Genomic DNA, 57,671 nt, shown 5'->3' with positions numbered 1-57,671 from the left:
GATCTTCGAGTTGCTGGTGTTCATGGGCGTCGTCGCGCCGGGCTTCTCGATCAGCAACCTGATGAAGGGCGGCTGGGCCGGCCATGACAGCTTCAGCATGGATGCAGTCCCCGGCATTTTCGCGGCGGTGCCGTTCGCGATCTGGTTCTTCCTGGCCATCGAGGGCGTCGCCATGGCGGCGGAAGAGGCGAAGGACCCGAAGCGCTCGATCCCCATCGCCTACACGACCGGGATCCTCACCCTCCTCGTGCTCGCCATCGGCGTGATGATCTTTGCGGGCGCCGCCGGCGACTGGACCCAGCTGTCGAACATCAACGATCCGCTACCGAAGGCCATGAAGTACATCGTCGGCGAGAACAGCGGCTGGACCCACATGCTGGTGTGGCTGGGCATGTTCGGCCTGATCGCGTCCTTCCACGGCATCATCCTCGGCTACTCGCGGCAGATCTTCGCGCTGGCCCGCGCCAGTTACCTGCCCCAGTGGTTCGCCGAGGTGCATCCGCGTTTCAAGACGCCGCACCGGGCGATCCTGTCCGGTGGTGTGGTGGGCATCGCGGCGATCTACAGCGACGAGCTGATCCAGTTCGGCGGCCAGACGCTGACCGCCAACATCGTGACCATGTCGGTGTTCGGCGCCATCGTGATGTACATCGTCAGCATGCTGTCCCTGTTCAAGCTGCGCAAATCCGAGCCGGGCATGGAGCGGCCTTTCAAGGCGCCCTTCTACCCCTACTTCCCGCTGTTCGCGCTGCTCGGGGCAGTGGTCTGCCTCGCCACGATGATTTACTACAACGGCGCGGTGGCAGCGGTCTTCTTCGGCCTGTTGGTGGTCGGCTACGTCGTCTTCATCGCCGTCAAGGGGCGGCGGGAGACCGCGCCGCTGGACGACATGCTCGAATCCGAGGAAGAGATGCAACTGGAGCGCCAGCTCACTTCGAAGGCCAAGGCCTAACCGTGCGGGGGCCGGGCACCGCCCCGGCCCCCGCGGCAGAGAAGCAAGGAACACCCCATGCCGATGTACTCCCACACTGTCGACCACAAGGTCTACCGGTTCCAGGATCTGCGGGATCTGCTGGCCAAGGCGTCGCCGGCGCGCTCCGGCGACTACCTCGCCGGTGTCGCGGCGGCCGACTACGAGGAGCGGGTCGCCGCCCAGATGGCGCTCGCCGAGGTCCCGCTGGCGCAGTTCCTGTCGGAAACCGTCATTCCCTACGAGCAGGACGAAGTCACCCGCCTCATCATCGACCGGCATGACGCCGAAGCCTTTCGGCCGGTGGCGCACCTGACGGTCGGCGATTTCCGCAACTGGCTGCTGTCCGACCTGGCGACGGAAGAGACGCTGGCCCGCCTCGCGCCGGGCCTGACGCCGGAGATGGCGGCGGCGGTGTCGAAGATCATGCGCATCCAGGACCTGATCCTGGTAGCCAAGAAGTGCCGCGTCGTCACCGCCTTCCGCACCACGGTCGGCCTGCCCGGCCGCCTGTCCACGCGCCTGCAGCCCAATCATCCGACAGACGATCCGGCGGGCGTGTCGGCCAGCGTCGTGGACGGGCTGATGTACGGCAACGGCGACGCGGTGATCGGCATCAACCCGGCCACCGACAACGTGAACGCGGTGATCACGCTGATCCAGATGCTCGACGCGGTGATCCGGCGCTACGAGATTCCGACCCAGTCCTGCGTGCTGACCCACGTGACGACCAGCATCGAGGCCATCAACCGGGGCGCACCACTGGACCTGGTGTTCCAGTCGATCGCCGGCACCGAGGCGGCGAACCGCAGCTTCGGCATCAACCTGGGGATTCTCCGTGAGGGCTACGAGGCGGCACGCGCCCTCGGGCGCGGCACTGTCGGCCAGAACGTGATGTATTTCGAGACCGGCCAAGGCAGCGCGCTGTCGGCCAATGCCCACCATGGCGTCGATCAGCAGACCTGCGAAGCACGCGCCTACGCGGTGGCACGGGAGTTCTCGCCCTTCCTCGTCAATACCGTGGTCGGCTTCATCGGCCCGGAGTATCTGTACGACGGCAAGCAGATCATCCGCGCCGGCCTCGAGGACCACTTCTGCGGCAAATTGCTGGGCGTGCCGATGGGCTGCGACGTGTGCTACACGAACCACGCCGAGGCCGACCAGAACGACATGGACATGCTGCTGACGCTGCTCGCTGTGGCCGGGATCAACTTCGTGATGGGCATTCCCGGCTCGGACGACGTGATGCTCAATTACCAGACCACGTCCTTCCACGACGCGCTCTACGTGCGGAAGGTGCTCGGCTCGCGGCCGGCGCCCGAGTTCGAGGCCTGGTTGCAGCGGGTCGGCATCTTCTCCGGCGACGCGAAGATCCTCGCCGACAAGACGCCGGGGATCTTCCTCGACAGCATCCGCAAGCTGGGAGTCTGACATGAGCGACATCCTCACTCCGAACCTGTGGCATGTGCTGACGCGCTTCACCCAGGCCCGCATCGGGCTCGGGCGGGCCGGCACCAGCCTACCGACGCGCCCTCACCTGGAATTCCAGTTCGCCCACGCGCGGGCCCGCAATGCCGTGCATCACCCGCTCGACGGACAGGCACTGCGCATGGCGCTGGACACGCGCGGCTGGCGGAGCTTCATGGTGCATAGCGCGGCCCAGGACCGGGCGACTTACCTGCAGCGGCCGGACCTCGGGCGAATTCCGTCCGATACGTCGAAGGTGCAACTGCAAGCCTTCTCCGATGCACAGGCTGAATGCGATATCTCCATCGTGGTGGTGGACGGGCTGTCCGCCTTCGCCATCGAGCAGAACGCCCTGCCCTTTCTCGACATGCTGATGCCGGCGCTCACGAAACAGGCCTTCACCGTAGCGCCGATCAGCATCGTCCGCCAGGGCCGGGTCGCCATCGGAGACCCGATTGCCAAGGCCCTCGGCGCCAAGCTGGCGATCGTGCTGATTGGCGAACGGCCCGGGCTGAGCTCGCCCGACAGCATGGGCATCTACATCACCTGGGCGCCACAGCCGGGCGCCAACGACGCCCAGCGCAACTGCATCTCGAACGTGCGCAAGGACGGCCTGGAGTACGGCGAGGCGCTGCACAAGCTGATGTATCTGATCACCGAAGCCTTCCGGCGCGAGCTTTCCGGCGTGCTGCTGAAGGACGAGACCGAGGCCGCGCCCCAACGCCTTGGCCGGGTTGGGCAGAACTTTCTTCTGGAGTAGTCCCTTTGTAGTTGATGTCACCTTTTTGGGTTGAGGTCCTCCCCCTCAACCCATTTTTTTGGGCGCGAAATAGTGGCACCTTCGTGCATCGCGGTGCGCTTCAATCATCCGCGCCAAATTGATTGACGAAAGTGGGAAGGACCCCGCCATGACGGGTGATAGCCTTGCCGGCATCGAAATCCCCCGAGCCGATCATGGAAAATCCGCAGGCTGCCGAGCCCGTCCGGGACCGCTTGGTCAAGGCGGCGCTGGCGTGCTTTCTCGTCGACGACTACCACCGCGTCAGCACCCGGCGCATCGCCGAGCAAGCCGGCGCCAACGTGTCGATGATCCGTTACTACTTCGGCAGCAAGGAGGGCCTCTACGAGGAGATGATCCGCGAGACCCTCAGCCCGCTGCTGGACGTGCTCGACGGGCCGATGCTCGCCTCGACCGATGGCTTCCGGGACTTCCTGAACCTGTATTACCAGACCATATCGGCGCACCCCGAATTCCCGAAGCTGATCCTCAAGGTGCTGGCCCTTCACCAGGGGCCGGGCCGCCGCTTCATCCAGCAATTGCTGGAACGCGGACGTACCCGCGGCGCGCGCAAGGTGGAAGACCTCAAGGCCGACGGCCAGATCGCGCCGGGCATCGACCCGGACATCCTGCGCCTGTCCTTCGTCAGCCTGGCCATGACGCCGATGCTGCTCAAGGACATCTTCGAGGAGCAGATGGAGCGGCCCATGGACGCGGCCTTTCTGAGCCGGCTCGCCGATTTCAACGGTCGCCTGTTCGCCGCCGGCCTGGCGCCGGCCAGCGCGGACATCACGGGAGCGGACGCATGAGCTTCCAGATGAACGCCGGCGCGGTGCGCCGCTTTGCCAAGGCCATGAAGTTCGGTGCCTGGCTCCAGGCCATCCCCAACAAGCTGACACCCGCCCCTTTCCGGCTGGTGCAGATGGGCAGCGCCTTCTGGCAATCGCGGGCGTTATACGTTGCAGCACAACTGGATGTGGCCACCGTGCTGGGCACACAAGCCGTGAGCGCCGACGGGATTGCCGACCAGGTCGGCGCCGACGGTGACGCCCTCGGGCGCCTGATGCGCCTGCTGGCCGCCATGGGCGTGTTCGAAGAGACCGCGCCCATGGTCTTCCGCAACAACGCGCTGTCCCACTGCCTGCGCCGTGACAGCGCCCGCAGCGTGCGCGCGATGATCCTGATGCACAACTCGGAGACCATGAGCCGCCCCTGGTTCGAGCAGCTAGAGGCAGGCATTCGCAGCGGCACGCCGCCGTTCCGGCTGAGCCACGGGGAGGATCTTTTCGGTTATCTGGACCGCCACGCGGATTTCGACCGGAGTTTCTCGGAAGCCATGGACAGCGTCGAGGCGCTGGCCGGCGATGGCTTCGCCACCGACATGGACTGGGGCCGCTTCGAGCGCCTCATCGATGTCGGCGGCGCCCGCGGCAGCAAGGCCCTGGCGATCCTGAAACGCCATCCCAAGCTGTCGGCACTGGTCGTGGATCGCCGCCAGGTCGTTGAGGAAGCCGAACGCTACTGGACGCAACATCGCACCGACGGCGTCGAACGCCTGCACTTCCAGGCCGGCGATCTCTTCGGCGCCCTACCCACCGCCAACAGCCCGCAGGACATCTACCTGCTGTCCGCCGTCCTCCACGGTTTTGGCGACGAGGAGTGCATCCGGGCGCTGGGCCGCCTCCGCGAAGCCATCGGCAGCAGCGGCGCCCGTGTCGCCGTGCTGGAAATGATCGTGCCGGACAGCAAGGCCGATCTGGCCAGCGCGTCCTTCGACATGCAGATGTTTGTCGGCTCACGCGGGCGGGAGCGCACCCTGGCGGAGTGGCGAACCGTCATTCAAGGCGCCGGAATGACGCTCGAGGAAGTCATCGGTCTCCGCTCCCTCGGCAGCATCCTGCTGCTGCGTTCCGGCGATCGCTAGTTACACATCCCACACCGGCGCCAGGCCTTCCGGATCGACCAGGCGACTTCCACGGTCGAGGGCATCGATGGCTGCGACCGCATCCACCGGCAGGTGCAGATGGGTGGCCCGCAGGTTGCTGGCCAGATTCTCCCGCTTCGTCGACGAGGGGATGACGGCGTAACCCTTGGCCAGCGCCCAGGCCAGTGTCACCTGCGCAGCCGTGGCGCCGAGGCGCTCGGCAATCCCCTGCACCACCGGGTCTTCCAGAACCTTGCCGTAGCCGAGGGTCATGTAGGAGGTGACCTGGATGCCTGCTTCGGCGAGGAAGGCGGTCAGCGCGCGGTTCTGCAGATGCGGGCTCAGCTCGATCTGATTGGTGGCGATCTCGCCGGGGCCGAGGATTTCGATGGCGCGCCGGGTCAGCGCAATGTTGAAGTTGGACACGCCGATCTGTCGGGTCAGCCCAAGCGCTTTCGCCTCGGCAAGCGCGGGCAGATACTCCTCCGGCGGCACCGGGTTGCCCGGCGCCGGCCAGTGGATCAGCGTCAGGTCCACGGCGTCGGTACGCAGTTTCTCGAGGCTCTCGCGCAGGCTCGGCAGCAGCTTGTCGCGAGCGTAGTTGTCGGTCCAGATCTTGGTGGTCAGGAACAGCGCATTGCGGGGCACGCCGGACTGGGCGATGGCCTGGCCAACCTCAGCCTCGTTGGCGTAGATCTGCGCGGTGTCGATGGCCCGGTAGCCGAGTTCGAGACCCTGGGCGACGGAGTCGATGACGGTCTGGCCCTGCAGGCGGAAGGTGCCGAGGCCAAAGGCGGGAATGAGCATGGAGGGCTCCTGAAGCAATCTCGAAGTGGATGGCCCCTATTGTCTATGCTTGCCAAGCCCGGAAAAATGCGTCAAAAAGCCAATATCTTTTGACCCTTGATCAACAATGCTCGCCACCGAGACCCTGCAGGCCTTCGTCGCCATCATCGAGGAAGGCTCCTTCTCCGCCGCCGCCGAGCGCCTGCAGCTGACGCCCTCCGGCATCAGCCGCAGCATCAGCAAGCTGGAAAAGCAGCTCGGCGTGCGCCTGATCACCCGCACCACGCGCCGGCTCGACCTGACCGACGAGGGACGCTGGTTCCTCGACAACGCGCGGGACATCCTTGGCCGCCTGGAGGCCGCGGCGCTGACGCTGCAGTCGGCCGCCGAACACCCTTCCGGACTGCTGCGCGTCAATGCCGCCACGCCGGTGTTCAACCACGTGCTGGCGCCGCTGCTGCCGGAGTTCTGCCGCCGCTATCCGCGCATCCAGCTCGAGCTGACGTCCGGCGAAACCATCGTCGATCTGATCGAACAGCGTGCCGACGTGGCGCTGCGCGTCGGCCAGTTACAGGATTCGACACTCAACGCCCGCCTGCTGCTGGAGAGCCGCCTGCGCCTCGTGGCGTCGCCCGACTACCTGGCCCGGCGCGGCCGGCCGCAGCACGCCGACGACCTGGCGACGCACGCGCTGCTCGGCTTCACCCAGCCCTCATCCCTTAACCTGTGGCCGCTGCAGCACGCCGGCGCCGACGGCTACCCGATCGAACCGACCATCGCCGCCTCCAACGGGGAGACGCTGGCCTTCCTGGCACGCACCGGCAACGGCATTGCCTGCCTGTCGGACTTCCTGGTCCGCGACGATCTCAGCGCGGGCAGCCTCGTCGAAGTTCTGCCCGACGCCGTGCTGCCATGGAAACAGCCCGTCTGGGCGGTGTTCTACCGCCAGGGCTTCCTGGCGGCACGGGTTGCGCATTTCGTGGACTATCTGGCTACGCAGTTGCGCGGAGAAACCCGCTAGCCTGATACACGGGCTCCTCCGCTACCTCACAGCCTCAGATCGGCGTGGAGAATTGCACCCAGAACGATTTGCCCTTGGGCCCGTTCTCCACGTCCACCTCATGCAAGGCCTTGAAGACGATGCCGCTCGCCTTGTCGAAGGCGTAGAAGACCTGCGGACCGAGCCCGAGCTTCTTCAAACGGTTGCCGCCGGCAACGGCACCGGCCTCGGCTCGGTCGTCGGAGAACTGGTAGGTATGGTAGCCAGCCAGGGACAGCTGCAGTTGCGGCATGGATGCAGGCCGGTAGCCGACGCTGAAATCGGTGTTCAGCACATTGCCAGAGCGATAGCCGGTCGCCTTGTTGCGCTCGTTGAAGGACAACGTGGGCGACATGGAAAGCTCCCACGCCGGCGTAATGAACCATGTGAGGCCGAATTCCTGCACATAGGACCGGTAATTGCTGGTGGTATTGGCCAGGCCATTGCGGTCGAAATTGCCAAGCGGAACGAATCCGCTGAAACCGGTGAGCAGATGCAGCGAGGGCGACGGGGAATAGGTCAGGTACAAGGGCGTGAGATAAACCTGATTGAATCCGGTGGCGTCGTCCTGCATGCCGCCGATCCGCAATTTGGTGTAATCCGCAGAGGGAATCATGCCGCTGCTGAAACGCACGCCACTTTCGGTCTGGTAATCCCAGGTATGGACGAAGCGGAAGGCTTGCGCGTATTGCGTCAGCTTGAAGCCGGGAATGATCGACTTTCCGCCGGCATCCACGAAACGGTTCGCGCTGTAACGCACCGTATAGCTGTAGAACTGCGTATTGCCGGGCGGCGGCAATAAGGCCGGAAGGATGGTATTGACGCCGAGGGGCCAGTTCGTTGCGCCGTTTTCGGTGGCGGCCGCGTCGCGCGAACCGATGCTCAATCCCAGCGCAAACGCGGCGCTGCAAAGCACGAGCTTCTTCATTCTGTTGTCTCCGGTATTCTTTTGGGTCGTACTGGGCCACGGCAAACGCCTGAAGCTGGCGCGTGCCGCCCTGCCCTTCTCGACTGATGGGGCTGCTCTTATGTGTGCGCCAGGGTGGTCGCGAGGACGCGGTCGATTTCGTCGGCGATCAGGCGGATGGCCTCGGCACTGGCCGGCAGCACGTTGATCATGGTGGCGAAGATGTGCATCTGGCCCTCAAAACGACGGTGGACCACCGGCACGCCGGCCGCCTCCAGCTTGGCCGCATAGGCATCGGCATCGCTGTTCAGCACGTCCAGTTCCGCACCGACGATCAGCGTGGGCGGTAGCCTGGAGACGTCCGCCTCGTGGAGCGGCGAGGCATCCGGCAGGTCGCGCCGGACCGCGTCGGGCAAGTAATGGCTCCAGAACCAGGCCATGTCTTCCCGCGACAGCAGCAATTGAAAATCGGGATTGAGATAACTGTCGGTATCGAACCGGGCCTGGGTGACCGGATACAGCAGAACCTGCATCGCGAGCTCAGGGCCCTGCCCCCGCGCGGCACGATTAGCGAGCACCGCGGCGAGATTGCCGCCGGCACTGTCACCGCACACGATGAGCGGCAGGGATGCCTGGCCAAACAGTCGGCCGCGGGCATCGGCAAGCCAGTTCAATGCGACCTGGCAGTCATCCAGCGCGGCGGGAAATGGATGCTCCGGGGCAAGACGGTATTCGACGAGCACGACGGCGCAACGCGATTGAGCCGCCAGCGTTCGCCCGAAGGCATCGTAATCGTCGATGGACAGCGTGACCCAGCCGCCGCCGTGGCAATGGAGAATCACACCGCAGATGTCGTCCGACGGAATCAGCACGCGCACGGCGCAATGGCCGCCCGGTATCGGCAGCATTTCCTCCACGACCCGGTTCATGGACGGCCCGCTGCCATAGGCAGGCCGGAATGCGGCCAGAAAGCGCCTGGCTTCGTCCGGGCTCATCTGGTGAAACGGCTTGGCGCCCATTTCTGCCAGTTGTTGCAGCATCTGTGTCGATGCCTGATCGAGTGGCATTGTTCTTGTCTCCTTTGGTGATGTGCAAAGCACCCATGCACATCAGCAACGGCCATGCCACTGGACCCAAATGAAAGCAAAAAGCTATATTGATCATGTAATAACGAAGTTTGATGCGGCGCATCGAGAAGGGGCTTCCCTTGCGCAGGCACGGTGGGGGTTTTGAGAATTTGATGAAGTCGATTCATGAATTGATGAAACGGGCCTCGGCAGAAAGGCGTGATCAGTGAGCAAGAGTAGTAGCCCCCAGTACCCGTCGGATGCTGACCTGTTGTCCCAGGTCCGCTTCGACCCGGCCCACGGCAAAGTGTGGTTCAACGAACAGCGCATGCTCCTGTTTCATGCTTCAGGCATGAGCCTGCTGCGCAAGGAACTCATCGAAACGCTGGGCCTGGAGCGGGCCAGCGGACTGTTGATGCGTTTCGGCTTTCATGCCGGCTTCAAGGACGCGGCGCTCGCCCGCAAGCTGCGGCCGGAGATCACGACGGCAGATGCCTTCCTGGTCGGTCCCCAGCTGGCCTGCATCAAGGGGCTGGTGCAGGTGGAGCCGCTGGAGCTGTCTTTCGACCTGTCCACCGGCGCCTTCATCGGCCGCTTCGAATGGACGGAATCCTACGAGGCCGAGGCCCATCAGCAGCAGTTCGGGCGGGCGGCAGAGCCGGTGTGCTGGACCTTGATCGGCTATTCCAGCGGCTTCACCAGCTATTACATGGGCCGCAAGATCCTGTTCAAGGAGGAGACCTGTGCGGGCTGTGGCGCCGCCCACTGCCGCATCATCGGCAAACCCGCAGAGGAATGGGACGACCGCGCGGAACTGGAGAAATTCTACGAGCCCGATTCGGTGGCGGAGGAGTTGCTCGCCCTGCGCACCCAGGTCTCCGAGCTGCAGGAAACGGTCCGCGCGGCGCGCTCCTCCCCGACCGACTCGGTCAGCTTCATTGGGCGTTCGGCCGGCTTCCTGAAAGCAAAGGATCTCATCGAGCGGGGTGCAAAAAGCCGCGCGTCGGTCCTGCTGCTTGGCGAAACCGGCGTTGGCAAGGAAGTCTTCGCCCGCAGCCTGCACGCGCTGTCGGATCGGTCCGCCCAGCCCTTCGTTGCGGTGAACTGTGCGTCGATTCCGTCGGATCTGATCGCCTCGGAACTCTTCGGCGTGGAACGGGGCGCATTCACCGGCGCCAACGTCAGCCGTGAGGGCAAGTTCGAACGCGCCGACGGCGGCACGATCTTCCTCGACGAAGTGGTCGAGCTGACGCCCGGCGCCCAGGCCGCCTTGTTACGGGTGCTGCAGGAGGGGGAACTGGAACGGGTTGGCGGCACCTTCGTGCGCAAGATCGACGTGCGGGTCGTCGCAGCCACCAACGAAGACCTTCACGAAGCTGTGAAAAAGGGGAAATTCCGCGCCGATCTCTTCTACCGGCTCAATGTCTATCCGGTGTCGATCCCGCCGCTGCGGGAGCGCGCGGAGGACATACCGCTCCTGGCCCGGCATTTCCTCGGCAAGTTCCATGCGTTGTACAAGAAGACCACGCTGGGCATTTCGGACCGAGCCCTGAGGGCGCTGAAGAACTACGGCTGGCCCGGCAACATCCGGGAGCTCGAGAACATGATCGAGCGCGGCGTGATCCTGACCGACCATAACCGCAGCATCGACATCGACTCGCTGTTCGCCTCCCCACCGGACGAAGATGCCGGGCATACCCTCGTCTCCCAGACCGGCGGCCTCAAGCTGGAGAGCGAGCGCCTCCCTGCCCGCTCACCCTACGACGAGCTCAGCGTCAGATTGCTCAACGAGGGCTTTTCGATCGCGGACTTCGAGTCCGCGATCACCCGCAACGCGATGGCCCTGGCCAACGACAACGTCACGCAGGCGGCCCGCCTGATCGGCATGACCCGGGCGCAGCTCGCCTATCGATTGGAGAAGCTCAAGGGGGAGTAAGGCGCCCTGGCCATTTCACAATTTCATGAAGTCGCATGATGATTTTATGAATAGATACACAGTCGATCCATTTGGCCTTATTTGAAAAGATTGACTCAAGCTCCTGTTTTGTCTTGCTTATTTCGATTTGGCACAGGCTTTGCTGATTAGCCCTTGCGGGGCGCCTGACGCCCCGCATGCAGGCAGCGGCTCTGAACCGCGCGCTGCCTGCAAATAAACCAAATCGACAAGACAGGAGACAAGACCATGACGCAAGCCCTCCCGGAAAACGAAACCACCTCCATTGCCGACGCCGTTGTCGTGGGCGCCGGCTTTGCCGGGCTTTACATGCTGCATCTGCTCCGGGACACCCTGAAACTCAAGGCGCGGGTCTTTGAAAGTGCCGATGGCGTCGGGGGAACCTGGTATTGGAACCGCTACCCCGGCGCCCGTTGCGACATTCCCAGCCACCATTACTCCTTCTCGTTCTCCCCGGAGCTGGAACAGGAATGGACGTGGTCCGAGAAATACGCCGCGCAGCCGGAAATTCTCGAGTATCTGGAATTCGTGGCACGGAAATTCGACCTCAATAAAGACATCACCTTCAACACCCGCGTCAAATCCGCTCATTTCGACGATGAGACGCAGCGCTGGATCGTCACGACGGATAGCGGCGAAACCGTGATTGCACGCTTCTTCATTCCCGCCGTCGGGACTTTGTCGGACGCGAACATTCCCCAATTCAAGGGTCACGGCAGCTTCGAGGGGCAGCTTCTGTTCACCGGAAAATGGCCCAGGGAGGGTGTCAATTTCGCAGGCAAGCGCGTCGGCATCATCGGGACCGGTGCCACCGCCATGCAGGCCATTCCGGTGATCGCCGAACAAGCCGCGCATCTGACCGTCTTCCAGCGGACGCCCAACTACGGTACGCCGCTGCGCAATGAACAGATGAATCCCGTGGCCGACCGCGAGGTCAAGAAGAGCTACCGTGCCCTGCGCCAGCAGGCCTGGGATTCCTTCGCCGGCGTCCCCTTCGAGCGCCTGAAGCCCTCTGCCCTCGCCGACAGCCCCGAGGCGCGCCGACAGCAGTACGAGGCGTGCTGGGAAGACGGCGGCTTCAGCCTGTGGATCGGCTGCTACGGAGACACCCTGTTCGACCCGACAGCCAACAAATATGCGGCCGACTTCGTGCGTGAAAAGATCCGCTCACGGGTCACGGACCCGGCGGTGGCCGAACTGCTCTGCCCGCCCGAAAGCCAGGCCTACGGCACCAAGCGCCAGCCCTGCGAAACCAATTACTTCGAGACCTACAACCGGGACAATGTGCAGCTGGTCGACATCCGGAAGAACGCCATCGAGGAGATCCTCCCCACCGGACTGCGGACCACTGGCGCCGAATACCAGTTCGACATCCTGATCTACGCCACCGGCTTCGACGCCTTCACCGGCGCGATGTTCAAGATGGATATCCGCGGCGAAGGCGGCAAGCCCCTGAAGGATTACTGGTCGGCCGGCCCGCGCACCTTGTATGGCCTGGGCGCCCACGGCTTCCCCAACATGTTCTTCATCACCGGGCCGCAAAGCCCGTCGGTGCTGTTCAACATGCCGCTGGGCATCGAGATGCACTGCGAATGGATCGCCAACTGCATCACCTACATGGACAGGAACGGCTACGGCACCATCAGCGCCGACACGGCCGAGGAAGATCGCTGGATCCAGCACACCAAGGAGCTGGCGGACGCGACCCTGCTGCCCGAGGCCACCTCCTGGTACCTGGGCGCCAACATTCCCGGCAAACCGAGGGTCTTCATGGTGTATCTGGGTGGCGGCAAGCACTACAAAGAGGTCATCAGCCGCAGCGCGACCGAAGGCTATGCGGGCTTCACACTGACGCGCGCCCGCTGATCGGCATCACCATCGAAGGCGCAGATGTCCTCCTCCACGTCGCGGGGTGATCTCCCGCGGTAACACGCGGCCCACGACCATTTCGCCGTGGCACCCCAGGTGTCACGGCGCTCTTTTCATGGGTACATCAGCGTGCGCGCGGATTCAGGAAACCGCGCATCACCCTGGTCAGCCGCGGCATCACGACCCAGGTCATCGTCACGACGATGAGGCCGGTGAGCAAGGCGACCTTGGGCAGGAAGGGCAGATACGGACGTACCAACGGCTCGACGAGCCACAGCACCAGCGACACCGTCGGGAAGATGCCCATCCATGTCACCAGCGCCATGCGAGCCCGCGGCGGATGCATCGTAGCGGGCACGACGGCCGGCGTGAACCAGGCCTCCAGTCCGGACAGACGGCGGTACTCCGGGTCGGTGTCGGCCAGCTTGGCCATCCGCGCCAGCAGATCCGAGCGTGCCATGCTGGCGTCCCAGTTGGCGAGGGCATCCTCCGACGAGAAGCGGACGATGACCTGGTGCTCGCCGTCCGGCGCATTGGCCGGGATCAGCTCCGCGCCGAGGAAGCCCTGGCAGGCCTGCATCTGCTGGAACATCTCGCCGACGAGAGCCTCATAAGCGGCCTCATGTCCGGGCCGGACGCGGCGGCGGGCGATGCGGATGACAGGGTTCGCCGTAGCGGGCTGGGTCTTGGTGGCGCTGGCTTCCATGGTGTTTCTCCCTTCATGTACATGGCGTTGAACGCGTTGATTGGAGTATGGAGGCCGTGGAGATATAGTTGAAATCGATTATCGATATTTGACCCATAATCTTCAAAGATACCTTGCCATGGATCTACGCCAGATCGACCTGAACCTGCTGGTCTCCCTCGACACGCTGCTGGCCGAATGCAATGTGACGCGGGCCGCCCGTCGCCTGCATCTCAGCCAGCCGGCGCTGTCGGCCCAGTTGGCGCGCCTGCGGCAGGTCTTCAATGACCCGCTGCTGTTGCCCGCCGAAGCCGGCCGCGGAATGACGCCCACCGCCCGCGCGCTGGCCCTGGGGCCGATCCTCCATTCGGTGCTGAAGGATCTGGAGTCGGTCGTGCAGTACCAGCCGAGCTTCGACCCGCTGACGGACGAGCGCACCTTCCAGATCGCCGCCAACGATACCGCCATGGTGGTGCTGGGACTGCCGCTCATCGAGAAGCTCGCATCCTGCGCTGGGCCCGGCGTACGCATCGCCTTACGTAACCCCGACGCCGGCCTGATCGCGGCGCAGATGGAAGGTGGCGACGTCGATCTGCTGATCGCGTCGGAGCGCCTCCTACCCACTTCGATGAAGGTCCGGCCGCTGCTGCACGGTTCTTTCGTGATGGCGCAGCGCAAGGATCATCCGCGCGGCACGGCAAGCCTCGACATGGACGCCTACTGCGCGCTGCGGCACGTGCTGGTCACCGAGTTCGGCGGGCACTTCAGCGGCTACATCGACGAAACGCTGGCCGAACGGGGGCGACGGCGCAGCGTGGTGGTGTCCGTCGAGAAGTTCATGCTGGTGCCGGAAATCCTGCGCAACTCGGATTACGTGTGCACGCTGCCCTCGATGTTGCGCAGCCGCTTTGCAGGCGTACTCGACATGTTCGACTTACCCTTCGACGACAGGGGGTTCGGCCTGCGGCTGGCCTGGCACCCGCGCAACCACGCAGATCCGGCCGTGACCTGGTTGCGCGACACGATCACGGGCTTGCTGGACGACACCGCCCTGCAACCTGACGACTGAAACACGCCCGCCCTCACCCAAAAACCAGGAGAAGAGACCTTCTATCCAGCGTGTTCGCCCCGCCATGCCGCCAGCGCCCCGACGCCCTGCTCCAGACTGGAGAAATGGCGGACCCCTGCCGGAGGATTAAGGCGCAAAGCACCGCCTCCCCCCACCCACAACTCGACGTCGGGCGAAAGCGCCCCGCGTAGCTGCTCAAGCAGCTTCGGCAGCTGCCGCCCTGGAAATGCCAGCGAGAACGACAGGGCCACGATGTCGGCGCGATGGGCCATCGCCGCCCGGCTGATTTCCAGCAAGGGCATTTGCGTGCCGAGCGGAATGCACTCCGCCCCTTCAAGCGCCAGCAAGGCTTCGACCATCAGCAGGCCGAGCATGTGCTGCTCATCCGGCACACTGGTCAGCAGCACGCGCGGCGAGCCACTGCCCTGCGGCAGACCGGCGATCGCCTGGCGTAACACGCGCTTGGTCAGCTCGGTGAAAAGGTGCTCCTCGAACACCTCGAAGTGTCCGTCCTCCCAGGCATCGCCGACCTGCTGCGTCAGCGGTGCGACGATGTCCTGAACAAAGCGCTGCAAACCCTGGCGGGCCAGCTGCTGTTGCAGGGCCTGAACAAAGCCGCTGGCGTCGTGCTGCCTGAGCAGCCTGAGCAACTCACCGTGCCCTGGGTGCTCGACTGCGTGTCCCTTTGCCAAAGCCGCCCGATCGTGACGCGGCGCCAGCAAGCTCAGTTCCTCAACCGGCGTGGCAATCAGCTTTCCAGGCCTATACCCCTGATCCATCAGGCGTTTTATGGCTCGCAGGCGCTCAACCTGTGCAACGGGATAGACACGCTCTCCGTGAACGTCCCGCTCTGGCACAGGGAAGCCGTAACGCCGCTCCCACATTCGAAGGACATCTTTGGAGAGCCCGGTGTCGCGCTCTACAGCCGCAATGGTGAAGCCGGGTGTATTCATAATTTGTCCTGAACAAACATTAGACAAACCGTTGACATAAGATCTCTGGCTCACTACCTTACGAACAAAACACATCTTTGTCTAGGACAAACAAGGCGACTTCGATGCCGGCGAGTGCAGAGAAGTCCCTGCCACGAGCCCCGCGATAGACGCGGGCCATCAGGAGAAGAGCTTGAATGCCAGAATGAACCCGAGGCAACGCATCGCGGTGGTCGGTGCCGGAATTTCCGGCCTGGCCACTGCCTGGTTGCTGTCCCACCGATACGACGTCACGGTGTTCGAGGCTGGCTCCTACCTCGGCGGCCACACCAATACGGTGGATGTGACGCTCGAAGGCAAGACGCATCCGGTCGACACGGGCTTCCTGGTTTTCAACGAAAAGACCTACCCCAACCTCATCGCGCTGTTCGAGTTACTTGGCGTCGATAGCGTCGAGACCGAGATGTCCTTCTCGGTCAGTCTGGAAACACCCGATCTGGAATGGGCGGGCAGCAGCCTGGCGACCCTTTTCGCGCAGAAACGGAACCTGGTGCGGCCCCGGTTCTGGTCGATGCTTTGCGACATACTCCGGTTCAACCACGAGAGTACAGCCTGGCTGGCGACCCATCCGGACACCACGCAAAGCCTGCGCGATTTCCTGCGCGACGGCAGGTATTCAGATGCCTTCTCCAATTGGTACCTGTTGCCCATGGCCGCGGCGATCTGGTCCTGCCCGATCGGGCAGATGCTCGACATGCCGCTCGCCACCTTCATCCATTTCTGCCAGAACCACGGCCTGCTGCAGATTTTCGACCGGCCGCTGTGGCGCACCGTGAAGGGTGGCGGGCGCGAGTACGTCAGGAAGATCGCCCCCAAGCTGCACGACGTGCGCATCGCTTGCCCCGTCCAAGCCGTCACGCGCACGACAGACGGTTTGCGCGTAGTGCATGCAGGGGGCAGCGAAGGGTTCGATCAGGTGGTGCTGGCCTGCCATAGCGACCAGGCTCTTTCCATCCTCGGAATGATGGCCAGCGATGGGCAGCGTGAGGTGCTGTCCGCCATCGGCTACCAGCCGAACCGTGCCGTGCTGCATACCGACCCTGCCCTGCTGCCGCGTGATCGCAAGCTGTGGTCGGCGTGGAACTATTTCGGCGGCAAGGCGACTCCGGGCACCGACGCGGATGCCCAACCGGTCGGCGTGTCCTACCTGATCAACAAACTGCAGCCCTTGCCGTTCTCGGCCCCCGTGGTGGTGACCCTGAATCCGGCCCGCGAGCCGGATCCGGCCAAAGTCATCGCCGAATTCGATTATGCCCACCCGATCTTCGATGGCCCTGCCATTGCAGCCCAGCAACGGCTGAGCAGGGTCCAGGGCGAAGGCGGCATCTGGCTGGCCGGCGCCTGGGGCAGCTACGGCTTCCACGAGGATGGCCTGAGATCCGCACTGCGGGTCGCCAACGGCCTCGGGGTCATGGCGCCCTGGCAAGACGCGTCGAACTGCGTGCTCCGCGAAGCGGAAGCCGTCTAGGAAGAGACAGTCCGAGCCCCCGATGAACACGCATCCGCAAATCTGCCTCGGCCACGTGATGCACCGCCGCTTGCGCCCAGCCGTCAATGCTTTTGCATACCCGGTGTTCTACGTGCAGTTGCCGCTACGCAATCTGGCAGCGACGACGTGTGGCATCTTCTCGGTGGACAGGCCCAACCTGCTGAGCTTTCACAGCAAGGACCACGGCCCCCGCGACGGCGGCCCGCTGTTGCCGTGGATAGAAGGCTTGCTGGCCGAGCATGGCCTGCCCAACGACGGCGAGATCGTGCTGCAGACCTTTCCGCGGGTGCTCGGCTACGTGTTCAACCCGGTCAGCTTCTGGTTTTGCCACGATCGCAGTGGCCGGCTGATCGCCGTCCTGGCCGAGGTCAACAACACCTTCGGCGGCACCCACAGCTACCTGCTGCATCATCACGGCGAAGCGATGCGCGACGGCGAGGAGTTGCACGCAGGCAAGTGTTTCCACGTTTCGCCCTTCAACGGGATCGAGGGCGCCTACCGCTTCCGCTTCCAGCGCCAGCGCGCCGTTCAAGTGGCGCGCATCGATTACGACGACGCGGAGGGCGAACTGCTCCTCACCGCCCTCTCCGGCAAGCCAGGCCCCTGGTCGGCCGGCGCGCTGCTCAAGGCCTTCCTGCGCATGCCTTTCCTGACCCTCGGCGTCATCGCCCGCATCCATTGGCAGGCGCTCAGGCTGTGGCTCAAAAGGGTGCCCTTCCGCGGGGTGAATCCCGTTCCACGATCCGTACAGGAATCATCCAAATGACCCAGACCCTCGACTACGCCCTTCCCTTGCGCAGCCCCCAAACGCTGGCCCGCGACACCCGCACCGTCTTCAAGCTGCTGGAGGGGCTGACCGGCGGCCTGCTCGAAGTCCGCCTGCCGGATGGCTCCCGTGCCCTGTTCGGTGAGGGTGACTGCAGCCTGAGCCTGCAGGTGCACGACGAGGCGATGTTCGGGCGGGTGCTCGCCCGCGGCGACATCGGGCTGGCCGAGGCCTACCTGGATGGCCAATGGGACTCGTCGGACGTCACCGCCCTGCTCACGCTGCTCGCCCGCAACCGGGGGGCGCTCGCCAAAGCCATCTATGGTTCCTGGCGGCAATTGCTCGCCGCGCGGGTACGCCACTGGTTCAACCGCAACAGCCGCGCCGGTAGCAAGCGCAACATCATGGCCCATTACGACCTGGGCAATGATTTTTACCGACTGTGGCTCGATCCCAGCATGAGCTACTCCTCCGCTCTATACCGGCCAGAAGACGATGGCTCCCTGCTCGCCGCCCAGCAAGCCAAGTACCGCCGCATTCTCGAGCACCTGCAGGCCAGTCCGGACGAAAGCGTGCTGGAAATCGGCAGCGGCTGGGGCGGTTTCGCAGAGATGGCCGTACACGATGGCTTGCACGTCACCGGCCTGACCCTGTCGCCGGCCCAGTTGGAGTGGGCAAAAAGGCGCGTGCCGCAGGCCGACCTGCGCCTGCAGGACTACCGCGACACCCGGGAGCGCTTCGACCACATCGTTTCCATCGAGATGTTCGAGGCGGTCGGCGAGCAGTGGTGGCCAAACTACTTCGCCACCCTCGCCCGCGCGCTCAAGCCCGGTGGCCGCGCGGTGATCCAGAGCATCACCATCCGCGACGACCTGTTCGCGACCTACCGGCGCGGCACCGACTTCATCCAGCAATACATCTTCCCCGGCGGCATGCTGCCGTCGCGCAGCGTCTTCCGGAAAACGGCCGAACGGCAGGGCTTGCAGGTCACAGGGGAGTTCGCCTTCGGCCTCGATTACGCCCGCACGCTGGCCGAGTGGCGCGCCGCCTTCGAGGCCAACTGGGCGCAGATCGCCACGCAGGGCTTCGACGAGAATTTCCGCCGGCTGTGGCGCTTCTACCTCCACTACTGCGAGGCCGGCTTCCTGGCCGGAAACATCGATGTCGTCCAGTTCGAGCTCGCCCATCGTTGATCCCGGCGTGCCACGCGCAGGTAGCCCGGCCGCCGTGGCTCGCCGCCGGCTGCTGCTCGCGCTGGCGGCGAGCCCCCTGCTTGGCCTGCCAGCCTATGCCGAGATCGAAGCCCTGGCCGGCCTCAAACTCTGGGGGAGCGGCGAATTCCGGCGTTTCGGCTTCCTCGTCTACGAAGCCACTTTGTGGGCCGGCGAGGACCCGCAACGCCCGCCGCTCGCCCTGCGTCTCGACTACAAGCGCAATATCGAAGGCAAGGCCATCGTCGAAGCCTGCGTCAAGGAGATGCGCCGCTTCGTCAACGACGAGACCTTGCTGGCACGCTGGGGTGAGCAGATGCAACGCATCTTTCCCAACGTGAAGCCGGGCGATCACATCCTCGGCCTCTACCGCACCGACGGGGCTCGTTTCTACCAGGACGATCGGCTGCTCGGCGCGATCCATCTGCCGGGCTTCGCCGAAGCCTTCTTCGCCATCTGGCTCGATACGCGGACAAGCGCCCCGGCTCTGCGGGCCGCCCTGCTCCAGCGCAAGGATGGCTGAGATGTCGAACGCTGCGGTGCTGGCATACGGAGCCCTCGGCCTCCCGCTGGCTTTCGCCGCGCTGCCGATCTACGTCCATGTCCCGCGGTTTTACGCAGAGACGACCGGAATGGATCTCACGCTGCTCGGCGCAATCCTGCTCGGCGCGCGCCTGCTCGATGCGTGTGTGGACCCGTGGCTGGGCTGGCTGGCCGACCGCTGGCCACGCCGTCGCATGCTGGCTTTAGCCCTGTTCCCCTTCGCCATCGGCTTCGTCGCCCTGCTCAATCCGCAGCCTCCTACACCCGCCCTCTGGCTGCTCGGTTCGATGACGCTGACCTATCTGGGCTTCTCCGCCGCTTCGGTGGCCTATCAGGCCTGGGGGGCTGCGCTCGGCGGCGATTCGGCGCTGCGAACGCGGCTGACAGCCGCTCGGGAGGGCTGCGGCCTGGTCGGCGTATTGCTGGCGGCGGCCTTGCCCAGCCTGCTGGCGAACAACCTGAACGCCGGCACCGAACGTCTGTCCTGGATCTTGCCGCCCTTGTTGCTCCTTGCCGCCGCAGTGGTCTTCTCCCAGGTTGGGGTGGGTGCACCAACGGCCACATCGCGTACCCCGTTGGGCGAGAGCATTGGGCGAGCGCTGGGGAACGTTGCCTTCCGTCGTCTGCTCGGTGTCTTCGTCGTCAACGGCATCGCTGCCGCGCTGCCGGCAACGCTGTTCTTGTTCTTCGTTGCCGATGTGCTCGGTGCCGCCAATGCGGGCGGCCCACTGCTGGCCCTGTACTTCGTCGCCGGGGCCGCATCCCTGCCAGTGTGGGTCAGGCTCGCCACCCATTACGGACGAGTGCGGACCTGGGCACTGGCGATGGTGCTAGCCGTGGGCGCGTTCGCCAGCACCGCGTTGGTCGGCAACGGCGATATCGCGGCCTTCGCGGTGATCTGCCTTGTATCCGGGCTGGCGCTGGGCGCCGACCTGACCTTGCCAGCCGCCATTGCCGCCGATCTGGGCGAACGCCAGGGACAGGCCGGCGCCTGCTTCGGGCTGTGGAATCTCGTCGCCAAACTCAACCTCGCGCTGGCCGCCGGGCTGGCCTTGCCACTGCTGGATCTGCTCGATTACCGGCCGGGTGGCGCCGACGGACTGGCTGCACTGAGCTTCGCCTACGTCTTGCTGCCACTCGGTTTCAAGGTGCTGGCGGCCGGCCTGCTGTGGCGCTGGCGCGATTCACTGGAGATCCGATGATGAAACTGCTGACTGCCGCCCTGCTCTCCGTCGGCCTCACCGCCTGCGCGTCAAACGGTGTCGAGCAATACAAGGCCGAACAGCCGGCGCTCGATCTGCGACGCTACCTGAACGGCACCCTGGACGCCTGGGGCATTTTCCAGGGGCGTTCCGGCGAGGTGAAGAAGCGCTTCCACGCCGTCATCGATGCCAGTTGGGATGGCGATACCGGCGTCCTCGACGAGCATTTCAAGTGGTCCGACGGCACCACGTCGCGGAGAGTGTGGACGCTCAAGCGCCAGCCGGACGGCAGCTATCGTGGCACGGCCGACGACGTGATCGGTGAGGCGGTGGGCGAACTGGCCGGCAACGCGCTGCGCTGGCGCTATGTGCTCGCGCTGCCTGTCGATGGAAAGGTCTATCACGTCGATTTCGACGACTGGATGTTCCTGATGGACGACAGGGTGATGCTCAACCGCTCCTACATGTCGAAATGGGGCTTCAGGCTCGGCGAGGTGACGCTGAGCTTCGCCAAACGCTAAGGCTGCGGGACGAGGATCACGATGAACCCGGCAATCTCGGACTGGCGAGGGCGGCGCGTGTGGCTGGTCGGCGCATCGAGCGGCATCGGTGCCGCCATGGCCAGGGAACTCGCCCGGCGCGGCGCACGGCTGGCATTGTCGGCACGTTCGGCTGACAAGTTGCGGGCACTCGAACTCGACGCGGCCCTGCTGCTGCCCTGCGACACAACCGATACGACCAGCCTGGCCGGCGCGCACGGGGCGCTGCTGGCGGCCTGGGGTGGTGTCGACCTGGTGGTCTACCTGGCCGGCGACTATGTGCCGATGCGCGCAAGCGACTTTGATCTGACGCGTGCCGAGCAGGTCGTGGCCGTCAATTTCAACGGCGCGATGCGTCTCGCCGCGACCGTGCTTCCCACCCTGCAGGCCGGAGGCGGCATCGCCTTCGTGGCCAGCGTAGCGGGCTACCGCGGCCTGCCCAAGGCGCTGTGCTACGGTCCGGGCAAGGCGGCGCTGATCCATTTTGCCGAATGCCTGCATCTTGACCTGGCGCCGCAAGGCATCGGCGTGTGGGTCATCAACCCCGGCTTCGTGCAGACCCGCCTGACCACCCGCAACGATTTCACCATGCCGGCGCTGCTGACGCCTGAGCAGGCGACCACGGCGGTAGTGGACGGTTTCAGGACAGGGCACTTCGAAATCCATTTCCCGAAACGCTTCACCCGCGTGCTGAAACTCCTGTCGCTGCTGCCTTATCGCTGGTACTTCCCGCTGATCCGCCGCCTCACTGGGGCCTGAGATGGATATCGACCGCCTGATCGCCTTCTACCAGACGCTGACGCCGGAGAGCATTGGGCGCTTTGCAGAGTTCTACAGTACCGGGGCCTGTTTCAAGGACCCGTTCAACGAGGTGCGTGGCATTGAGGCCATCCAGCGCATCTTCACGCACATGTTCCGGCAGGTGGACGAGCCACGCTTCATCGTCACGGAACATATGCGCGACGCACACGGCGCCATGCTGGTCTGGGAGTTTTCCTACCGCACACGCCGGTGGGGCCGGGGTGAGGCGCAGATCATTCGTGGTGTGTCGCATCTAAGGTTCGGTCGCGACGACAAAATCGACTATCACCGGGACTACTGGGATGCGGCCGAAGAGTTGTACATGAAGCTGCCAATGATCGGCAGCTTCATGCGCTGGCTCAAGAGGGCGCTGGCGGCCGGGTAAGGCTGGAGCGAAGTCAACTGCTGCGCGGCAGTACCGTCAGCACCCGCACGATGAAGGCGTGGAATTCCTTCATATAGTTGCTCAGGAACTGCTCCGTCGACGGGTCCGTCACCTGCCCGTCCTCGGTGATGAGGCCCGGCTTGAACTGGAGGTAGGCCTCGACGGTGTTCATCAGCGGCGCGTTGCAGAAACACAGCACGCCGCGCAGGCTCTGCTGCGCCACCGCCGTACCGATGGCGCCGGGCGAGGTGCCGATCACTGCCGCCGGCTTGCGGGCGAAGGAGTTGTTGCCCCATGGGCGGCTTGCCCAGTCGATGGCGTTCTTCAGGCCACCGGGAATCGAGCGGTTGAATTCCGGCGTCACGAAGAGAATGGCGTCCGAATCGGTGATGGCTTTCTTGAAACCGCAGGCGACCGGCGGAAAATCCGCGTCGTAATCCTGGCTGTACAGCGGCAGCTCACGGATCGGGATCTCGGTCAGTTCCAGTTCCGGCGGCGCCAGACGCACCAGCGCCTTGGCCAGCAGCCGGTTGATCGAGGTGCTCGACAGGCTGCCGACAAAATAGCCGACCTTGTACGTACTCATGGGGATCTCCTTGCAGCGTAGAACAGGTTGGTGTTCTGCCTGCTGCCGATAGGGCCGGGCGCGGGCGGGGGTGGCCGGCAGCGGCGATACGCCTTGTTGTCCGGCCATAAATCACCATAGGCGCCGCCCGTCGAACTGACAATGCGGAGCGCGGGAAATCGCCGTCCCATCGGCCGTTCCCGCGCCCTTGCTGCGCTCAAGCCAGCTCGAATCGATCCAGGTTCATCACCTTGTTCCAGGCTGCCACGAAGTCGCGCACGAACTTGCCCTGCGCGTCGCTCTGCGCATACACCTCGGCCAGCGCACGCAGCTGCGAGTTGGAACCGAAAACCAGGTCGACCCGCGTGCCAGTCCATTTGACTTCCCCGGTCTTGCGGTCGCGGCCTTCGAAGGTGTCGGCGGCTTCAGATGTCGGCTGCCACTCGGTACCCATGTCCACCAGGTTGACGAAGAAGTCGTTGGTCAGCTGCCCTGCCCGCGCAGTGAACACACCGTGCTTCGACCCGCCCACGTTGGCACCCAGCACGCGCAAGCCACCGACCAGCACGGTCATTTCCGGCGCGCTGAGCTTCAGCAACTGGGCCTTGTCCACCAGCAGGGTTTCCGCCGGCACGCGGAAGGCCTGCTTCTGGTAATTGCGGAAGCCGTCGGCCCGCGGCTCCAGCACCGCGAAGGACTCTGCGTCGGTCTGTTCCGCCAGCGCGTCGCCGCGGCCCGGCGTGAATGGCACTTCGATGGAATGTCCGGCGGCCTTGGCGGCGCTCTCGACGGCCGCACAACCACCCAGCACGATCAGGTCGGCGAGGGACACTTTCTTGCCGCCCTGCGCGTTGAAGCCCTGCTGAATCTCCTCCAGCGTCGCCAGCACCTTGGCGAGCTTCGCCGGTTCGTTGGCCTCCCAATCCTTCTGCGGGGCCAGGCGGATGCGGGCGCCGTTGGCTCCACCGCGCTTGTCGGAACCGCGGAAGGTGGACGCGGAGGCCCAGGCGGTGGACACTAGCTCGGCGACGGACAAGCCAGAGGCAAGCACCTTCGCCTTCAGGCCGGCGATATCGGCCGCATCGATCAGCGGGTGATCGGTGGCGGGGATCGGGTCCTGCCAGATCAGGTCTTCGGCCGGCACTTCCGGGCCGAGATAACGCACCTTCGGCCCCATGTCCCGGTGCGTGAGCTTGAACCAGGCACGCGCAAAGGCCTCGGCAAAGGCCTGCGGGTCCTTGTGGTAGCGGCGGGCAATCGGCTCGTAGACCGGGTCGAAGCGCAGGGACAGGTCGGCGGTGGTCATCATCGGCCGGTGCTTGATCGACGGGTCGTGGGCATCCGGGATCAGATCCTCGTCCTTGACGTCCTTGGCCAGCCATTGCGAGGCACCCGCCGGGCTCTTGACGAGTTCCCACTCGTAGCCGAACAGCGTGTCGAAATAGCCGTTGTCCCAGGTGGTGGGGTTGGGCTTCCAGGCGCCTTCGATGCCGCTGGTGGTACTGTGGATGCCCTTGCCGGAGCCGAAGTCGTTCTTCCAGCCCAGGCCCATCTGCTGCAGCGGCGCGCCTTCCGGCTCGGGCCCGACCAGTTTGGGGTCGCCAGCGCCGTGGGCCTTGCCGAAGGTGTGGCCGCCGGCCACCAGCGCAACGGTTTCCTCGTCGTCCATGGCCATACGGGCGAAGGTCTCGCGCACGTCGCGGCCGGAGCCAACCGGGTCAGGGTTGCCGTTGGGGCCTTCCGGGTTCACATAGATGAGGCCCATCTGGACAGCGGCCAACGGGTTGGCGAGATCGCGCTCGCCGCTGTAGCGCTTGTCGCCCAGCCATTCGGTCTCCGGCCCCCAGTAGATGTCTTCTTCGGGCTGCCAGACGTCCACCCGACCGCCGCCGAAACCGAAGGTCTTGAAGCCCATGGATTCCAGCGCCACGTTGCCGGCCAGGATGATCAGGTCGGCCCACGACAGCGCGTTGCCGTATTTCTGCTTGATCGGCCACAGCAGGCGGCGGGCCTTGTCCAGGTTGCCGTTGTCCGGCCAGCTATTGACCGGCGCGAAGCGCTGGTTGCCGGTGCCGCCGCCGCCTCGCCCATCGGCGGTACGGTAGGTGCCGGCGCTGTGCCAGGCCATGCGGATGAACAGGCCGCCGTAGTGGCCCCAGTCCGCCGGCCACCAGTCCTGCGAGTCGGTCATCAGGGCAGTCAGATCCTGCTTGACCGCTTTAAGGTCGAGTTTGCCGAAGGCTTCGGCGTAGTTGAACCCCGGGTCCATCGGGTTCGAGGCCGGGGCGTGCTGGTGCAGGATTCCCAGGTTGAGTTGCTTTGGCCACCAGTCCCGGTTGGAGCGCACGCCGGCGGTCGCCGGAGCGCCGTGCGTGCCGGAAAACGGGCACTTTTGTTGTTCGCTCATGGTCGTCTCCTCCTCGTCGAAACACTCAAAGGACTTGCGGAACGACAAACAAGTTCCGCCTGATGGACAGCTTAGCAGCGGCCCATGGAGATACCATTTGCTTTGCCTTATTCCGGCGATATGCGGCGCCTATCCTCGCCGTGACGGCCGTGAATGCGTGATCCGGCGGGCCTCAGCAGTACACCGCACCGGTTTCGGGCTGGGTGTCCCCGCCCTCCGTATCGACGTACATGCGCTGGATCTCGTCGATGCTCGTCAGGCAGGCCAGGAAGCTGCGCACCACCTCGGGATCGAAGTGGGTGCCGCTGCTGGCCACGATGTGGCCGATGGCCTCGTCGGTGGACCATGCCGGCTTGTAAGGCCGCTTCGAGATCAGCGCGTCGTACACGTCGCAGATCGCCGCGATGCGCCCTTCGAGGGGAATCTCGTTGCCGCGCAGGCCGATCGGATAACCCGAGCCGTCCCACTTCTCGTGGTGCGTGAGGGCAATCCGCCGCGCCATGCCGATCACCTCGGCGGGGTGTTCCGGGATGATGTCGCCGCCGATCTCCGGGTGCTGGCGCATCACGTCCATTTCGTCGGTGGTCAGCCGGCCCGGCTTCAGCAGGATGCTGTCGGGCACGCCGATCTTGCCCACGTCGTGCAGCGGGCTCGCCACGCGCAGCATCTCGGCCCAGCGGGCATCCTTGCCGTACGCTAGCGCGACGGCCTCGCACATACGGCCCATGCGCACGATGTGCTCGCCCGTCTCGTTGTCCCGGTATTCCCCGGCACGCGCCAGGCTCATGTTCAGCTGGTGGGCCATCTCCTCGACGTGGGACAGCATGGTGTCGTAATAGACATAGGTGGCAAGCCCCATGTCCATGAACACCACATTGGTCACCGCGTTCATGTAGCGCAGGCGCGTCTCAGCGCTATCGGGAATGGCCATCTGGACGATGCGGGTCAGCTCGTTCAGGACGATCGCGTAGGCACCCATGTAGAGCCGGAGATCGACGCCCAGCTGATGGTGGGCCCGCCCGATCCGCCGCGCGGCCTCCAGGTAGTTGTCGTCGAAATTTCCAGCGAAAACGTGCTTCAGCCAATGTTCCTTCTGGCTCCGGCGCGCACGCGCCAGCGTTTCATCGCTGCCAAAGGCCTGCGCCGATACCGCACTGGCCCGCAGTCGCGCATACAGCACGTCCAGGATCTGGTCGATATGGGCCTCGATGAGCGGGAGAAACTCCCTTAGCGTCTCCGACACCTTTTCATCAATAGAAAGGAATTCGCACCACTGATCCAACTTCATTTGCATCGATCAAACCCAGGCAGACGCGTCTATTAAAAAAGCGAAATAATGAAAAAAATGCATTATTTCGCCAGCTGCCGATTTTAATCTCCGCCGGAACAGCGGTCGGTTGATAAAAATCAAACGGTGCAGGCCCCTAATCCACTATCAAGCCCCATCCCGTTAAATATTTCTCGCTGCACCCTGCTCCCCCGCAAATTGCATCAAATCGCCCGATCCTTACCAGACAACGATCTCAGGCCTTCGGTTATGACAAAAGATACACAGCGGCAGCACCACGGTATGCGGGACGATCCCACTCTTCGTGAGTACATACTCTCAATGGTCATGAACGCGGCCTCACAAAAAGTAAATCAGCGAGCACCGAAATGCACGATCCATGGTTCGCCCGGACGGGTCTCCGTGCTAACCTCGCACCGGCTGGCGCAAGCGCATGCTCGCGCCCCGACCCAAAACCACATCAAAGCTTGAGACCGGGAAGTATCATGGGTGAAAAGGTTCGTATTGCGATCGTCGATGACAATTCTCCGCAGCGTTTCATTCTGAGCAAGCTGCTGGGTAATGACTACACGGTCGAGACCTTCGAAAACGGCGATGCCTTTCTTTCAAGTACCGAAGCGTTCGCCGTCGTCCTGCTCGATATCGGCATGCCCGGCCTTGACGGCTACGACACATGCAGGGCGTTGCGCAAGCGGCCCGACGGCGACGCAACGACCGTCGTCTTCGTGTCTGCCCACGACTCCGCAGACGACAGGATTGCCGCCTATGAGGCGGGCGGCGACGATTACATACTGAAGCCGGTTGCTGCCCATGAGTTGCGCCACAAGCTGCGCAGCATCGCCGACCACCGAAAGACACTCAACGCCCTCGCCCGCCAATCGAGCACCGCCCAGGTTCTCGTTCAGAAAGCCTTCAGCAGGGTCGGTGATCTGAGCGCGGTGGTGGACGCCTTGCGCAGGCTCACAACCCTGAGCAGCCATGAAGCCATTGCAGAACTGTTCGTCGGCATTCTGACGGCGTGGGATCTGAACGGCGCGGTACGGGTGAATGGCCACGACGGTCCGCTGGATCGCACGACCGATGGCCCGCTGTCACCGCTGGCCGCCTCCGTGCTTGCCACCCGGCGGGATTCGGAACACCTCTTCGAATTTGGCAGCCGAGCGCTCGTCACCTACCCGAACATTGCCATCCTGATCCACAACCTGCCGACCGACGAGCCCGACCGGCGGGCGAGCCTGCGCGAGCATCTGTCGACGCTGACCGAATGTGCCGACCGACGTATTCGCGACATCGAGGCCCTGAACGATCAGCCCATCCAGGCGAACACTAGCAGCCCCCAGTTGGTCGAGCTGGGCCGGGCATTTGTGCAGATCGCCGAGCAAAGCCGCGATAACCTGTCCCACGCCCAGCACCTGCTTGTCGAGCCGATGGAGAATCTTGAGCGGGCGCTGGACAGCATGAGCCTGACGGACATCCAGCGCGCCTATCTGGACGACTTGTTCCGGGGTGCCCAGGACGATTTTCATCGTTATTTCGATCGGGCCACCGACATCGACCTGGAGTTCCGGGAAGTCGTGGGGCGCCTGCTCAAGCAGGCCGCCAGCGGGCGCTGACCGGCACCGCGTATAGCAGCCGGCCCGGCGGAAGAAAAACGGCGGGGGCGTGACGCCCCATTCCGAACCGCCGACGCCAATAGAAATGCCCCTTCCCGCGCTCCACGCGGGGAAAACCCTTCCTTCACTCCGGGTATATCCGTTGATCGCCAGGCCTTGCAGGGCAAGCGGCGCTGGCATGCGCATTCTTGTCAGGGCATATTTCTGATTGTGTCCCACTGCACTGCCGTCCCGCATTTTTCGGGAATACCATTAGCAGAAAAAACCATTGTTTTTCCTCGAATGAATCCAGGAGCCTGATATTAGTTCCATTTATTTCATTTCGAATAACCCCAATAGCGATAATGGAATAGACAGGCGCTATCTTCTCATCCAGTTCCTGTCAATTTTCCTACCGGTGGCGCTGATCGTCATCGGGGGCGCCTGGCTATTGGGACGCTCTTCGGAGCAGGCCGCGATCACGCCGATCCTTGCCCACGAACAGGAGCATGTGTCGGCGGCTCGTCATCGCCTCGAGGAAGACCTCGCATTGCCCCTGGACCATATCCGCAGCCTTGTGACGGAAGCCTCGATCCGCAACGCATACCTGTCCCCCTCGGAGGATACGCTTGCGGCAATGCAGCAGGCTTTCATCACGCTGCTGTCACGCAATCCGGGCTACAACAGCATTCGCTGGATCGACCAGGACGGTCAGGAGCGGGTTCGTGTCGACTGGAACGGCATCGACGGAAAGCCCCTGCCACGTGCGCGGCTCCAAAACAAGCGCAATCGCTATTTCTTCAAGGACATCATGGGAATGCAGGGCAACCTGGCCTACATTTCCCCCCTCGACCTGTTGATGGAAGACTCCCGTATCGTCGAGCCCTACACACCGACCCTCCGGGTCGGACAACGGGTGTTCGACGAACATGGCAAGCCACGCGGCTTCCTGCTGATCAATCTCGCCGCACGCAAGAACATCGAAGCTTTCATCAGGACCGCGGCCCCGCTCGCTTCCCGCTTGCAACTACTCAATGGGGACGGGTATTGGCTGCGCAGCACCAACCCTGCGGAGGAATGGGGCTTCATGCTGAAGCAGCCCAACACGTTCGGCACCCGCCACCCCGAGGCGTGGCAGGCCATCAAGGCCGCAGACAAAGGGCAGCAATCGATCGGGGGAGATGTATGGACATGGTCCACGATTGCGCTCTCCGAGAGCTACAAGGGCCGCGTAGAGACCCGCAATACCTGGACTGTGCTCAGCCGTCTGCCGAGCGAAAGCCTCGCCCAAGTGCGCTGGAGAGTCTGGTCGCAAATATCGATCGGCACCCTGCTGCTGCTGGTCCTGTTTGCAATTGGCTGTCGCAAACTGGTCATCTCGAACGCCCAGCGCAACGCATTCCACAGCGCCGAGCAGATCGCCCGCGAGGAAGCCCGGGCCACCCAGCTGCTCTACCAGGCACAGCAGAACTTCCAGACCGTGTTCGAAGCCAACTCCAACGGGCTGGCGGTGGTGGATGCAAACGGCAGGATCGTCATGGCCAACCGGGAGTTGGGCCGGATATTCGGCTACACCCACGAGGAATTGATCGGACAGCCCCTCAATATTCTGCTGCCGGACGAGAGCCGCAACGCACACACATACTTTCTCGCCGCCTACTTTCACGAGCCATTCAGCCGCAAGATGGGCAAGGGCAAAGCTCTGTGCGGCAAGCACAAGAATGCCAGCCTGTTTCCCATCGAAGTCGGCCTGAGTCACTTTCGGGACAACAACCAGGATTTCGCGCTGGCCAACGTGGCTGACTTCACCGAACGCAACCGCGCGGAGGAGCTCGAGAAATTTCGCAGCGGCGCACTACAACTCATTGTCGAGGGTTCGCCGCTGGAGCAGATTTTCAACGCCATCGTACAAGGCATCGAGAAAATCGACCCCACGGCGCTGTGCAGCATCCTGCTGATCAGTCCAGAAGGTGGCCAGTTGCTGCACTCCGCCGCGTCCAATTTGCCCGCGTTCTACATGGAGGCCATTGACGGACTGCCCATCGCCAAAGGAGAAGGCTCCTGCGGTACCGCTGCCCATTCCGGCGAACGGGTAATCGTCGAGAACATTCAGGTCCACCCCTACTGGATGAAGTATCGGGATATCGCGGCACAGGCCGGGCTCGCTTCCTGTTGGTCCGAGCCCATCAGGGATTCGAGCCAGCAGGTGCTGGGCACCTTTGCCATCTATCACCGCGCCCCGTCCACACCCACCCCCAACGACATCCAGCTGATCGGCCACGTGTCGACGCTGGTCTCCCTGGCCATCGAACGCAAGTACGCAGAACTCACGCTGGCCAACTACCGGGACCATCTGGAGAACCTGGTCGAGGAACGCTCGCGCACCATCAAGGAGCTCAATCTTCAGCTCGAAAAGCGGGTCGAGGAAGCCGAGGATGCAAACCGGGCGAAAAGCACCTTCCTCGCCAACATGTCCCATGAGATACGTACCCCGCTGAACGTGATCATCGGCTTCTCCCAGCTGCTCAAGAAGCCCATGGCGGGAACCGTTCACGCAACCCGGCTCGACGAGATCGTCTCCGCGGGGCGCCACCTGCTGGCGATCATCAACGACATCCTGGACCTCTCCAAGATCGACGCCGAACAGATACACCTGCAGAGCCTGCCTTTCCGCGTCCCGACAGTCATCGACCACGTCTACAGCATGCTCACCATGCAGGCGGAGGAAAAGGGCCTCAAGCTGTGCCGTGAAGTGGACGATCGACTGAACGACGCGGTCGTCATCGGCGACCCCATGCGGCTCGGCCAGATCCTCATCAACTTCATCAACAATGCCATCAAGTTCAGCGACCGCGGGAATATCGTCATTCGTGCCCACTTGGACGCATTTCGGGATGGCGTGGGTGAAGTGAGCTTCGAGGTGGAAGACAGGGGCATCGGCATTTCCGATGAACAGCAGACACGCCTGTTCCAGGCCTTCAGCCAGGCAGACGCCTCCACGTCGCGCAAGTACGGCGGAACGGGGCTGGGGCTGGTCATCTCGCGCAAGCTCGCCATGCTGATGGGCGGCGGAGCTGGTGTGCGCAGCCAGCCCGGGGTGGGCAGTACATTCTGGTTCACCATCCGGCTGTCCCTCGGAGCCCCGGACATGTTGCTCAAGACCTCCGGACCGGAGGCCGACGACGCGCCGATACGCACCGACGCCCGAATCCTTCTCGTGGAAGACAACGAACTCAATCAGGACGTGGCCCAGGAAATCCTCGCCGAGTTCGGACTTACCGCAGACATTGCGAATAATGGCGCGGAAGCCGTGGAGAGGGTCCGGCTCAAGACCTACGATCTCATCCTGATGGACATGCAGATGCCGGTCATGGACGGTCTGGAAGCCACCCGGCGCATCCGGGCACTACCGGGACTCCAGGCCGTGCCCATCATCGCCATGACCGCCAACGCCTTTGAAGAGGACAAGAAGCGCTGCGAAGAGGCCGGGATGAGCGATTTCATCTCAAAGCCGGTCGAGCCGCTCATCCTGCACAGGACCCTGCTCCGCTGGCTTGGAAGCGACGCCGCGGTGCCCATCGCCACGCACGCCGCCCTTCCCGCGGCGTCGCCCCCTGCCCTCGACGTCCCCACGGCAACGGCGCCCGACGAACGGGAGCCGGATCACGAGCTCCCCGTCATCGCTTTCGAGCGCGGGATCTCCATCTGGAGAAGCAAGGAGAAGCACTTGAGCTTCCTGCAGAAGTTTGCCGCCCAGTTCGGCAACTTCACCACACAACTGGAGGCGGCGAATCCGGCAGAACAAGCCGCATTGGTCCACAAGCTCAGGGGGGCCGCTGCCAATGTCGGGCTGGAATGGCTGGCCGACACCGCCCGGACGCTCGAACTGCAGCTCAAGCCGGAAGTAGACTGCAGTTCAGCCCTCGAGCACTTCAAGCACGCGCTGAACGTCACACTCGATCGAATCGCCGCCACGTCGCAGTCCAACGCACCGGCGGCTGTCCCCGATACACCACCTATCAAACGGTAATACAAGGATTACTCACCCATGGAGCGCCTGATAAGGTTCATCGAAGAACACTCGGATAGCCGTTGCAAACCACATCCGATAGCAAGATTTGCCGCAGCCCTTGCGCAGATCCTGGATGCGCGGGGAAACGTCAAGGAAGCCCAACCATGAGCGACGATCTGTTCGATACTGACGGCACGCCCCGGGCGCGGGTCATGATCGTCGACGACGACGAGATTTCCGCCGGCCTGCTCGAGAGCCTACTCGAAGACGAATTCGAGACCTGCACCCTCGCGTCCGGCGAAGCCTGCCTCGACCACGTAATCCGCTTCAGTCCCGACGTCGTGCTGCTGGACATCCAGATGAGCGGGATCGACGGCTACGAGACCTGCCGCCGTCTGCATGCACTGGAGGAGTGGTCGTCGCCCACCGAACAGCCGGTCGTCATCTTCTTCTCCGGTCACGACACACTGGAAGAACGGCTCAAGGCCTATGAATCGGGCGGCGACGACTTCATCGCCAAGCCGCCGGCTCCCGAAGAGGTGCTGAGCAAGGTCCGTGCGCTGGTCACGCTGGTGGCCGAACGGAAACGCGTGCAGTCCGAAAAGGACTCGATGCAGAAGATGGCCATGTCCTTTCTCACCAATCTGGGTGAAAGCGGCGTGGCGCTGCAGTTCCTGCGCAGCGGCCTGGCCTGCACCGACATGGCTGAACTGGCGCGGCTGACGATCTCCGCGCTGCGGGACTACGACCTGGACGCCCATGTGCAACTCGGCGCCCCCGGCCGCGCCCGGACTTTCGTCCCCTCGGGAAGCTCGACGCCACTCGAGGAGTCGGTGTTCGAGCAGGTCCGCAAGATGGAGCGTATCTTCCAGTTCAGCCGCAAGATCGTCATCAACTATCCCAACGTCTCCATCCTCATCAACAACTTCCCGATCGAGGACGAAGAACGCTGCGGACGCCTGCGCGATCACCTGGCGATCATCGCCGAGGGCTGCGAGGCGAGCATGCTGGCGCTGCTGCGCGACACGGAGATCCGGACCCGGACAGCCCTGCTGCAGGACACCGCCGCTGGCGTTGAGCACGCCATCGTCACGCTACGCGAGCAGTACCGGACGCTGCAGGCGGAAACCCGCCTGAGCTTGCATGATCTGAACCAGTTCTTCGCCAAGGAGCTGATGTACCTCGGCCTGTCGGACGTTCAGGAAGAGCAGATGCTGACGATACTTTCCAAGGGGATCGATCAGACGATGACGGCCTTCGACAGAGGGCTGGATTTCGACTCCCAGCTGGGCGGCCTGCTGGCCAACATCCGCGGGGACAAGGGCCTGGCCACCTGAGACTGCCGGACGGCGCCCTCCCGAACACCCGATCGGCAGTGATCCATATATGGACTGCGCCAGCGCCCGCGGGTGGGCGCTGGCGCAGTCCAACCGCGGGTTCAGCCGCGCTCAGAACCGGTAGGGACTTTGTTGCACAAACGCCTAGTCCCAACGGGTAGGCTCTGGGCATGAGTAAAGGACAGCGCCCGCGGGGCAAGTACAAGACGACAAACTGGGCGGACTACAACGCAGCACTCAAGGCCCGAGGTTCGCTGACGGTGTGGCTGGACACGGACATGCAGCAGTACGCCCCGGCCACCGGCAAGCGTGGCCGCCAACCGACTTTCTCCGATGCGGCCATCCAGTTCAGCCGTTGCCCAGCGCAATGCACGGGCCATCATCCCGCCACGCAAGAACGCCAATGCCTGGAAAAGCACGCAGTCTGGGGCTGGGGGAATCACGCTTGCAAGCGCATTCGTGCAACAAGGTCGATTGCGCGCCTCCGCGGAAATCCGGCGGAGGCGCAAGCCTGGCTTAGAACACGTGGTTCACACCGACCATGTAGCCGCTCGGGTCGTAACCCGGCTTGGCCACCGTGCCGACCAGGTTGCCGCCGTCAGTGAGGCTGTAGGTGCCGTTGGTCTTGTTAAGGACCTTACCCCACGTGCCGTACAGCGTGGTCGAATCCTGCAGCTTGTAGGCGTAGCCCAGGCCCAGCAGGTTGGCATCGCGGTTCTTGATCGACTTGTCGTCGAGCTGGCTGTAGCTCACCAGCGCCTTGCCGCGCCACAGCGGGATGCCGGCACTGACGCTCCAGCCCTCAGCCTTGGACAAGGTGGCGGTCACGTTCTCGTAGTTGCCGCCGCTGATGCGGCCAGCCACATAGTTGCCGTACAACGTGGCGAAGCCCAGGTTGTAGCTGCCGCCCACCTGCCAGCCACGGCGCTTGGCGAGACCGGTTTCCTGCGGGCCCGTCGCCGGGGCGACATAGCTGGCGTTGTCCACGTTCCACGCCGTCACCGTGGCGTTGAGCGGGCCGGCGCTGTAGTACAGCGCCAGATCACCGCCGCGACCGGCCTTGTCGGTGGTCACGGTCGTCGAACCGGCCGCCACCGGCGTCACCATGTTCACGTTGTTCTCGCTGCCGCTGCTCAGGGTCAGTTGGCCGGAGAAGCCGGCGACCTTCGGCGAGGCGTAGACGAGGGCATTGTTGAGGCGCGTCGGCATGCCGCCGATCACCGGCAGCAGGCCGGCGGAGGAACCGAAGAAACCGGCGCCCATCGCCGCCGACATCACCGACGAGGTATAGGAGCCGGCGTACTGACGGCCAGCCGTCAGCGTACCGAAGCGGGTCTGCAACCCCGCGTAGATCTGCCGCGAAAAGATCTGGCTGCCGTTGCTGGTCTGCCCGCCGCTGGACACCGCGGTGTTGTTGATGCCCGGCGTGATCGCGCCGGTGCCGACGGAGCCGGTATCGAACAACAAACCGGCTTCCATCAGGTACACCGCCTTGATATCGTCGCCGAGTTCCTTTTCACCCTTGAAGCCGATCCGCGACGAGGACATGCCGCCGGAGCCGATGGTGGACTTCTGGCCGAAGCCGCTATTGACGGTAGACGCGCTGACATCGGCGACGCCGTAGATCGTCAGCGTGCCGGACGGGCCGGTCGGCACACCCATCTGCAGGCCGGCGCCACGAGCCGGGCCGCCGGTCTGGATCTCGGTCTTCTTCTGTTCTTCCTGGTTCTTCATCAGCTGCTGGATCAGCTGGCGCTGTTCGGCCAGCTCGCGCTTGAGCGTGTCGATCTCGCTCTCGGCAAAGGCCGGCGCGGCGGCGCTGCCGAAGGCGGCCAGCAAGAGCAGGCTCAGCGGGCGACGGAGGGTGGCGGGCTTGTTGTTCTGCATGGTCAGTCTCTTCCTTGGTCCGGTGATTAGCCGGGATGGGTTGGCCCCTCTGTGGGGGCTGTATGTCGGGCCGGCAGCGATGGCTACCGGCCCGGTGTTGCTCAGTAGCGCGTACTCGCTCAGGCCCGCATCTGCAGCGGCTGGGCGGTGCGGAAGGCCTCCAGACGCTCGGCCTGCAGGGCCTTGGCGGCGGCTACGTTCTTCTCCTTCACGTGACCGTAGCCGCGGATCTCGTCGGGCACGCTGGCCAGGTCCACCGCCGCCGCGTGATTGGCGGCGTCGAGCCGGGCAACGATGTCATCCAGCAGCACGATGTAGTCCTCAATGGCCTGACGTTCCTCGCGGCGCTCCCCGCTCTTGCCGAAAACGTCCAGGCTGCCGCCGCGCAGACTCTTGAAGCGGGACAGCAGGCGGAAGGCCTTCTGCACCCAGGGTCCATAGACCTTCTTCTGCAGCTCGCCGGTCTTCGGGTCGCGGTCGGCCAGCAGCGGCGGCGCCAGGTGGTACTTCAGCGTGTAGCCGTGCTTGAACTGGGCATCGAGCTGGGCCAGGAAGGCCGGATCGCTGTGCAGGCGGGCCACCTCGTACTCGTCCTTGTAGGCCATCAGCTTGTAGAGGTAGCGGGCGGCCGCCTCGGCGAGCGCGGTCTGGCCGGGGACGAGACGGGATTCGGCGCCGTGCACCTTCTTCACCACCTCGGCGTAGCGCTTGGCGTAGGCCTCGTCCTGGTAGGCGATCAGCTCGGGGATGCGCACTTCGAGCAGGCGCTTGAGCTCGCCCTGGGCCCCTACCGTGTCGAGGATGGCGCGGGCCGCCGGCGTCAGGGCCGGCAAGGCACGCAGCGCGATCACCGGGGCATTGCCGCGGGCCACCTCGGCCTCGACGAAGGCCCGATCCACCACCGCCATGCGGCCCCACTTGAAGGCTGCGAGGCTCATCTCCACGCCGACGCCAGACTGGCGGATCGCCGTTTCGATGGACTCGGCGGCCAGCGGCAGCGTGCCGGCCTGGTAGGCCACGCCGACCATGAACAGGTTGGTCGCCATGCTGTCGCCGAACAGGCCCTCGGCCAGCGCCTGGCCGTCGAGGAAGACGTTGTCGGCCTTGCGGGTGACGCGGTTGAGGCCGGCGGTCAGCCCGGTCACCGCCGGGAAATGCACGTGGCGGTCGGAAACCATGTGGCCGGTCGGCGTCTCGGTGGTGGACACGATGGCGATGGTGCGTTCCGGGTGGCACTTGTCCAGGTTCTTCGGGTCCGTCGCGTTGAGGATGTCGAAGCCCAGGTAGAGGTCGGCGCTGCCGTCGGAGATCTTGTTGGCGCCGACAAAGGGCTGCGCGCTCACCTTGATGTCCGAGATCACCGCCCCGCCCTTCTGGGCCAGGCCGGTCTGGTCGAGGCCGACCACGTGCTTGCCTTCCATCCGCGCGGCGTTGGCGAGAGTCGCCACGACGGTCACCGAGCCGGTGCCGCCGATGCCCATTACGTGCACACCGAAGTCGCCGGTGATCTTGAACTCGGGCTGCGGAAGCTCCCGCTCCAGGGCCGGAATGCGGCCCTTCTTCTTTTTCTTCGGCGCATCGCCGGCAGCCGGCTCGGGGTTCGGCGTGACCGTCACGAAGGACGGGCAGAAGCCCTTCACGCAGGAGAAATCCTTGTTGCAGGACGACTGGTGGATGCGCGTCTTGCGGCCGAACTCGGTCTCGACGGGCTCCACGCTCATGCAGTTGGACTTCTCGCCGCAATCGCCGCAGCCTTCGCAGACGCGCTCGTTGATGACGGTCACTTCCACCGGCTCGGCGGCCTTGCCGCGGCTGCGGGCGCGGCGCAGCTCGGCGGCGCACTCCTGGTCGTGCAGCAGCACGGTGGTGCCTGGCGTGGCGGCCAGCTCGCGCTGGGCCTCGTCGAGGCGGTCGCGGTGCCACACTTCGGTATGGCCCGGCAGCTGGACGCCGGAGTAGTCGGACAGGTCGTCGGTGGTCACGATGACGCGACGCACGCCGTTGGCGAGCAGGTCGGAGACCATCGCCGCCACCGGGTGAGCACCCATGATGTCCTGGCCGCCGGTCATCGAGGTATGCGCATTGACCAGCAGCTTGAAGGTGATGTTGGCGCCAGTGGAGGCCGCGTAGCGCACCGCCAGGCTGCCCGAGTGGGCGTAGGTGCCGTCGCCCATGTTCTGGAAGATGTGCTGGGTGTCGGTGAAGGGCGCCATGCCGATCCACTGGGCACCTTCGCCGCCCATGTGGGTGCCCATCACCACGTTGCGGTCCATCCACATGGCCATGGTGTGGCAGCCGATGCCAGCCGACACGATGCTGCCTTCCGGAGCCACCGTCGAGCTGTTGTGCGGGCAGCCGGAGCAGTACCAGGCGGTGCGGTTCATGGTCGGCAGCTTGTTGCGCGCGTGGATGTCGTCGAGGCGCTTGATCCAGGCCTCGGCCGATTCGACGCGGGCCTTGCGCGACAGGCGCTTGAGCAGCGCGCGGGCGATCACGTCGGACTCGAACTCGCCGTAGTGCGGCAAGAGCTCCTGGCCCTCGTCGTCGAACTTGCCGACGATGCGCGGCGCGTTGGCGCGGCCGTAGAGCACTTCCTTGGCGAACATCTCCAGGAAGGGACGCTTCTCCTCGATGACGAAGATCTCTTCCAGCCCCTCGGCGAACTCGCGCACGATGGTCGGTTCCATCGGGAACAGCATGCCCATCTTGAGGATGCGGATGCCGTAGCGGCGCAGCGCCTCGTCGTCCAGGCCCATCTCGAGGAAGGCCTGGCGCACGTCGTTGTAGGTCTTGCCGGCGGTGACGATGCCGAGCCAGGCGTCCTTGTTCTCGAAGACGATGTTGTTGAGCTTGTTGGCGCGGGCGTAGCGGCGCGCCACTTCAAGGCGCCGGGTGTACAGGGACTGTTCCATCTCCAGCGCCTCGACGCGCACGTTCATCCCCAGGTTCATGTTGGGGAAGAAGGGCTTGCCGTCGAAGTTGAGATCCGGCGTCACGAAGTCGAGGCGCGCCGGGTCCACGTTGGCCGTGCCGCTGCCATCCGCCACGTTGGTGACGATCTTCATGCCGACCCACAGGCCGGACAGGCGCGACATGTTGTAGCCGTGCAGGCCCAGGTCGAGGATCTCCTGCACGTTGCCGGGGAACAGGGACGGGATGCCCACGTGGTAGAGCATCGGCTCCGACTGGCTGCACAGGGACGAGCTCTTGCAGCTGGGATCGTCGCCGGCAATCGCCAGCACGCCGCCGTTCTTGCCGATGCCCGTGTAGTTGGCGTGCTTCAGCGCATCGCCGCTGCGGTCCACACCGGGCGCCTTGCCGTACCACATGCCGGTCACGCCATCGAACTTGGGCTTGCCGACGGTGTGCATCATCTGCGTGCCCCACACGGCGGTGGCAGCCAGGTCCTCGTTGAGACCGTCGACGAAATGGATGTGGTTTTCGAGGAGCAGCTTCTGCTGCTTGATCAGCGCGGCGTCGAGCATGCCGACCGGCGAACCCCGGTAGCCCGAGATGAACATGCCGGTCTTGAGGCCGCGGCGGGCGTCGGTGCGCACCTGGTCCAGGCTCAGGCGCACCAGCGCGTCGATGCCGCCCAGGTTGATGCTGCCCTGCTCCTGCGTGAATATGTTCGAAGGGTTTTGCTTGGATGACATGGAAAAATCCTCTACCGGTCGCCCCGCCCTGCTCCTTCCATTTCTTCAGGCCGAACGGGAGCCGGCCTCGCTCGCGGGGAGCGTCGCCAGGCACCGGCACGAACCGGAAATCAGGAGCGGAGGTTCAGCGGCGGGGATTCACGCCCGGCGGACTGCATGCCGCCGGGCCGTGCTTTAGACGAAACGCATCGAGACGGAGCCGAGATCCTGGAAGCGAACGTTCACGTGGTCGCCCGGATTCACCGTGATGGCTTCGGTGACGCCGCCGGTCATGATGAAGGTACCGGCCGGGATCTCCTGGCCGCGGGCGCCCAGGTGGTTGGCGAGCATCGCCACGGCGGTCAGCGGGTGGCCGAGCACCGCGGCGCCGGCTGCCATCGCCTTGATCTCGCCGTTGATCTCCATGACCACGCCGAGGGTGCGCAGGTCCAGGCCTTCCAGGTCGCGCATGGTGTTGCCGACCACAAAGCGGGACGACGAGGTGTTGTCGGCGATGACGCTCTTCAGGTCGAACTTGAAGTCGCGGTAGCGGGAGTCGATGACCTCCACCGCCGGCAGCACGAAGTCCACCGCCGCCATCACGGCGCCCACGTGGCAGCCAGGGCCCTTCAACGGGGCCTTGGTGACGATGCAGATCTCGGCTTCGACCTTCGGGTGGATCAGCTCGCTGTGCTTGATGTCGCCGCCGTCCGGGCGGGCCATGTAGTCGGCGACGAAGCCGAACACCGGGGTTTCGACGCCCATCTGCTTCATCTTGGCGAAGGACGTGAGACCACACTTGAGACCGGCGACTTTGTTGCCGCGGGCTTCCTTGCGGCGGCGGATCTCGTCCTGGATCGCGTAGGCGTCGTCCCAGTCCATGTCCGGATGGTCGTCGGTGATCTTGGTCACGTCGCGGGCCTGCAGCTCGGCGCTTTCCAGGTGCTCGGCGAGGGAGAGGATGGTGGCTTGATCGAGTTTCATGGGAATGCCCTTGCTGGAATCAGATGAAGCGCACCGACGTGCCGCCCAGGCCGCCGACGCTGCAGGTGAGGCTGTCGCCGGCCTTGACCGGGACGAGCGGGGATTGGGAGCCGGACAGGATCACCTCGCCGGCCTTCAGCGCGATGCCCAGGCGGCCGAGGGTGTTGGCCAGCCACACCACGGCATTGACCGGCGAGCCCTGCACGGCGGCGCCGGTGGAGGTGCTGATGATCTCGCCGTTCTTCTCGAGGACCATGCCGGCCAGCGCCAGGTCGAGGTCACGCGGGCTCTTGCGCACGCCGCCGAGCACCAGCACGCCGCAGGAGGCGTTGTCGGCGACGGTGTCCTGGATCTTGATCTTCCAGTCACGGATGCGGGAGTCGACGATCTCGAAGCACGGCACCACGCATTCGGTGGCGCGCAGCACGTCGGCGGCGGTGACGCCAGGGCCCTGCAGGTCGCGCTTGAGGATGAAGGCCACTTCGGCTTCGGCCTTGGGGGCGATCATGGAATCAACGGGGATCGCTTCGCCCTCGTTGTAGATCATGCCGGAGGTCATCTGGCCGAAGTCCGGCTGGTTGACCTTGAGCATGTCCATCACCACCTTGCTGGTGACGCCGATCTTCTTGCCGATGATGGTCTCGCCTGCGTCGAGGCGGCGCTGGATCATGCGCAACTGGATCTTGTAGGCGTCCTCGATGGTGATCTCGGGTTCGCGGTCGGTCAGCGGGTCCACCGCGGTACGGGTGATCAGCGCGTTGTAGAGCTCGTCACCATATTGCTCGATCTTGTTCTGATTCATGGAAGGCTTCCGTCAGTCTGTTGGGTGTAGGTGCCGGCCCCGGAGGGAGGGAGCCAGGGCCGGCGGGCGCACCATGGGGACAGTGCGCCGTGGGAGCGGAGTCGGCTCAGTACTTGATCATCACGTTGCGCAGCTCGGTGTAGAACTCCAGCGAGTGCAGGCCGCCTTCACGGCCGATGCCGGACTGCTTGGAACCGCCGAAAGGCGTGCGCAGGTCGCGCAGGAACCAGCTGTTGATCCAGCACAGGCCCACTTCGATCTGCGTGGCCAGGCGACTGGCGCGGCTGATGTCCTGGGTGTAGATCGAGGTGGCGAGGCCGTACTTGGTGTCGTTGGCCATGCGCACCGCTTCTTCCTCGGTGTCGAAGGGCTGGATGTGGCAGCACGGCCCGAAGATCTCCTCGCGCACCACGGAGGCGGTTTCCGGCAGGCCGGTCCAGATGGTCGGCTCGACCCAGCAGCCGTCCTTCAGTTCGTCCGCCATCAGCGGCACGCCGCCGCCGGTGACGATGGTGGCGCCTTCGGCCTTGGCCTTCTCGTAGTAGGACAGCACCTTCTTCTGGTGCACCTTGCTGACCAGCGGGCCGATCTTGGTGTCCGCGTCGAAGGGCAGGCCCGGCTTCATCGCCTCGGCCTTGGCCTTCAGCGCATTGACGAACTTGTCGAAGATCGGGCGCTCGACATAGACGCGCTCGGTGCCCAGGCAGACCTGGCCGCAGTTCTCGAAGACCGAACGGGTGACGGTATTAACCGCGTTCTCGAAGTCGCAGTCGGCGAACACCACGGCGGCGTTCTTGCCGCCGAGTTCCAGCGACACCGGGCGGATGCCGTCGGCGCCGGCCTTCATGATGGCGGTGCCGGTCTTGGTCTCGCCGGTGAAGGTGATGCCGTTGACGTCCGGGTGGGCGGTCAGCAGCGCGCCGGCGGAATCCACACCGTAGCCGTTGACCACGTTGTATACACCAGCGGGAACGCCGACCTTGTTCATCACTTCGCCGAGCAGGGTCGCGGTGGCGGGGGTGACCTCCGAGGGCTTGACGACCACGGTGTTGCCGCAGGCCAGCGCCGGGCCGACCTTCCAGGTCATCAGCAGCAGCGGCAGGTTCCACGGGCTGATCACCGCGATCACGCCGCGCGGCGTGCGCACGCCGTAGCTGCGGGCAGTCTTGCCGTCGGGGGTGCGCATCTCGAAGGACTCGGTGGAGACGTTCTTGATGGTGTCGGTGAAGATCTGGAAGTTGGCCGCGCCACGGGGAATGTCGATGTGGGACGCCAGGTGGGCCGGCTTGCCGGTGTCGGCGATTTCGGCCTGCAGGAAGTCGTCGAAGCGGTTGTTGATCTCGGCGACGATGCCATCGAGCATCTTGCAGCGCTCGACCACCGACAGCTTGCCCCAGGGGCCATGCAGCGCAGCCTTCGCGGCGGCCACGGCGGCATCCACTTCGGCCTTGCCGGCTTCATGGACCAGGCCGATCAGGGAGTTGTCCACCGGGTTGCGGTTCTCGTAGGTCTTGCCGCTGACGTTGGTGACGTACTCACCGTTGATGAAGTTCTTGAATTCTTTCATGTCTTTCTCACTGTCTGAGGTCTCGTAGGCCCGGCTGGTCACGGCACCTGGGCGGGCACGGCCCGACGGGAGCTGGACACTTCTTCCGGATTGATCGCTCGGCGGGGGCGCTGTTCTCGGCCTCGGTCGATCGATTTAATCTAGTTTAGCGAGATTTAATTAAAATCTCGATATTTTTTTATTCTGTTGTTATCCCATGACGACGCCCTTGCGGGCGTCGCCGTGGATGCTGCAAGAATCAGGTGAACACGCTCAGGAAAGCCTCGTTGAGCTTGCGGTCGTGATAGAAGATCGCGGGCCCGAGGGTTTCGTCGTACCAGGTGATGACCGGCTTGTCCGGATAGGCGATGTAGCCGCCGGAGAACACCTCGTTGCGGTTGCCGGACGGGTCGAAGAAGTAGATCGTCTCGCCGCGGGTGATGCCATGGCGGGTCGGCCCGATGTCGATGGAAGTGTGGGTGCGGGACAGCACGTCACCGGCGTGGAGCACCTTCTCCCAGCTGCCCAGCTCGAAGGACACATGGTGCAGCTTGCCCTTCACCGGTTGGCGGATGAAGGCCACGTCGTGGGCCTTGTTGGCGCAGGTCAGGAAGGTGCCGATCATGAACTCCGGCTGGCTCTTCAGCACCACCTTCTCGGTGATGTAGAAGCCAAGCACCTCGGTGAAGACCTTCACCGAGCCGTCCAGGTCATCGCCATACAGCAGGCAGTGGTCGAAGCGCGACGGGGATATGCCGACCAGGCCATCCGGCCACGGGTTCGGATTGACGTCCGGCCCGTCGGTGCCGCAGTTGTTGCCGATCCGCTCCTTCTCGGCGAACAGCTCCATCACGTGGCCGGTAGGCACCGTAAAGCGGAAGCGCTTGCCGGTCTTGGGATGCTCGCCCGCCTCGATCCAGCCGAGGTCGGAACACAGGCCGCAGGCTTCCAGGTCGGCAGCCAGCTTGTGGAGGGTCTCGACGGAGTCGACCTTCCAGCCCATGTAGTCCATGCCCGCGCTGTCCGCCTCGTGCAGCACGATGCTGTGGTGATCGTGCTCGTCCCAGGCCTTGAGGAACACGCGGCCCTGGGCATCGCGTTCCACTTCGATCAGCCCCAGCACGTCCTTGTAGTGCTTGAGCGCGGGTTCCAGCTCCAGCACACGCAGGGAAATGTGGCCGGGGCGCAATACGCCGGTGATTGCCATTTGATTTGTCTCCTGGTTGGGTTGTGGGTTCGGCCCTGCTCCACTCAGTGGTGAGCGGATGCGGAACGACCGTGGTTGATCATGGAAACGGCCAGCGTGGCGATCACTGCGGGGATCGCGATGGCCATGAAGTTGTGCTGCAACGGGAGGGACATGCCGACCAGGGTGCCGATGACGATCGGGGCCAGGATCGCGCCGCTGCGGCCGACACCGGATGCCCAGCCGATACCGGTGGAGCGCACCGCCATCGGGTAGTACTGGCCGACATAGGCGTAGGTGAGGATCTGCGTGCCGATGGTCGAGGCACCTGCCAGGCCGACCAGCACGTACAGCACTTCGGTCGAAACCTTGTAGCCGAGCAGCGTGATCGACACCGCGGCCAGCGCATAGAAGCCGACCAGCACGTACTTGATGTGGAAGCGGTCTGCCAGCCAGCCGCCGCCGATGGCCCCGATCATCGCGCCGAAGTTGAGCACCAGCACGAAGGTCAGCGCCGAGCCGAGGCTGTAGCCGGCACCGGCCATCAGCTTGGCAAGCCAGGAGCTGAGGGCGTACACCATGAACAGGCACATGAAGAAGGCCACCCAGAACATCGTGGTGCTGAAGCCGCGGCCATCCTGGAACAGCTTGCCGATCGGCGCGCCGTGGGCGTGATGGGCGTGGGCCAGCACGAACTCGTCACCGGCAGCCGGCACGTAGGACGGTTCGATGCGCGGCAGGATGCGCTTCACCTCTTCGGCACGGCCGTGCTTGACCAGAAAGGCCATCGATTCCGGCAGGGACTTGAGAATCAGCGGGATCAGCAGCACCGGCAGGCCGGCAGCGACGAACACCGACTGCCAGCCGTAGCTCTCGATCAACCCCTTGCCGAGCAGCGCCGCCAGCATGCCGCCCACCGAGTAGCCGCTGAACATCAGCGTCACCAGTGTGCTGCGCATCTTGCGCGGCGAGTACTCGGTCATCTGGGCGACCACGTTGGGCATCACGCCGCCGATGCCCAGACCGGCCAGGAAGCGGGTGATGCTGAAGGTCACCGGGTCGGAAGCAAAGCCTGCGGCGGCCGTGAACACGCTGAACAACAGCATGCAGATCGCGATGGCCCAGCGGCGACCGATCCTGTCGGCGATGGTGCCGAGGAAGATCGCGCCGAACATCATGCCGAACAGCGCCGAGCTGACCATGAAGCCGGCGTTGGTCGGAGAAACGCCCATCTCCTTCATGATCGACGGCAGTGCGATGCCGGCCACCGCCAGGTCGTAGCCGTCGAAGATGATGATGAGGGCGCACCAGAACAGCACGAGGCCATGAAAGCCGCCAAAACGTGCGTGATCGGTGAGCTTGTGTACGTCGATCTGTGCCATGTTGTCTCGCTTATTTAGTTGTTATGAAAAATGGGGAGGGACGAAGCAGCGGGCATCAGCCGAGGTCGCCGCCACCGACCGGCACGACCAGACCGGTGATGTAGGAAGACTCGTCGGAAGCCAGGAAGAGGATCGGGGCGACCTGCTCGTCGATCGTGCCGTAGCGGTGCATCAGGCTCGAATCGATGGTCTGGTCGATGACGCCCTGGTACCAGGCCTGCTCCTGCGCCGTCGGCTGGGCCTGGTTGCGCGGGATGCGGCGCGGCGGCGCCTCGGTGCCGCCGGGCGCGGTGGCGTTGATGCGGATGCCGTCCTTGGTATGCTCCATGGCGATGGAGGCCGTCAGCGCATTGACGCCGCCCTTGGCCGCCGAGTACGGCACGCGATGCACGCCACGGGTGGCGATGGACGACACATTGACGATGACGCCCTTCTTCTGCGCCAGCATCGGCGGCAGCACGGCGCGGCAGCACCACAGGGTCGGGAACAGGGAGCGGCGGATCTCCGCCTCGATCTGCGCCTCTTCGTAATGCTCGAAGGGCTTGGCCCAGATCGTGCCGCCGACGTTGTTGATCAGCACATCGACGCGCCCGAAACGGGCCAGCGCCTCGGCCACCACCGACTCGGCGCCGGCGAAGGTTTCCAGGTCGGCCTGGAAGGCCGCGGCCTTGCCGCCGGCCTGGACGATCTCGGCGACAACCTCGTCCACCAGCGGCGAACGATCCACCGCCAGCACCGCGCCGCCCTCGGCGGCCACGTTGAGGGCCACGCCGCGGCCGATGCCCTGGGCCGCGCCGGTGACAATGACGACCTTGTCGGTAAAGCGATTTGCACGGCGCACTGGATTGCCTTCGCCCTGACGGGCTGCGGGGCGAGCGCCTTCGGACTGCCGTGCGGCGCTCATGCTGCAGCTCCTTCAGTGGAGGCGGAGAACTTCTCGAAGTAGAAGTTGGCCGGGGCAACGCCCGCGCCCGCCATCCACCTGCGCACGCCTTCGACCATCGGCGGAGGCCCGCAGACGTACACATCCGCGTTGCCATCGTTGAGGTTGGCCGGGCTCAGGTGATCGGTCACGTAGCCGAGGCGCGGGTGGCCGCTGGCGCCATCCACCACACAGGTGAAGTAGTCGAAGTTCGGCATCGCCGCCTTGAGGGCTTCCAGCGTGTCCAGTTCGACGAGGTCGTCGTTGGTATTGACGCCGTAGGCCAGCAGGATGGGCTGGGTGGTCGGGTTGTCCTGCAGCCAGCGCAGCATGGACAGGAAGGGCGCGAGGCCGGTGCCACCGGCGAGCATCAGGATCGGGCGCAGGGCCGGACGCAGGTAGAAGCTGCCGTAGGGGCCGGTGAAGGTCATCGCATCACCGGTACTGGCCTTGCTGCGCATGAAGGTGCTCATCAGGCCGTTGGGGACGTCGCGGATCAGGAAGGACAGCTCATTGCGGTTGGGCGCGGAGCTGAAGGAATAGGCGCGGGTTTCCTGGGTGCCCGGCACGTTCAGGTTCACGTACTGGCCCGGCAGGAAGGACAACGGCTTGTCGGCCTGCAGTGAGAAAGACACCGTGGTCGCGGAGTCGCGGTCGATCTTCGACAGCTTGCCGCCGTGGGTCGCCACTTCGGTCTTGCAGGCGGCGGACGAGGCCGGCACGCGGATCACGCAGTCGGATTCCGGGCGCATCTGGCAGGTCAGGATGAAGCCTTGCGCGGCTTCGTCGTCGGTCAGGGCGTCTTCGATGTACACGCCCTGGGTGTAGCGGCCACTTTCACAGTGGCACTTGCAGGTCCCGCAGGCGCCGTCGCGGCAGTCCAGCGGAATGTTGATCTTGGCCCGGTAGGCGGCATCCGCCACCAGTTCGTCGGCTTCGCAGGGAATGATGCGGGTAACCCCGTCTTCGAACTGCAGCGCAATGTTGTAGGTCATGGTGAGCGCCCCTCTGTCGTGGAGTAAAACAAGGGCCCGCCCTCCGGCGGGCCCGGTACATCAGATGTGGTAGATGTCCAGCACGTGATGGATGTGGTCATTCTTCAGGACCACGTACTTGCGCTTGATCAGCGGCTTCGGACCGGTGACGTCGAGGGTGTACTCGGACGTGCCGAAGTAGGTGTCGACGATCTGGTAGCGGTAGCTATGGGTGGTCCAGTTGAAGCGCAGCGTGATGCTGGAATCGTCCTGGGAAAGCACTTCCAGGTTGTTGATCGCGTGGCCGGTGCGGGTATCCGGAATGGTGGCGCTCGAGCGTTCGGTCTCGATGCGGAACACGCGGTCTTCCAGACCCTGCTTGTTGGCGTAGTAGATCAGCGAGACTTCGTTGTGCGGATTGGTGGTCAGCGTGCCGTCGTCGTCCCAGGACGGCATCCAGAACTCCACGTCTTCGGCGTAGAAGGCCAGCCAGTCGTTCCAGCGGCGTTCATCAAGGGCACGGGCTTCCTGGTACAGGTAGGTTTGAATGGCTTCGTAGGACAGCATCACTTGTCTCCGTTGTTTTCTTCAGCGTGGATGGCTTTCTTCATGGCTTCGACCCAGTACTTGTGCTGCACGGTGTACAGGCCTTCGTCTTCGGTCTTGACGCCGGACAGCTCCGGCTTGAGGCCGATCGCCTTGGCGTTGTCATCGGCGCCCTCAACCCAGTGCACCGAGCCGCGGGTCATGTCGTTCCACTTCACGGCGCGGGCGTTGAAGCCCTGCTGGCAGGAGCGGAACTCTTCCAGGTCGTCCGGGGTGGCCATACCGGTGGCGTTGAAGAAGTCCTCGTACTGGCGCAGGCGGCGGGCACGGGCTTCGGGGGCTTCGCCCTTGGGCGCGATGCAGTAGATGGTGGCTTCGGTCTTATCGACGGAGATCGGGCGCAGCACGCGGATCTGCGAGCTGAACTGGTCCATCAGGTACACGTTGGGGTACAGGCACAGGTTGCGGGACTTGCTGAGCATCCAGTCGGCCTTGGCTTCACCGAACTTCTCGACCCACTCGTCACGCTTGGCCCACAGCGGGCGGTCTTCCGGGTTGGCCCAGTTGGTCCACAACACCAGGTGGCCATTCTTGAAGGAATAGGAGCCGCCGCCCTTGCGCGCCCAGCCGCCGGCGCTCATCGCCTTGATGGTGTCGACCTTGCCGTCGGTGGTGCGGCGCCCTTGCGTGGCGGCGTAGTTCCAGTGGGTAGCGGTGACGTGGTAGCCGTCGGCGCCGTTCTCGGCCTGCAGCTTCCAGTTGGCGTCGAAGACGTAGGAGCCGGAACCGCGCAGCACCTCGATGCCTTCCGGTGCCTGGTCCACAATCATGTCGATGATCTTGGCCGCTTCGCCCAGGTGCTCGACCAGCGGCTTGACGTCCGGGTTGATGCTGCCGAACAGGAAGCCGCGGTAGTTCTCGAAGGCGCCCAGCTTGACGAGGTCATGGCTGCCGTTGCAGTTGAAGCTTTCCGGATAGCCGGCGTCCGGGGTCTGGTCCTTCACCTTCAGCAGCTTGCCGGCGTTGTTGAAGGTCCAGCCGTGGAACGGGCAGGTGAAGCTCGACTTATTGCCCTTCTTGTGGCGGGCCAGCTGCGCGCCGCGGTGCGTGCAGGTGTTGAGCAGCGCGTTCAGATTGCCGGTCTTGTCGCGGGTCAGCACCACCGGCTGACGGCCGACGTAGACGGTCATGTAGTCATTGACGTTGGCGATCTGGCTCTCGTGGGCGAGATAGACCCAGTTGCCCTCGAAGACGTACTTCATCTCGAGCTCGAACCATTCCTCATCGGTGAAGGCAGAGCGGTCCAGGCGGTAGATGTGATTGACGGGATCTTCTTCAAGCAGGGCATCGAGCTTGTCGAGACGGGTCTGGGTGTCGTGGCGGATCTGGGTCACGCTGGTCTCCTATTCGCGGTCTGAATCAAAAGTCGCCCACGGGCGCTGGTGCAAAACGGTTTCTTCGGGCCGAGCCCTGCCCTGCTGGCGACCGGACGGGTCGACACGCATCAGGGGCAAAACGGGCTTCGGTAATGGCGCCGCCGGATGGCGGCCGGGGTGGCGACCGCCTAGGGCGGATCGCGGGGGGAAAGCATCTGCGGCATGGTCTTCGTCTCCATTCGTGGCCCGCTTGTCTGCGAGGCTCTGTCGTGTTCGCCGGACTCCGGATTTGCGCAATTCGTTGGCTGATCGAGCATTCCGTTGAGTCTGGCCTTGCGGGAGAGCTAAAAGCGAAAGGCGTGCCAGCCCCGGCGACGACTCATTCGACATAATCCGCACAACCCAGCGCTGGCGCGGGATTTGGGTCAATTCTCGAGATTTTTTGGAGGGGCACAGGTATGCTTCAGCTGGAGCGGGGATGCCCCGGCGAATGAATCAAATGCTTTAATCCATTCATTAATAATGCACTGCACAATGAATCAATGCATTCACGCCCCTGCCGGCAGCAGGGTCATCCGGAGTTGTTCCCCCACCGCCAACCGGCGTATCTTCAGGCTGACCGACATTGCATCGGCTTCAGGCATGCCGCGTGCTACTACCCGCGGCTCTGATACAAACCTATAAGCATTGAGGAGGGAGACACAATGCACACCAGAATCCACAATGCCCGGGAGGTTCGCCCGTGAAATCGGCCAGCCGTCCCCCCGTGATCCCACCAGGCCATCTGCCCGTCGTACCGCCCGAGCAGATGGACGCCGACAAGCCGCACTTCCCCGAGGTCAACGACCTGATGGGGCGCCTGCACTTTTCTACCAGCGACGGCCGCATCTGGCTCGACGACCAGCGCATGCTGCTGGTCCACGCCAAGGCGCTGGGCATGCTGCGCCGGGACATGATCGAGCTGCTGGGCCTCGACGTGGCCCGCGGCTTCATGACCCGCATGGGCTACTACGCCGGCGTCGCCGATGCGCAGCTGGCCCGCAAGGTGCGCCCCAAGACCTCGATCCACGACATGTTCGTGGTCGGCCCACAGATGCACTGCCTGGAAGGCATCGGTGTGTCGGAAGCGGTGCGCATCGAGTGCGACGTGGAGCGCGGCATCCATTACGGAGAGTTCATCTGGACCAGCCCGGTCGAGGACGAAGAGCACATCCGCCACTTCTCCATCGGCACCGAGCCGGCCTGCTGGATGCAGATCGGCTATGCGTCGGGCTTTTCGTCGGAATTCATGGGCCGCCAGGTGCTCTACCGCGAAGTCGAGTGCCAGTCGATGGGCCACCCGGTGTGCCGCATCATCGGCAAGCTGGTGGAGGAATGGGGCCCGGAGGCCGCCGAGGACCTGCGCTACATGATGCCGGAGACGCTGCAGATGGGCGTGCCGCCGAATACGGTGCGGCCGGCCTGCGCCATCGGTCAGCCCGGCGCGGAGCAGATCCCGACCGACATGCCGGTGGGCATGTCGCCGAGCTTCAACTCGGTGATGCATCTGGTCCGTCGCGTGGCGCCAACCCAGGCGACGGTGCTGTTCCTCGGCGAAAGCGGCGTCGGCAAGGAAGTCTTCTCGCGCACCCTGCACCGCCTCAGCGCCCGCGCCGACAAGCCCTTCGTGGCCGTCAACTGCGCGGCGATCCCGGAACAGCTGATCGAGTCCGAACTCTTTGGCGTCGAACGCGGCGCCTACACCGGTGCGCTGCAGAGCCGTCTGGGCCGCTTCGAACGGGCCGACGGCGGCACCCTGTTCCTCGACGAGATCGGCACCCTCAGCGCCAGCGCCCAGGGCAAGCTGCTGCGGGCGCTGCAGGAGGGCGAGATCGAACGCCTCGGCGACTCCCAGACCCGCAAGGTGGACGTGCGCGTGATCGCCGCAACCAACGTGGACCTGCGCGACGAGGTGAAGGCCGGACGCTTCCGCGAAGACTTGTTCTTCCGCCTCAACGTCTTCCCGGTGCGCATCACCCCGCTGCGCGAGCGTCGCGAGGACATCCCCCTGCTGATGACCCACTTCCTGTCCAAGTTCAACACCCGCCACGGCCGCCGCCTGACCGGCTTCACGCAGCGGGCGGTGGACGCCATGCTGTCCTACAACTGGCCGGGCAACATCCGCGAGATGGAAAACGTCATCGAGCGCGGCGTGATCCTCGCGCCGGAGGGCGGCGCCATCGACGCGCCCCACCTGTTCACCAGCGGCGAGCGTTTCACCGAGCAGCGCTTCACGATCAACAAGGACGGCAAGCTGGTGGCCATGGACCCGTCGGTCTTCGTCACCGAACTGACCCAGGACCGGGAAGTCGAGCGCGTCAGCCGGCGCGTCAGCAACCTGCTCCTCGACGACCACGACGACTGCGACAAGGTGTCGCTGGACGAGATCGAGACCCTCCTCCTCAAGCGCGCCATCGAGCGCGCCCAGGGCAACGTGGCCGCCGCCGCGCGCCTGCTCGGCATCACCCGGCCGCAGATGGTCTATCGGCTGAAGAGCCGCGGCATCATCAACGAGGGCGAATAAGCCCGCCTGCGGCGCGCTCCGACCGGGGGGTGCGCCTGGGCAGCGGTCAGCCTGCCCGGAACAGCACGTGCAGGATCTCGCGCTGGGTCGGCCCCAGCACCTCGGCCAGGCTCACCGTGTCGAGGGACTTGAAAAAGGCCTCCAGCGCGACATCGAACACCCCCTTCAGGCGACAGCGCGACGTGAGCAGGCAGCGGCTGCCCTCGGTGAAGCACTCCACCAGCGCCAGATCCACCTCCATCTTGCGTACCACCTCGCCGATCCGGATATCCTCCGCCGGCCGGGCGAGGCGTAGCCCGCCGCCCTTGCCGCGGATACCGTCCACAAAGCCGTTGCGGATCAGCTGATTGACCACCTTCATCAGGTGACTGCGGGAGATCTCGAAGCGCTCGGAGATCTCCTGGATCGTGGGCAGACGATGCTCGTTGGACGCCAGGAAGATCAGGACGCGCAGGGCGTAATCGGTGTGCTGGGTGATGTGCATGGCCGGCGGTCGCCTCGGAAACACGCCCCTGCCGGGCGTCGATGCCGCCAATTATAGGGTATCCCCTTAAAGATTCATTTTCGTTGACTCTTATAAAGATGCATTTTAGAGTCAACTTAAATCTTGCGCCGGAAACAAGGCGCCCGAAGTCACTGCCCCCCAGACAGAACCCACAGAGAGGATCTCCCCCATGCTGTCCACCACCGCCCGCCCGCTCATCGAGGCGACCGTCCCCGTCCTGCTGGCCAACGGCGAAGCCATCACGCGCCATTTCTATGCGCGCATGTTCAGCCACAACCCCGACCTGAAGAACCTCTTCAACATGGGCAACCAGGCCAGCGGCAACCAGGCCCAGGCACTGGCTGGCGCCGTGTACGCGTTTGCCAAGCACATGGACAAGCCGGAAATCATCGGCCCCGTGCTCGACCGCATTGCCCACAAGCACGTCAGCCTGGGTATCACGCCGGCGCAGTACACCATCGTCGGCCGCCACCTGATGGCCTCCCTCGGCGAAGTGCTCGGCGCCGCGATCACCCCGGAAATCGCCGCTGCCTGGGACGAGGTCTACTGGCTGATGGCCACCGAGTTGGTGGCCCGCGAAGCCCGCCTGTACCAGGAGCGCGACTGGCAGGCCGGCCAGGACTGGCCGGTGATGGACGTGGCCCACAAGGAAGTCACCAGTGCCGATACCGTGGCCTTGACGCTGAAGCCCCGCGACGGCGCGGCGCTGCCGGACTTCGTGCCCGGCCAATACCTCAGCGTGGCGCTGCCGATCCCCGAAGCCGGGCTGACCCAGGTGCGCCAATACAGCCTGTCGGATGCCCCCGGCAATGACGGCTGGCGGATCACCGTCAAGCACGTCGCCGAAGGCGAGGCGGCCCCGGCCGGCGCGGTGTCGAGCCGCATCCACGGCAGCATCGAGGTCGGCGACCAGCTCCGCGTCGGCCCGCCGGCCGGCGATTTCCGCCTGCAGGGCGACACGCGTCCGGTTTCGCTGATCAGCGCCGGCGTGGGTATCACGCCGATGGTCTCGATGCTGCGCCACCTGGCGGCGACGCAACCCGAACGGCCGGTGCTGTTCGCCTACGCCACCGCGGCGGCCGACCGCTACCCCCACCGCGACGAGGTGGAAGCCTGCGTCGACGCGCTGGCAGACGCCCGCTACCACCTGTGGCTGGAAGATACCGATGCCGATCCCCAGGCCCTGCCCGGCCGCATGAACCTGGATTCCGTCGAACTGCCCGCCGACGGCGACTTCTACCTGTGCGGCCCGCTGCCCTTCATGCAGGAGCAGCGCCGCAAGCTGCTGGATCAGGGCGTTGCCCGCGACCGCATCCACTACGAAGTCTTCGGGCCCGACCTGTTCGCCGAACTGCAGTAAGCCCTGTGCGGCAGGGGTCGGCATGCGCTGCCGATCCCCTGCCTCCGTTCAGGACGCCTGGCGCGCCGGCCATTGCAGCCGGTGCAGCACCAGGTAGGCGAAGGAGCCGATGACCACGCCCCAGAAGGCGGAGCCGAGGCCCAGGAAGCTCATCCCCGACGCCGTCGCCAGAAAGGTGATGATCGACGCTTCCCGGTGGTCGGCCTCGTTGATCGTGCCCATGATGTTGGCGGTGATCGCGCCGATCAGCGCCAGGCCAGCCAGCAGCGCGACGAACTCCTTCGGCAGCACCGCGAACAGGGACACGATGGTCGCCCCGAAGCAGCCGCCGATCAGGTAGAACACCCCGTTGGAAATCCCCGCCACGTAGCGCTTGGCCGGGTTGTCATGGGCGTCCTTGCCGGTGCACAGCGCCGCGGTGATCGCCGCGATGACGATGGTGATGCCACCGAAGAAGGCCACCACGAGGGACGCGATGCTGGTGATCGCCAGGATCGGCCGGGCCGGCGTCGAATAGCCCGAGCTGCGCAGGATCGCCATGCCCGGCAGGAACTGCCCGGTGACGCTGACCAGCACCAGCGGCAGCGCCAGGCTCAGCGTCGAACCCCAGCTCCACTCCGGCCGGATGAAGGTCGGCGTGGCGAAACTCAGCTGTACCTTGCTCAGGTCCGCCCCGCCGATGCCCACCGCCAGCGCAACACCGAGCAGCAGCACCAGCACCATGCAGTAGCGCGGCAGCAGGCGCTTGAGGATCACGTACGCAGCCACCATGCTGAAGGTCAGCAGCGGCATCGAGCCGGCCGACTTGAACGCGTTGCTGCCGAACTGGAACAGGATGCCCGCCATCATGCCGGCGGCGATGCCCTTCGGCACGTGCTTCAGCACCCGGTCGAAGTAGCCGGTGATGCCGATCACGAAGATCACCAGCGCGGCGGTGATGTAGGCCCCCACCGCCTCGTTGAGGGACAGGCCGGGAAACAACGTCACCAGCAGCGCCGTGCCCGGCGCCGACCAAGCGGTGACGACCGGCACCTTCAGCGCCCAGCTCAGGAAGATCCCCGACAGCGCCGCACCGATGGACACCGCCCACACCCACGAGGAGATCATGTCCGGCGACACATGGGCCGACTGGGCGGCCTGGAAGAAGATGATCATCGGCCCCGAATAGGAGATCAGCACCGCCAGGAAGCCCGCCGTGACGGACGACACCGACCAGTCCTTGCTCAGCATGGTTTTCTCCGCACTCTGGTTGGGCTGATCGTCGGTGTCGTCACCGGCACCCCAGCCCTGCAACACACGCTCAGTCATGGCCGGCCACTCCGCGCGGCCGGTACAGTGCCTCGAGGCGGGCCACCTCCTCCGCCGTCAGTTTCAACGAAATGCCGGCCAGCGCATCCTGCAGGTGATGGGGCTTGGATGCGCCGACGATGGGCGCGGTGATGCCGGCCCGACTCGCCACCCAGGCAATCGCCACCTGCGCGGCCGGCACGCCTCGCTCCCGCGCCACGGTTTCCACCACCGCGACGATGGCGTCTTCGGTGGCCTGCTGGTCGTACCACGCATGGGCCAGGTTGTCGGTATTCGCGCGCGTCGTCTGGGTCTTGCGCGAACCGGCGAGGAGGCCACGGGCCAGCGGCGACCAGGGGGTGACGGCAATGCCCTCCTCCCGGCACAGGGGCAGCATCTCGCGCTCCTCTTCCCGGTAGATCAGGTTGTAGTGGTTCTGCATCGACACGAAGCGGGCCAGGCCATGGCGCTCCTGGAAGGCCAGCATCTTCATGAACTGCCAGGAATACATGGACGACGCGCCGATGTAGCGGGCCTTGCCGGCGCGGACGATGTCGTCGAAGGCCTGCAACGTCTCCTCGATCGGCGTTTCCGGATCGAAGCGATGGGCGATGTAGAGGTCCACATGGTCCGTGCCCAGTCGCTTCAGGGACGCGTCGATACTGGCCATGATGTGCTTGCGCGACAGGCCGCGATCATTCGGCCGCTGGCTCATCGGGTAGAAGACCTTGGTGGCGATCACCATGTCGTCCCGCGACGCGAAGTCCCGCAGCGCGCGACCGAGGATCTCCTCGCTGGCGCCGAGGGAATACATGTCGGCGGTGTCGAAAAAGTTGATCCCCGCGTCCAGCGCCTGGCGGATGAAGCCGCGGCTGGCCTCCTCGTCGAGCACCCATTCACGCCAGCTCGATTTACCGTAAGTCATGCAGCCCAGGCACAGGGGCGACACCTTGAGGCCGGTGGAGCCGAATCGTGCGTAATCCATGCCATATCTCCTTTTGATGCAATGCGGATCTTGAGGAGGATTATGAGTATTGGCGGTGGATTGATAAATGTGTTGAAAACGGCAACACTGTTTGTCTCAAACAAACAATCGACACGCCGTGGACCATCTGCAAGCCATGCGGCTGTATACCCGCATCGTCGAGCTGGGCAGCTTCAGCCGCGCCTCGGAGCAGCTCGACCTGCCACGGGCCTCGGCCACACAGATCATCAAGCAGCTCGAAGCCCACCTTGGCACGCGCCTCTTGCTGCGCACCACCCGCCAGGTCCGCCCGACCCTCGACGGCGACGCCTACTACCAGCGCTGCGTGGCGGTGCTGGCCGACATCGACGACATGGAAGCGTCCTTCTCCCAGGCCGCCCGCGACCCGCGCGGCCGCCTGAAGGTGGACATGTCCGGTTCCCTGTGCCGGCTGTTGGTAATGCCGGCGCTGCCCGAGTTCTGCGCCCGCTATCCGCTGATCAGCCTGGAGATCAGCGTCAGCGACCGGCAGATCGACCTAGTGCGGGAAGGCGTGGATTGCGTGCTGCGCATCGGCGAACTACGCGATTCAGCGCTCGTCGCCCGGCCGCTCGGGCACCTCGGGCAGCTCAGCTGCGCCAGCGCCGACTACCTGGCCCGCCACGGCATGCCACGTACGCTGGACGAGCTCGACGCCCACCGGATGGTGGACTACCTGTCCGCCTCGTCCGGCAAATCGATCCCGCTGGAGTTCACCAATGGCGCCACCGTCGTGACGCGCTCGCTGCCGTCCACGGTGGCCGTCAATAGCGGCGATTCCTACGTGGCGGCCTGCGAGGCCGGCTTCGGCATCATCCAGGCCCCCGCCTACCACGTCACCCGGCAGCTCGCCACCGGCACGCTGGTGGAGGTTCTCCCTGACCATCGCCCGCCGTCCCTGCCGCTGACCGTGCTGTACCCGCAGAACCGCCACCTGTCGCCGCGGGTCCGGGTCTTCATCGAGTGGCTGCAAGGCTTGTTTGCAGTGCAGCGAACGCGCGACCCGCAACAGCCGTGAAATTTGTTACGGCCTGTTACATGTTTATATTGCGCCGCAACATCAATTTCATTAATATGAAACCTGTCTCCTCCACCCTCCTCCTTTGGTGTGGATTTAAGCCCGAGCAACCTCCCCGGTCGCTCGGGCTTCTTTTCGTCTGGAGTCAGATCTTTATCGCGCCGAATAAAAACCTCTAGACGACTGGTCTAATCCGATCTAGGATTCACATCCATGAAGCAGCCTTACGCAGATACCCGCCAGCACATCCTCGACACCGCCAGCCATCTGATCGCGGCGAAGGGCTTTTCCTGCGTGGGCCTCAACGAAGTGCTGCAGTCTGCAGAGGTGCCGAAAGGCTCCTTCTACCACTACTTCAAGTCCAAGGAGCAGTTCGGCCAGGCCTTGCTGGAAGACTTCTTCACCCGCTACCTGGGCTTCATCGACAGCCTGTTCGCCAACCCCGAACTCCCGGCCCGCGACCGCCTGCTGAGCTACTGGCAGCAATGGCGGGACACACAGTGCGAGGGCTGCGACGAGCAGAAGTGCATGGTGGTCAAGCTCAGCGCGGAGGTCGCCGACCTGTCCGAAGCCATGCGCCTCACCCTGCGCGACGGCACCGAGCGCGTCATCGGCCGCCTGGCGGACTGCATCGCGGCGGGCACCGCCGACGGCTCCCTGCCGACCCTCGAACCGCTCGACACCGCGCGGACGCTGTACCAACTGTGGCTGGGCGCCAGCCTGCTGGCCAAGCTGCATCGCACCGAATGCCCACTCGAGCACGCGATGGGCGCGACAAAAAAAATCCTGTCCCTTTGAACCCTTTTTGAACCTTTGCGCAGGCTGCCGCTCCGAGACATCACTTGCCGAAAAACTAGACGACTGGTCTATTCATACAAAAGGAATACCCATGCTGAACTTCGATTACTTCAATCCGACCCGCATCGTGTTTGGCGAAGGCAGCATTGCCCGCCTCAATGAGCTGGTCCCCACCGACGCCCGCGTACTGGTGCTGTACGGCGGCGGCAGCGCCGAGCGCAACGGCACGCTGGCCGAGGTGGAAAGCGCCCTC

Annotated in this window: 47 protein-coding genes and 1 pseudogene (2 of these 48 only partly in view); 26 read left to right on the top strand and 22 right to left on the bottom strand. The window is 64.5% G+C overall.

The window, feature by feature from the left end; translation table 11 throughout:
- From eat to AC3QL2_RS22695, 5 genes are all read left to right on the top strand, one after another.
- Window positions 1-952, top strand: partial view of an ethanolamine permease gene (gene eat, locus AC3QL2_RS22715; protein WP_493232586.1) — the 3' portion only. The gene continues 500 nt to the left of window position 1, outside the view; only the last 952 of its 1,452 coding nucleotides appear in the window; its start codon lies beyond the left edge, outside the window; the stop codon is at window positions 950-952.
- Between the two features lie 57 nt (window positions 953-1,009).
- Entirely contained in the window at window positions 1,010-2,401 is a 1,392-nt protein-coding gene (locus AC3QL2_RS22710) for an ethanolamine ammonia-lyase subunit EutB (RefSeq protein ID WP_493232585.1), read from the top strand.
- Window position 2,402: 1 nt separating this feature from the next.
- Window positions 2,403-3,197: an ethanolamine ammonia-lyase subunit EutC gene (gene eutC, locus AC3QL2_RS22705; RefSeq protein WP_493232584.1), complete on the top strand. Its 795-nt coding sequence runs from the start codon at window positions 2,403-2,405 to the stop codon at window positions 3,195-3,197.
- A 194-nt stretch (window positions 3,198-3,391) separates the two neighbouring features.
- Entirely contained in the window at window positions 3,392-4,024 is a 633-nt protein-coding gene (locus tag AC3QL2_RS22700) for a TetR/AcrR family transcriptional regulator (RefSeq protein WP_493232583.1), read from the top strand.
- On the top strand, window positions 4,021-5,139 hold the full coding sequence (locus tag AC3QL2_RS22695) for a methyltransferase (RefSeq protein WP_493232582.1): 1,119 nt from the start codon (window positions 4,021-4,023) through the stop codon (window positions 5,137-5,139). The genes AC3QL2_RS22700 and AC3QL2_RS22695 overlap by 4 nt, the downstream gene beginning before the upstream one ends.
- Here the strand turns inward: AC3QL2_RS22695 and dkgB are convergent, their stop codons facing one another.
- Window positions 5,140-5,946, bottom strand: a complete 807-nt coding sequence (dkgB, locus tag AC3QL2_RS22690; RefSeq protein WP_493232581.1) for a 2,5-didehydrogluconate reductase DkgB — start codon at window positions 5,944-5,946, stop codon at window positions 5,140-5,142.
- A 106-nt stretch (window positions 5,947-6,052) separates the two neighbouring features.
- Here dkgB and AC3QL2_RS22685 point away from each other — a divergent pair, with 106 nt between their 5' ends.
- A complete protein-coding gene (locus AC3QL2_RS22685; protein WP_493232580.1) occupies window positions 6,053-6,946 on the top strand; it encodes a LysR substrate-binding domain-containing protein in 894 nt (297 codons plus the stop codon).
- Between the two features lie 34 nt (window positions 6,947-6,980).
- On the opposite strand, the gene AC3QL2_RS22680 is transcribed toward AC3QL2_RS22685, so the two are convergent.
- Together AC3QL2_RS22680 and AC3QL2_RS22675 are read right to left on the bottom strand one after the other, a co-directional pair.
- Window positions 6,981-7,892, bottom strand: coding sequence for a SphA family protein (locus AC3QL2_RS22680; RefSeq protein ID WP_493232579.1), 912 nt, complete (start codon window positions 7,890-7,892; stop codon window positions 6,981-6,983).
- 98 nt (window positions 7,893-7,990) lie between these two features.
- Window positions 7,991-8,938, bottom strand: a complete 948-nt coding sequence (locus tag AC3QL2_RS22675) for an alpha/beta hydrolase (RefSeq protein ID WP_493232578.1) — start codon at window positions 8,936-8,938, stop codon at window positions 7,991-7,993.
- Between the two features lie 226 nt (window positions 8,939-9,164).
- Here AC3QL2_RS22675 and AC3QL2_RS22670 point away from each other — a divergent pair, with 226 nt between their 5' ends.
- The gene (locus AC3QL2_RS22670; protein ID WP_493232577.1) at window positions 9,165-10,874 is read left to right on the top strand and encodes a sigma 54-interacting transcriptional regulator; all 1,710 of its coding nucleotides are present in this window, start codon (window positions 9,165-9,167) and stop codon (window positions 10,872-10,874) included.
- Between the two features lie 246 nt (window positions 10,875-11,120).
- Window positions 11,121-12,758 (top strand): flavin-containing monooxygenase, encoded by a 1,638-nt coding sequence (locus AC3QL2_RS22665; protein ID WP_493232576.1) that lies wholly within the window; start codon window positions 11,121-11,123, stop codon window positions 12,756-12,758.
- 127 nt (window positions 12,759-12,885) lie between these two features.
- Here the strand turns inward: AC3QL2_RS22665 and AC3QL2_RS22660 are convergent, their stop codons facing one another.
- Window positions 12,886-13,467, bottom strand: coding sequence for an antibiotic biosynthesis monooxygenase (locus tag AC3QL2_RS22660; RefSeq protein ID WP_493232575.1), 582 nt, complete (start codon window positions 13,465-13,467; stop codon window positions 12,886-12,888).
- A gap of 118 nt (window positions 13,468-13,585) precedes the next feature.
- On the opposite strand from AC3QL2_RS22660, the gene AC3QL2_RS22655 reads away from it, so the two are divergent.
- On the top strand, window positions 13,586-14,515 hold the full coding sequence (locus AC3QL2_RS22655; RefSeq protein ID WP_493232574.1) for a LysR family transcriptional regulator: 930 nt from the start codon (window positions 13,586-13,588) through the stop codon (window positions 14,513-14,515).
- 41 nt (window positions 14,516-14,556) lie between these two features.
- On the opposite strand, the gene AC3QL2_RS22650 is transcribed toward AC3QL2_RS22655, so the two are convergent.
- Complete coding sequence (locus AC3QL2_RS22650) at window positions 14,557-15,468, bottom strand: MerR family transcriptional regulator (protein WP_493232573.1); 912 nt, start codon at window positions 15,466-15,468, stop codon at window positions 14,557-14,559.
- Between the two features lie 184 nt (window positions 15,469-15,652).
- Here AC3QL2_RS22650 and AC3QL2_RS22645 point away from each other — a divergent pair, with 184 nt between their 5' ends.
- From AC3QL2_RS22645 to AC3QL2_RS22610, 8 genes are read left to right on the top strand one after another with little or no spacing between them, the layout of a single operon-like run.
- Window positions 15,653-16,975 (top strand): NAD(P)/FAD-dependent oxidoreductase, encoded by a 1,323-nt coding sequence (locus tag AC3QL2_RS22645; RefSeq protein ID WP_493232725.1) that lies wholly within the window; start codon window positions 15,653-15,655, stop codon window positions 16,973-16,975.
- 22 nt (window positions 16,976-16,997) lie between these two features.
- Window positions 16,998-17,762, top strand: coding sequence for a DUF1365 domain-containing protein (locus tag AC3QL2_RS22640; RefSeq protein ID WP_493232572.1), 765 nt, complete (start codon window positions 16,998-17,000; stop codon window positions 17,760-17,762).
- A complete protein-coding gene (locus AC3QL2_RS22635; RefSeq protein WP_493232571.1) occupies window positions 17,759-18,955 on the top strand; it encodes a class I SAM-dependent methyltransferase in 1,197 nt (398 codons plus the stop codon). Before AC3QL2_RS22640 ends, AC3QL2_RS22635 begins: the two co-directional genes overlap by 4 nt.
- Window positions 18,924-19,496, top strand: a complete 573-nt coding sequence (locus tag AC3QL2_RS22630; protein WP_493232570.1) for a chalcone isomerase family protein — start codon at window positions 18,924-18,926, stop codon at window positions 19,494-19,496. The genes AC3QL2_RS22635 and AC3QL2_RS22630 overlap by 32 nt, the downstream gene beginning before the upstream one ends.
- Before the next feature lies 1 nt (window position 19,497).
- Window positions 19,498-20,718: an MFS transporter gene (locus AC3QL2_RS22625; RefSeq protein ID WP_493232569.1), complete on the top strand. Its 1,221-nt coding sequence runs from the start codon at window positions 19,498-19,500 to the stop codon at window positions 20,716-20,718.
- Window positions 20,718-21,239: a DUF3833 domain-containing protein gene (locus tag AC3QL2_RS22620; protein ID WP_493232568.1), complete on the top strand. Its 522-nt coding sequence runs from the start codon at window positions 20,718-20,720 to the stop codon at window positions 21,237-21,239. Before AC3QL2_RS22625 ends, AC3QL2_RS22620 begins: the two co-directional genes overlap by 1 nt.
- Before the next feature lie 21 nt (window positions 21,240-21,260).
- Window positions 21,261-22,016 (top strand): SDR family NAD(P)-dependent oxidoreductase, encoded by a 756-nt coding sequence (locus AC3QL2_RS22615; protein WP_493232567.1) that lies wholly within the window; start codon window positions 21,261-21,263, stop codon window positions 22,014-22,016.
- A gap of 1 nt (window position 22,017) precedes the next feature.
- Window positions 22,018-22,443 (top strand): nuclear transport factor 2 family protein, encoded by a 426-nt coding sequence (locus AC3QL2_RS22610; protein WP_493232566.1) that lies wholly within the window; start codon window positions 22,018-22,020, stop codon window positions 22,441-22,443.
- A 13-nt stretch (window positions 22,444-22,456) separates the two neighbouring features.
- Here AC3QL2_RS22610 and AC3QL2_RS22605 read toward each other — a convergent pair whose 3' ends face one another.
- The 3 genes from AC3QL2_RS22605 to AC3QL2_RS22595 all read right to left on the bottom strand — a co-directional run bounded on the left by AC3QL2_RS22605 (window position 22,457) and on the right by AC3QL2_RS22595 (window position 26,703).
- On the bottom strand, window positions 22,457-23,029 hold the full coding sequence (locus AC3QL2_RS22605) for an NADPH-dependent FMN reductase (protein WP_493232565.1): 573 nt from the start codon (window positions 23,027-23,029) through the stop codon (window positions 22,457-22,459).
- Window positions 23,030-23,225: 196 nt separating this feature from the next.
- Window positions 23,226-25,415, bottom strand: a complete 2,190-nt coding sequence (gene katG, locus AC3QL2_RS22600; RefSeq protein WP_493232564.1) for a catalase/peroxidase HPI — start codon at window positions 25,413-25,415, stop codon at window positions 23,226-23,228.
- A 172-nt stretch (window positions 25,416-25,587) separates the two neighbouring features.
- Complete coding sequence (locus AC3QL2_RS22595) at window positions 25,588-26,703, bottom strand: HD domain-containing phosphohydrolase (RefSeq protein ID WP_493232563.1); 1,116 nt, start codon at window positions 26,701-26,703, stop codon at window positions 25,588-25,590.
- Window positions 26,704-27,188: 485 nt separating this feature from the next.
- Between AC3QL2_RS22595 and AC3QL2_RS22590 the strand changes: the two genes are divergently transcribed.
- The 4 genes and pseudogenes from AC3QL2_RS22590 to AC3QL2_RS22575 all read left to right on the top strand — a co-directional run.
- Window positions 27,189-28,316 (top strand): response regulator, encoded by a 1,128-nt coding sequence (locus tag AC3QL2_RS22590; RefSeq protein ID WP_493232562.1) that lies wholly within the window; start codon window positions 27,189-27,191, stop codon window positions 28,314-28,316.
- A gap of 397 nt (window positions 28,317-28,713) precedes the next feature.
- The gene (locus AC3QL2_RS22585) at window positions 28,714-32,325 is read left to right on the top strand and encodes an ATP-binding protein (protein WP_493232561.1); all 3,612 of its coding nucleotides are present in this window, start codon (window positions 28,714-28,716) and stop codon (window positions 32,323-32,325) included.
- Between the two features lie 146 nt (window positions 32,326-32,471).
- A complete protein-coding gene (locus tag AC3QL2_RS22580; RefSeq protein WP_493232560.1) occupies window positions 32,472-33,644 on the top strand; it encodes a response regulator in 1,173 nt (390 codons plus the stop codon).
- 170 nt (window positions 33,645-33,814) lie between these two features.
- Window positions 33,815-33,994: pseudogene (locus AC3QL2_RS22575) on the top strand (transposase); the annotation flags it as partial.
- Between the two features lie 166 nt (window positions 33,995-34,160).
- On the opposite strand, the gene AC3QL2_RS22570 reads toward AC3QL2_RS22575, so the two are convergent.
- The 11 genes from AC3QL2_RS22570 to benA form a co-directional block, all read right to left on the bottom strand.
- Window positions 34,161-35,531 carry a porin gene (locus tag AC3QL2_RS22570; RefSeq protein WP_493232559.1) on the bottom strand — a complete coding sequence of 457 codons (1,371 nt, stop codon included), beginning with the start codon at window positions 35,529-35,531 and terminating at the stop codon, window positions 34,161-34,163.
- Between the two features lie 119 nt (window positions 35,532-35,650).
- Window positions 35,651-39,187: an indolepyruvate ferredoxin oxidoreductase family protein gene (locus AC3QL2_RS22565; RefSeq protein WP_493232558.1), complete on the bottom strand. Its 3,537-nt coding sequence runs from the start codon at window positions 39,185-39,187 to the stop codon at window positions 35,651-35,653.
- Window positions 39,188-39,361: 174 nt separating this feature from the next.
- Complete coding sequence (dmpH, locus tag AC3QL2_RS22560; RefSeq protein WP_493232557.1) at window positions 39,362-40,150, bottom strand: 2-oxo-3-hexenedioate decarboxylase; 789 nt, start codon at window positions 40,148-40,150, stop codon at window positions 39,362-39,364.
- Between the two features lie 19 nt (window positions 40,151-40,169).
- Window positions 40,170-40,952: a 2-oxopent-4-enoate hydratase gene (dmpE, locus tag AC3QL2_RS22555; RefSeq protein ID WP_374483882.1), complete on the bottom strand. Its 783-nt coding sequence runs from the start codon at window positions 40,950-40,952 to the stop codon at window positions 40,170-40,172.
- Window positions 40,953-41,058: 106 nt separating this feature from the next.
- The gene (locus AC3QL2_RS22550) at window positions 41,059-42,519 is read right to left on the bottom strand and encodes a 2-hydroxymuconic semialdehyde dehydrogenase (protein ID WP_493232556.1); all 1,461 of its coding nucleotides are present in this window, start codon (window positions 42,517-42,519) and stop codon (window positions 41,059-41,061) included.
- Between the two features lie 238 nt (window positions 42,520-42,757).
- Window positions 42,758-43,705, bottom strand: coding sequence for a catechol 2,3-dioxygenase (locus AC3QL2_RS22545; protein WP_493232555.1), 948 nt, complete (start codon window positions 43,703-43,705; stop codon window positions 42,758-42,760).
- A gap of 44 nt (window positions 43,706-43,749) precedes the next feature.
- Window positions 43,750-45,066, bottom strand: coding sequence for an MFS transporter (locus AC3QL2_RS22540; RefSeq protein ID WP_493232554.1), 1,317 nt, complete (start codon window positions 45,064-45,066; stop codon window positions 43,750-43,752).
- 55 nt (window positions 45,067-45,121) lie between these two features.
- Complete coding sequence (benD, locus tag AC3QL2_RS22535; RefSeq protein ID WP_493232553.1) at window positions 45,122-45,970, bottom strand: benzoate diol dehydrogenase BenD; 849 nt, start codon at window positions 45,968-45,970, stop codon at window positions 45,122-45,124.
- Window positions 45,967-46,983, bottom strand: a complete 1,017-nt coding sequence (benC, locus tag AC3QL2_RS22530; RefSeq protein WP_493232552.1) for a benzoate 1,2-dioxygenase electron transfer component BenC — start codon at window positions 46,981-46,983, stop codon at window positions 45,967-45,969. Before benC ends, benD begins: the two co-directional genes overlap by 4 nt.
- 60 nt (window positions 46,984-47,043) lie before the next feature.
- Entirely contained in the window at window positions 47,044-47,529 is a 486-nt protein-coding gene (gene benB, locus AC3QL2_RS22525) for a benzoate 1,2-dioxygenase small subunit (protein ID WP_493232551.1), read from the bottom strand.
- On the bottom strand, window positions 47,529-48,902 hold the full coding sequence (gene benA, locus AC3QL2_RS22520; RefSeq protein ID WP_481122434.1) for a benzoate 1,2-dioxygenase large subunit: 1,374 nt from the start codon (window positions 48,900-48,902) through the stop codon (window positions 47,529-47,531). Before benA ends, benB begins: the two co-directional genes overlap by 1 nt.
- A 748-nt stretch (window positions 48,903-49,650) precedes the next feature.
- Between benA and AC3QL2_RS22515 the strand changes: the two genes are divergently transcribed.
- Window positions 49,651-51,447 (top strand): sigma 54-interacting transcriptional regulator, encoded by a 1,797-nt coding sequence (locus tag AC3QL2_RS22515; protein WP_493232550.1) that lies wholly within the window; start codon window positions 49,651-49,653, stop codon window positions 51,445-51,447.
- A gap of 46 nt (window positions 51,448-51,493) precedes the next feature.
- Here the strand turns inward: AC3QL2_RS22515 and AC3QL2_RS22510 are convergent, their stop codons facing one another.
- Complete coding sequence (locus AC3QL2_RS22510; protein WP_493232549.1) at window positions 51,494-51,931, bottom strand: RrF2 family transcriptional regulator; 438 nt, start codon at window positions 51,929-51,931, stop codon at window positions 51,494-51,496.
- A 190-nt stretch (window positions 51,932-52,121) separates the two neighbouring features.
- Between AC3QL2_RS22510 and AC3QL2_RS22505 the strand changes: the two genes are divergently transcribed.
- Window positions 52,122-53,312, top strand: a complete 1,191-nt coding sequence (locus AC3QL2_RS22505) for a globin domain-containing protein (RefSeq protein ID WP_493232548.1) — start codon at window positions 52,122-52,124, stop codon at window positions 53,310-53,312.
- 48 nt (window positions 53,313-53,360) lie between these two features.
- Here AC3QL2_RS22505 and AC3QL2_RS22500 read toward each other — a convergent pair whose 3' ends face one another.
- A complete protein-coding gene (locus AC3QL2_RS22500) occupies window positions 53,361-54,620 on the bottom strand; it encodes a benzoate/H(+) symporter BenE family transporter (protein ID WP_493232547.1) in 1,260 nt (419 codons plus the stop codon).
- Window positions 54,613-55,584: an aldo/keto reductase gene (locus AC3QL2_RS22495; RefSeq protein ID WP_493232546.1), complete on the bottom strand. Its 972-nt coding sequence runs from the start codon at window positions 55,582-55,584 to the stop codon at window positions 54,613-54,615. Before AC3QL2_RS22495 ends, AC3QL2_RS22500 begins: the two co-directional genes overlap by 8 nt.
- A gap of 118 nt (window positions 55,585-55,702) precedes the next feature.
- On the opposite strand from AC3QL2_RS22495, the gene AC3QL2_RS22490 reads away from it, so the two are divergent.
- The 3 genes from AC3QL2_RS22490 to yqhD form a co-directional block, all read left to right on the top strand.
- Entirely contained in the window at window positions 55,703-56,620 is a 918-nt protein-coding gene (locus tag AC3QL2_RS22490) for a LysR family transcriptional regulator (RefSeq protein ID WP_493232545.1), read from the top strand.
- A 213-nt stretch (window positions 56,621-56,833) separates the two neighbouring features.
- A complete protein-coding gene (gene curR, locus AC3QL2_RS22485; protein WP_493232544.1) occupies window positions 56,834-57,418 on the top strand; it encodes a TetR family transcriptional repressor CurR in 585 nt (194 codons plus the stop codon).
- Window positions 57,419-57,509: 91 nt separating this feature from the next.
- Window positions 57,510-57,671 carry the 5' end (the start) of an alcohol dehydrogenase gene (yqhD, locus tag AC3QL2_RS22480; protein WP_493232543.1) on the top strand. The gene runs 1,002 nt beyond the window's last position, so 162 of the gene's 1,164 nt are visible here — the first part of the coding sequence; it begins with the start codon at window positions 57,510-57,512; its stop codon lies off the right edge, out of view.

Source organism: Zoogloea sp. GW822-FHT05C07, assembly GCF_058800215.1.
Note: the sequence above shows the minus strand (reverse complement) of the source record. Positions and strands in the feature narration are given on the sequence as shown.

Excerpts from the sequence above, each read along its gene's own strand:
- benC (WP_493232552.1), bottom strand. The coding sequence starts at position 46,983 with ATGACCTACAACATTGCGCTGCAGTTCGAAGACGGGGTTACCCGCATC.
- AC3QL2_RS22500 (WP_493232547.1), bottom strand. The coding sequence starts at position 54,620 with ATGACTGAGCGTGTGTTGCAGGGCTGGGGTGCCGGTGACGACACCGAC.
- AC3QL2_RS22510 (WP_493232549.1), bottom strand. The coding sequence starts at position 51,931 with ATGCACATCACCCAGCACACCGATTACGCCCTGCGCGTCCTGATCTTC.
- AC3QL2_RS22630 (WP_493232570.1), top strand. The coding sequence starts at position 18,924 with ATGTCGTCCAGTTCGAGCTCGCCCATCGTTGATCCCGGCGTGCCACGC.
- AC3QL2_RS22580 (WP_493232560.1), top strand. The coding sequence starts at position 32,472 with ATGAGCGACGATCTGTTCGATACTGACGGCACGCCCCGGGCGCGGGTC.
- AC3QL2_RS22700 (WP_493232583.1), top strand. The coding sequence starts at position 3,392 with ATGGAAAATCCGCAGGCTGCCGAGCCCGTCCGGGACCGCTTGGTCAAG.
- AC3QL2_RS22710 (WP_493232585.1), top strand. The coding sequence starts at position 1,010 with ATGCCGATGTACTCCCACACTGTCGACCACAAGGTCTACCGGTTCCAG.
- AC3QL2_RS22605 (WP_493232565.1), bottom strand. The coding sequence starts at position 23,029 with ATGAGTACGTACAAGGTCGGCTATTTTGTCGGCAGCCTGTCGAGCACC.
- AC3QL2_RS22595 (WP_493232563.1), bottom strand. The coding sequence starts at position 26,703 with ATGAAGTTGGATCAGTGGTGCGAATTCCTTTCTATTGATGAAAAGGTG.
- eutC (WP_493232584.1), top strand. The coding sequence starts at position 2,403 with ATGAGCGACATCCTCACTCCGAACCTGTGGCATGTGCTGACGCGCTTC.
- AC3QL2_RS22680 (WP_493232579.1), bottom strand. The coding sequence starts at position 7,892 with ATGAAGAAGCTCGTGCTTTGCAGCGCCGCGTTTGCGCTGGGATTGAGC.
- AC3QL2_RS22635 (WP_493232571.1), top strand. The coding sequence starts at position 17,759 with ATGACCCAGACCCTCGACTACGCCCTTCCCTTGCGCAGCCCCCAAACG.
- AC3QL2_RS22695 (WP_493232582.1), top strand. The coding sequence starts at position 4,021 with ATGAGCTTCCAGATGAACGCCGGCGCGGTGCGCCGCTTTGCCAAGGCC.
- AC3QL2_RS22645 (WP_493232725.1), top strand. The coding sequence starts at position 15,653 with ATGAACCCGAGGCAACGCATCGCGGTGGTCGGTGCCGGAATTTCCGGC.
- AC3QL2_RS22640 (WP_493232572.1), top strand. The coding sequence starts at position 16,998 with ATGAACACGCATCCGCAAATCTGCCTCGGCCACGTGATGCACCGCCGC.
- AC3QL2_RS22540 (WP_493232554.1), bottom strand. The coding sequence starts at position 45,066 with ATGGCACAGATCGACGTACACAAGCTCACCGATCACGCACGTTTTGGC.
- AC3QL2_RS22495 (WP_493232546.1), bottom strand. The coding sequence starts at position 55,584 with ATGGATTACGCACGATTCGGCTCCACCGGCCTCAAGGTGTCGCCCCTG.
- AC3QL2_RS22620 (WP_493232568.1), top strand. The coding sequence starts at position 20,718 with ATGAAACTGCTGACTGCCGCCCTGCTCTCCGTCGGCCTCACCGCCTGC.
- AC3QL2_RS22625 (WP_493232569.1), top strand. The coding sequence starts at position 19,498 with ATGTCGAACGCTGCGGTGCTGGCATACGGAGCCCTCGGCCTCCCGCTG.
- AC3QL2_RS22675 (WP_493232578.1), bottom strand. The coding sequence starts at position 8,938 with ATGCCACTCGATCAGGCATCGACACAGATGCTGCAACAACTGGCAGAA.
- AC3QL2_RS22665 (WP_493232576.1), top strand. The coding sequence starts at position 11,121 with ATGACGCAAGCCCTCCCGGAAAACGAAACCACCTCCATTGCCGACGCC.
- dmpH (WP_493232557.1), bottom strand. The coding sequence starts at position 40,150 with ATGAAACTCGATCAAGCCACCATCCTCTCCCTCGCCGAGCACCTGGAA.
- AC3QL2_RS22505 (WP_493232548.1), top strand. The coding sequence starts at position 52,122 with ATGCTGTCCACCACCGCCCGCCCGCTCATCGAGGCGACCGTCCCCGTC.
- AC3QL2_RS22570 (WP_493232559.1), bottom strand. The coding sequence starts at position 35,531 with ATGCAGAACAACAAGCCCGCCACCCTCCGTCGCCCGCTGAGCCTGCTC.
- AC3QL2_RS22685 (WP_493232580.1), top strand. The coding sequence starts at position 6,053 with ATGCTCGCCACCGAGACCCTGCAGGCCTTCGTCGCCATCATCGAGGAA.
- benD (WP_493232553.1), bottom strand. The coding sequence starts at position 45,970 with ATGAGCGCCGCACGGCAGTCCGAAGGCGCTCGCCCCGCAGCCCGTCAG.
- AC3QL2_RS22610 (WP_493232566.1), top strand. The coding sequence starts at position 22,018 with ATGGATATCGACCGCCTGATCGCCTTCTACCAGACGCTGACGCCGGAG.
- AC3QL2_RS22650 (WP_493232573.1), bottom strand. The coding sequence starts at position 15,468 with ATGAATACACCCGGCTTCACCATTGCGGCTGTAGAGCGCGACACCGGG.
- AC3QL2_RS22615 (WP_493232567.1), top strand. The coding sequence starts at position 21,261 with ATGAACCCGGCAATCTCGGACTGGCGAGGGCGGCGCGTGTGGCTGGTC.
- curR (WP_493232544.1), top strand. The coding sequence starts at position 56,834 with ATGAAGCAGCCTTACGCAGATACCCGCCAGCACATCCTCGACACCGCC.
- AC3QL2_RS22655 (WP_493232574.1), top strand. The coding sequence starts at position 13,586 with ATGGATCTACGCCAGATCGACCTGAACCTGCTGGTCTCCCTCGACACG.
- dkgB (WP_493232581.1), bottom strand. The coding sequence starts at position 5,946 with ATGCTCATTCCCGCCTTTGGCCTCGGCACCTTCCGCCTGCAGGGCCAG.
- dmpE (WP_374483882.1), bottom strand. The coding sequence starts at position 40,952 with ATGAATCAGAACAAGATCGAGCAATATGGTGACGAGCTCTACAACGCG.
- AC3QL2_RS22550 (WP_493232556.1), bottom strand. The coding sequence starts at position 42,519 with ATGAAAGAATTCAAGAACTTCATCAACGGTGAGTACGTCACCAACGTC.
- AC3QL2_RS22590 (WP_493232562.1), top strand. The coding sequence starts at position 27,189 with ATGGGTGAAAAGGTTCGTATTGCGATCGTCGATGACAATTCTCCGCAG.
- AC3QL2_RS22565 (WP_493232558.1), bottom strand. The coding sequence starts at position 39,187 with ATGTCATCCAAGCAAAACCCTTCGAACATATTCACGCAGGAGCAGGGC.
- katG (WP_493232564.1), bottom strand. The coding sequence starts at position 25,415 with ATGAGCGAACAACAAAAGTGCCCGTTTTCCGGCACGCACGGCGCTCCG.
- AC3QL2_RS22660 (WP_493232575.1), bottom strand. The coding sequence starts at position 13,467 with ATGGAAGCCAGCGCCACCAAGACCCAGCCCGCTACGGCGAACCCTGTC.
- benB (WP_493232551.1), bottom strand. The coding sequence starts at position 47,529 with ATGCTGTCCTACGAAGCCATTCAAACCTACCTGTACCAGGAAGCCCGT.
- AC3QL2_RS22545 (WP_493232555.1), bottom strand. The coding sequence starts at position 43,705 with ATGGCAATCACCGGCGTATTGCGCCCCGGCCACATTTCCCTGCGTGTG.